This is a genomic window from Aequorivita vitellina (genome assembly GCF_022008365.1).
Classification (GTDB): domain Bacteria; phylum Bacteroidota; class Bacteroidia; order Flavobacteriales; family Flavobacteriaceae; genus Aequorivita; species Aequorivita vitellina.
The window spans coordinates 115,344-173,014 of the sequence record NZ_JAIRBA010000002.1 but is presented as its reverse complement, the minus strand read 5'-3'; the positions used below and the strand labels follow the sequence as shown (position 1 = coordinate 173,014).

At 38.2% G+C, this 57,671-nt stretch carries 44 protein-coding genes and 2 tRNA genes (2 of these 46 cut by a window edge); 26 read left to right on the top strand and 20 right to left on the bottom strand.

The genetic code is table 11. From position 1 onward, the window contains the following. The 4 genes from K8089_RS01765 to rimP all read right to left on the bottom strand — a co-directional run. Positions 1-1,510 carry the 5' portion of a DUF5916 domain-containing protein gene (locus K8089_RS01765; protein ID WP_237601546.1) on the bottom strand. It extends 956 nt beyond the left edge of the window, so only the first 1,510 of its 2,466 coding nucleotides appear in the window; it begins with the start codon at positions 1,508-1,510; its stop codon lies beyond the left edge, outside the window. Positions 1,511-1,648: 138 nt separating this feature from the next. Beyond that, entirely contained in the window at positions 1,649-4,498 is a 2,850-nt protein-coding gene (gene infB, locus K8089_RS01760) for a translation initiation factor IF-2 (RefSeq protein ID WP_237601545.1), read from the bottom strand. A gap of 60 nt (positions 4,499-4,558) precedes the next feature. Beyond that, on the bottom strand, positions 4,559-5,791 hold the full coding sequence (gene nusA, locus K8089_RS01755; protein ID WP_237601544.1) for a transcription termination factor NusA: 1,233 nt from the start codon (positions 5,789-5,791) through the stop codon (positions 4,559-4,561). A 10-nt stretch (positions 5,792-5,801) separates the two neighbouring features. Further along, positions 5,802-6,266: a ribosome assembly cofactor RimP gene (rimP, locus tag K8089_RS01750; RefSeq protein ID WP_237601591.1), complete on the bottom strand. Its 465-nt coding sequence runs from the start codon at positions 6,264-6,266 to the stop codon at positions 5,802-5,804. 150 nt (positions 6,267-6,416) lie between these two features. Between rimP and K8089_RS01745 the strand changes: the two genes are divergently transcribed. Both K8089_RS01745 and K8089_RS01740 read left to right on the top strand, forming a co-directional pair. Then, positions 6,417-7,238, top strand: coding sequence for a universal stress protein (locus K8089_RS01745; protein WP_237601543.1), 822 nt, complete (start codon positions 6,417-6,419; stop codon positions 7,236-7,238). Position 7,239: 1 nt separating this feature from the next. Beyond that, positions 7,240-7,836, top strand: a complete 597-nt coding sequence (locus tag K8089_RS01740) for a hypothetical protein (protein ID WP_237601542.1) — start codon at positions 7,240-7,242, stop codon at positions 7,834-7,836. A gap of 155 nt (positions 7,837-7,991) precedes the next feature. Here K8089_RS01740 and K8089_RS01735 read toward each other — a convergent pair. Beyond that, positions 7,992-8,064: transfer RNA gene (locus K8089_RS01735), tRNA-Gln, on the bottom strand. 237 nt (positions 8,065-8,301) lie between these two features. On the opposite strand from K8089_RS01735, the gene K8089_RS01730 reads away from it, so the two are divergent. Both K8089_RS01730 and K8089_RS01725 read left to right on the top strand, forming a co-directional pair. After that, positions 8,302-11,625 (top strand): glycosyltransferase family 117 protein, encoded by a 3,324-nt coding sequence (locus K8089_RS01730; RefSeq protein ID WP_237601541.1) that lies wholly within the window; start codon positions 8,302-8,304, stop codon positions 11,623-11,625. Between the two features lie 27 nt (positions 11,626-11,652). Continuing rightward, positions 11,653-12,303: a polysaccharide deacetylase family protein gene (locus tag K8089_RS01725; RefSeq protein ID WP_237601540.1), complete on the top strand. Its 651-nt coding sequence runs from the start codon at positions 11,653-11,655 to the stop codon at positions 12,301-12,303. A 33-nt stretch (positions 12,304-12,336) separates the two neighbouring features. Here K8089_RS01725 and K8089_RS01720 read toward each other — a convergent pair whose 3' ends face one another. Beyond that, on the bottom strand, positions 12,337-12,633 hold the full coding sequence (locus K8089_RS01720; protein WP_237601539.1) for a thioredoxin family protein: 297 nt from the start codon (positions 12,631-12,633) through the stop codon (positions 12,337-12,339). A 142-nt stretch (positions 12,634-12,775) separates the two neighbouring features. Next, on the bottom strand, positions 12,776-14,002 hold the full coding sequence (locus tag K8089_RS01715) for a metallophosphoesterase (protein ID WP_237601538.1): 1,227 nt from the start codon (positions 14,000-14,002) through the stop codon (positions 12,776-12,778). Positions 14,003-14,104: 102 nt separating this feature from the next. Here K8089_RS01715 and K8089_RS01710 point away from each other — a divergent pair, with 102 nt between their 5' ends. The 3 genes from K8089_RS01710 (at position 14,105) to K8089_RS01700 (ending at position 19,656) form a co-directional block, all read left to right on the top strand. Further along, entirely contained in the window at positions 14,105-17,161 is a 3,057-nt protein-coding gene (locus K8089_RS01710) for a GH92 family glycosyl hydrolase (protein ID WP_237601590.1), read from the top strand. 62 nt (positions 17,162-17,223) lie between these two features. Beyond that, positions 17,224-18,222: a N(4)-(beta-N-acetylglucosaminyl)-L-asparaginase gene (locus K8089_RS01705; protein WP_237601537.1), complete on the top strand. Its 999-nt coding sequence runs from the start codon at positions 17,224-17,226 to the stop codon at positions 18,220-18,222. Positions 18,223-18,327: 105 nt separating this feature from the next. Further along, a complete protein-coding gene (locus tag K8089_RS01700; RefSeq protein ID WP_237601536.1) occupies positions 18,328-19,656 on the top strand; it encodes a sugar MFS transporter in 1,329 nt (442 codons plus the stop codon). Between the two features lie 75 nt (positions 19,657-19,731). Here the strand turns inward: K8089_RS01700 and cphA are convergent, their stop codons facing one another. Beyond that, positions 19,732-22,365 carry a cyanophycin synthetase gene (cphA, locus tag K8089_RS01695; protein ID WP_237601535.1) on the bottom strand — a complete coding sequence of 878 codons (2,634 nt, stop codon included), beginning with the start codon at positions 22,363-22,365 and terminating at the stop codon, positions 19,732-19,734. Between the two features lie 96 nt (positions 22,366-22,461). Between cphA and K8089_RS01690 the strand changes: the two genes are divergently transcribed. Continuing rightward, entirely contained in the window at positions 22,462-23,334 is an 873-nt protein-coding gene (locus tag K8089_RS01690) for a cyanophycinase (protein WP_237601534.1), read from the top strand. Between the two features lie 110 nt (positions 23,335-23,444). Here K8089_RS01690 and K8089_RS01685 read toward each other — a convergent pair whose 3' ends face one another. Then, a complete protein-coding gene (locus K8089_RS01685; RefSeq protein ID WP_237601533.1) occupies positions 23,445-24,398 on the bottom strand; it encodes an isoaspartyl peptidase/L-asparaginase family protein in 954 nt (317 codons plus the stop codon). Between the two features lie 254 nt (positions 24,399-24,652). Here K8089_RS01685 and polA point away from each other — a divergent pair, with 254 nt between their 5' ends. Then, positions 24,653-27,484: a DNA polymerase I gene (polA, locus tag K8089_RS01680; RefSeq protein ID WP_237601532.1), complete on the top strand. Its 2,832-nt coding sequence runs from the start codon at positions 24,653-24,655 to the stop codon at positions 27,482-27,484. 87 nt (positions 27,485-27,571) lie between these two features. Here polA and K8089_RS01675 read toward each other — a convergent pair whose 3' ends face one another. Further along, positions 27,572-28,093 (bottom strand): lipocalin family protein, encoded by a 522-nt coding sequence (locus tag K8089_RS01675; RefSeq protein WP_237601531.1) that lies wholly within the window; start codon positions 28,091-28,093, stop codon positions 27,572-27,574. A 159-nt stretch (positions 28,094-28,252) separates the two neighbouring features. On the opposite strand from K8089_RS01675, the gene K8089_RS01670 reads away from it, so the two are divergent. The 8 genes from K8089_RS01670 (at position 28,253) to tsf (ending at position 39,452) form a co-directional block, all read left to right on the top strand. Beyond that, positions 28,253-29,794 carry a T9SS type A sorting domain-containing protein gene (locus K8089_RS01670; protein WP_237601530.1) on the top strand — a complete coding sequence of 514 codons (1,542 nt, stop codon included), beginning with the start codon at positions 28,253-28,255 and terminating at the stop codon, positions 29,792-29,794. Between the two features lie 82 nt (positions 29,795-29,876). Next, positions 29,877-31,430, top strand: a complete 1,554-nt coding sequence (locus K8089_RS01665) for a T9SS type A sorting domain-containing protein (RefSeq protein WP_237601529.1) — start codon at positions 29,877-29,879, stop codon at positions 31,428-31,430. A gap of 131 nt (positions 31,431-31,561) precedes the next feature. Then, positions 31,562-32,626: a hypothetical protein gene (locus K8089_RS01660; protein WP_237601528.1), complete on the top strand. Its 1,065-nt coding sequence runs from the start codon at positions 31,562-31,564 to the stop codon at positions 32,624-32,626. Between the two features lie 140 nt (positions 32,627-32,766). Then, the gene (locus K8089_RS01655) at positions 32,767-36,219 is read left to right on the top strand and encodes a pyruvate carboxylase (RefSeq protein WP_237601527.1); all 3,453 of its coding nucleotides are present in this window, start codon (positions 32,767-32,769) and stop codon (positions 36,217-36,219) included. Positions 36,220-36,415: 196 nt separating this feature from the next. After that, the gene (rplM, locus tag K8089_RS01650; protein WP_237601525.1) at positions 36,416-36,871 is read left to right on the top strand and encodes a 50S ribosomal protein L13; all 456 of its coding nucleotides are present in this window, start codon (positions 36,416-36,418) and stop codon (positions 36,869-36,871) included. Beyond that, on the top strand, positions 36,871-37,257 hold the full coding sequence (gene rpsI, locus K8089_RS01645) for a 30S ribosomal protein S9 (protein ID WP_237601524.1): 387 nt from the start codon (positions 36,871-36,873) through the stop codon (positions 37,255-37,257). The genes rplM and rpsI overlap by 1 nt, the downstream gene beginning before the upstream one ends. Positions 37,258-37,488: 231 nt before the next feature. Then, entirely contained in the window at positions 37,489-38,388 is a 900-nt protein-coding gene (gene rpsB, locus K8089_RS01640) for a 30S ribosomal protein S2 (protein WP_237601523.1), read from the top strand. A 98-nt stretch (positions 38,389-38,486) separates the two neighbouring features. After that, complete coding sequence (tsf, locus tag K8089_RS01635; RefSeq protein WP_237601522.1) at positions 38,487-39,452, top strand: translation elongation factor Ts; 966 nt, start codon at positions 38,487-38,489, stop codon at positions 39,450-39,452. Positions 39,453-39,545: 93 nt separating this feature from the next. On the opposite strand, the gene K8089_RS01630 is transcribed toward tsf, so the two are convergent. Both K8089_RS01630 and K8089_RS01625 read right to left on the bottom strand, forming a co-directional pair. Next, the gene (locus tag K8089_RS01630; protein ID WP_237601521.1) at positions 39,546-40,271 is read right to left on the bottom strand and encodes a T9SS type A sorting domain-containing protein; all 726 of its coding nucleotides are present in this window, start codon (positions 40,269-40,271) and stop codon (positions 39,546-39,548) included. A gap of 417 nt (positions 40,272-40,688) precedes the next feature. Next, complete coding sequence (locus K8089_RS01625) at positions 40,689-42,083, bottom strand: T9SS type A sorting domain-containing protein (protein WP_237601520.1); 1,395 nt, start codon at positions 42,081-42,083, stop codon at positions 40,689-40,691. A 182-nt stretch (positions 42,084-42,265) separates the two neighbouring features. Here K8089_RS01625 and pyrH point away from each other — a divergent pair, with 182 nt between their 5' ends. From pyrH to K8089_RS01590, 7 genes are all read left to right on the top strand, one after another. Beyond that, on the top strand, positions 42,266-42,973 hold the full coding sequence (gene pyrH, locus K8089_RS01620; RefSeq protein WP_237601519.1) for a UMP kinase: 708 nt from the start codon (positions 42,266-42,268) through the stop codon (positions 42,971-42,973). A gap of 95 nt (positions 42,974-43,068) precedes the next feature. Beyond that, positions 43,069-43,623 carry a ribosome recycling factor gene (frr, locus tag K8089_RS01615; protein WP_237601518.1) on the top strand — a complete coding sequence of 185 codons (555 nt, stop codon included), beginning with the start codon at positions 43,069-43,071 and terminating at the stop codon, positions 43,621-43,623. An 87-nt stretch (positions 43,624-43,710) separates the two neighbouring features. Continuing rightward, positions 43,711-44,976 carry a DUF5686 family protein gene (locus K8089_RS01610; protein ID WP_237601517.1) on the top strand — a complete coding sequence of 422 codons (1,266 nt, stop codon included), beginning with the start codon at positions 43,711-43,713 and terminating at the stop codon, positions 44,974-44,976. A 165-nt stretch (positions 44,977-45,141) separates the two neighbouring features. Next, positions 45,142-47,529 (top strand): efflux RND transporter permease subunit, encoded by a 2,388-nt coding sequence (locus K8089_RS01605; RefSeq protein WP_237601516.1) that lies wholly within the window; start codon positions 45,142-45,144, stop codon positions 47,527-47,529. Positions 47,530-47,587: 58 nt separating this feature from the next. Further along, positions 47,588-49,030 (top strand): asparagine--tRNA ligase, encoded by a 1,443-nt coding sequence (gene asnS / locus K8089_RS01600; protein WP_237601515.1) that lies wholly within the window; start codon positions 47,588-47,590, stop codon positions 49,028-49,030. Positions 49,031-49,119: 89 nt separating this feature from the next. Continuing rightward, complete coding sequence (gene rpoN / locus K8089_RS01595) at positions 49,120-50,583, top strand: RNA polymerase factor sigma-54 (RefSeq protein WP_237601514.1); 1,464 nt, start codon at positions 49,120-49,122, stop codon at positions 50,581-50,583. Next, positions 50,583-51,188, top strand: coding sequence for a hypothetical protein (locus K8089_RS01590; RefSeq protein ID WP_237601513.1), 606 nt, complete (start codon positions 50,583-50,585; stop codon positions 51,186-51,188). The genes rpoN and K8089_RS01590 overlap by 1 nt, the downstream gene beginning before the upstream one ends. Here K8089_RS01590 and K8089_RS01585 read toward each other — a convergent pair. From K8089_RS01585 to K8089_RS01550, 8 genes are all read right to left on the bottom strand, one after another. Then, positions 51,183-51,887 (bottom strand): outer membrane beta-barrel protein, encoded by a 705-nt coding sequence (locus K8089_RS01585; RefSeq protein WP_237601512.1) that lies wholly within the window; start codon positions 51,885-51,887, stop codon positions 51,183-51,185. The two genes, K8089_RS01590 and K8089_RS01585, sit on opposite strands and share 6 nt — an antisense overlap. A gap of 100 nt (positions 51,888-51,987) precedes the next feature. Further along, entirely contained in the window at positions 51,988-52,461 is a 474-nt protein-coding gene (locus tag K8089_RS01580; RefSeq protein ID WP_237601511.1) for an ExbD/TolR family protein, read from the bottom strand. 10 nt (positions 52,462-52,471) lie between these two features. Continuing rightward, positions 52,472-53,098: an ExbD/TolR family protein gene (locus K8089_RS01575; RefSeq protein WP_237601510.1), complete on the bottom strand. Its 627-nt coding sequence runs from the start codon at positions 53,096-53,098 to the stop codon at positions 52,472-52,474. Continuing rightward, a complete protein-coding gene (locus tag K8089_RS01570; protein WP_237601509.1) occupies positions 53,098-53,523 on the bottom strand; it encodes a hypothetical protein in 426 nt (141 codons plus the stop codon). The genes K8089_RS01575 and K8089_RS01570 overlap by 1 nt, the downstream gene beginning before the upstream one ends. Before the next feature lie 12 nt (positions 53,524-53,535). Beyond that, positions 53,536-54,345, bottom strand: a complete 810-nt coding sequence (locus K8089_RS01565) for a MotA/TolQ/ExbB proton channel family protein (RefSeq protein WP_237601508.1) — start codon at positions 54,343-54,345, stop codon at positions 53,536-53,538. 120 nt (positions 54,346-54,465) lie between these two features. Then, positions 54,466-54,553: transfer RNA gene (locus K8089_RS01560), tRNA-Ser, on the bottom strand. A gap of 159 nt (positions 54,554-54,712) precedes the next feature. Further along, complete coding sequence (locus tag K8089_RS01555; RefSeq protein ID WP_237601507.1) at positions 54,713-55,741, bottom strand: asparaginase; 1,029 nt, start codon at positions 55,739-55,741, stop codon at positions 54,713-54,715. A gap of 16 nt (positions 55,742-55,757) precedes the next feature. Continuing rightward, positions 55,758-56,522, bottom strand: coding sequence for a TatD family hydrolase (locus K8089_RS01550; RefSeq protein WP_237601506.1), 765 nt, complete (start codon positions 56,520-56,522; stop codon positions 55,758-55,760). 48 nt (positions 56,523-56,570) lie between these two features. Here K8089_RS01550 and K8089_RS01545 point away from each other — a divergent pair, with 48 nt between their 5' ends. Then, complete coding sequence (locus K8089_RS01545) at positions 56,571-57,005, top strand: retropepsin-like aspartic protease family protein (protein ID WP_237601505.1); 435 nt, start codon at positions 56,571-56,573, stop codon at positions 57,003-57,005. A 70-nt stretch (positions 57,006-57,075) separates the two neighbouring features. Beyond that, positions 57,076-57,671, top strand: the beginning of a protein-coding gene (locus K8089_RS01540) for an ATP-binding protein (RefSeq protein WP_237601504.1). 1,414 nt of this gene lie beyond the right edge of the window; the window shows 596 of its 2,010 coding nt (coding positions 1-596); its start codon is at positions 57,076-57,078; its stop codon lies off the right edge, out of view.

Here is a 57,671-nt window from a genome sequence, read left to right as displayed (position 1 = left end):
AATACCCCATATCGTTAATATCATAAGCGGCTGTTCTAAAATTTACCTCACCCGAAATACGATTTCTACCACTTATTTTTGAAAATCCGGCGCCGCCTTCCATTCCAAATTTGGTCGCATTTTCTTTTACCCAACTTCCTTCAACGTTGGCAAAATAATTATAGGTATTGTTTTTATTGGTTAAATCTAAATACAATCCAGAAGCGTTAGCGTCGCGAAAATCGCCTTCGCGAATTACATTTGTATTTACAAACGACACCGAAGAATTATCGCCAAAACGCTGATCTAAAACCAAAATATTATAGTTTGCCAAAGGTTCCACTACTTCTTGCCTAGCTTCACCTGTGTTATTGTTTTTAATGTTGGCATACGTTTTTTCGGTAACGGCATTAAAAATACCCAAGCCCAAGTTGCCATCGGTTCTTCCGGAAATTTTAAATGCATTGATTAAATCTACCGATGCTGGATAATTTACAACTGCTTCGTTTTCTGAAATATTTGGATAAACCGAAGGATTGCCCCCCACTCTTCGCGAATAAAAAAGATTTCCTTTGGTAAAAAGTTCCGTTCCTTCCGTAAAGAAACCTCGATTTTCTTCGTATTGCGTTTCAAAAGCTGAAAGGTTTAAAACTTCATTATCAAATTTTGACTGTCCGAAATCGGGGATCAAAATCATATCTAATGTAAAGGCATCGTTTATTCCGTATTTCAGGTCCATTCCACCGTTGAAAGTAGTTTGGGTATCACCATCAAAATTATTAACATATGCCGAAACATAGGGCTGAAAAGAAAGCCGCAGCGGTGCTTGAATGTTTTTAATGCCGTGTATTTCGCCATCGTAAATGGAAAAGGAGCCTTTGGTATTATCTATATGGCTCCAGCTGTAACGGGTTCTACTTCTTCTAAATTCCCGCTCCATATTTAAACCCCATTCCTGTATGTTTTTATTCGGAAAACGCACTTCGGAATATGGAATAAAAATTTCAGCCACCCAACCTTCATTTGTAATTTGAACGGCACTGTACCAGATTCCATTCCAAGAATTGTCTTCGTTGTCGTTGGTCATTTTGGCGTCGTATTGCACGCCCGCTGCGGTAACTATAAATTGCAAACTTTGCTGTCTGTCGTTATAACCGTTTAAAAGGATAAAGAAAAAATCGTCGTTGCCAATATTATCCCGTTCAGTGAGTTCTTTTAAAATTTTATTGGGTTCCGGATCTTTCATTGTGGCGCCAAAGTAGATGCCTAAATCGTTATAGACAATTTTAACGTCGGTTTTTAAGCTATCGGGGATGGGTCTGCCATTGTTTGGCAGACGTTCAACAAAGTTGGTTGCGACTGGTGCATTTTGCCAAGCTGCATCATCTAAAATTCCATCTATTTTAGGAGCTTCACTTATACGCGGAATAGTTATTTTTTTTCTCGGAATACTATCTGCTGTCTGCGAAATCATGGCAAAACTAAACAGAAGACAAGCTGCAAAGAAAATCCTTTTTAATGAAAAACTCATTGGGTTTGGTTTTCTTAATAGACTTTAAAAAATATTCATTGTTACAAAAAATGAAAAAATAAATGGGATTGCTGCCAATAAAAACGACCCGAAAAAATTCATTTTCGGGTCGTTTCAGTTGTTAATTAGGAAGGAAAACTATTTCAATTTCTTCTTCACTGCAACTTCTTGGAAGGCTTCAATAATATCGTTTTCGTAAATATCATTGTAGTTTTTAATCTGGATACCACAATCGTAGCCTTTAGATACTTCTTTTACGTCATCTTTAAATCGTTTTAAAGAAGCAAGTTCACCTGTGTAAACAACAACCCCTTCTCGAATAAGACGGATACCTGAATTTCTAAAGATTTTTCCTGTTAGCACCATACATCCTGCAATTGTACCGACTTTCGATATTTTGAAAGTTTCACGAATTTCTGCTGTACCGGTAATTTCTTCTTTCATTTCTGGAGAAAGCATACCTTCCATTGCGTCTTTAAGATCGTTTATAGCATCGTAAATAATGGAGTACGTACGGATATCAATTTCTTCTTTGTCTGCAATTTGGCGGGCGTTACCCATTGGGCGAACGTTGAAACCAATAATAATTGCATCTGAAGCCGAAGCCAAGAGCACATCACTTTCGGTGATTGGGCCCACTGCTTTATGAATTATATTTACTTGAATTTCTTCAGTAGATAATTTCTGGAATGAATCTGTCAATGCTTCAACAGAACCATCCACATCACCTTTAAGAATAATGTTTAATTCTTTGAAATCACCAAGGGCAATTCGTCTACCTATTTCATCTAATGTAATATGTCGCTGTGTTCTAACAGACTGCTCGCGTTGAAGTTGCGTACGTTTAGTAGCAATGGCTTTGGCCTCGCGTTCGTCTTCAAATACATTAAATTTATCGCCGGCTTGTGGCGCACCGTCTAGACCCAGCACAGACACAGGAGTTGATGGACCGGCTTCTTTCACATTTTTACCGCGTTCATCCTGCATTGCTTTCACTTTTCCGCTGTGTTGTCCAGCAAGCACATAATCTCCAACCTTAAGTGTTCCGCCTTGTACCAATACGGTAGATACATAGCCTCTACCCTTGTCCAAAAAGGCTTCTACAACAGTACCATTTGCTTGGCGGTGTGGGTTAGCTTTTAATTCCAGTAATTCGGCTTCGAGTAATACTTTTTCAAGCAACTCTTTTACACCTTGACCTGTTTTTGCCGAGATGTCCTGCGACTGAATTTTTCCACCCCAATCTTCAACTAATAAGTTCATTTGAGCAAGCCCTTCTTTTATTTTCTCGGGGTTTGAGGTAGGTTTATCAATTTTATTGATAGCAAACACTATTGGTACACCTGCAGCTTGTGCATGGCTGATTGCCTCTTTTGTTTGTGGCATAATAGCATCATCTGCTGCCACAACAATTATGGCAACATCTGTAACTTGGGCTCCACGAGCACGCATAGCAGTAAAGGCTTCGTGACCAGGGGTATCTAAAAAGGCTATTTTTTGACCACCCTCTAACTCAACACCATAGGCACCAATATGTTGGGTAATTCCACCAGATTCGCCTGCAATAACATTTTCTTTACGAACGTAATCTAATAATGATGTTTTACCGTGATCTACGTGACCCATTACTGTAACAATAGGTGCGCGATCTTGAAGGTCTTCAGGAGCATCTATATCCCGATCTATGGATTCTTCAAGGTCGGCGGTAACGAACTCTAACTCGTAGCCAAATTCATCTGCAACAATACTCAGGGTTTCAGCATCGAGACGTTGGTTCATTGTTACCATCATTCCCAAACTCATACAAGCGGAGATAATTTTGGTGACAGGCACGTCCATCATCGTTGCCATTTCGCTAGCGGTAACAAATTCGGTAACTTTAATAAGTTTGTTATCTGCTTCTTGCTGTGCAAGTTCATCTGTTTTTTGACGATGGGTATCTCGTTTTTCGCGACGGTATTTTGCTCCTTTTCCTTTGGAAGATTTCCCTTGAAGTTTTTCCAAGGTTTCACGTACTTGTTTTTGTACTTCTTCTTCGCTTGGCTCTTCTTTAGGTGTACTACTGCGTCCCTTTCTATTGCCAGACCCGCGGTTATCTCTGTAGTTGTTGCCTCCAGATTTTGGAGTTTCTTTACTTATGCGGCGTCTTTTGCCTTTTACGTTTTTCTTATCGTCTGTTTTGGTCTCCTTTTTCTTCTCTGGTTTTTTAAACTGGGTAAGATCTATTTTCTGACCCGTAAAGTTAGGACCATCAAGTTTACGATATTGCGTAGTAACGGTATCAGATTCCTTTGTGGTTTCTGTTTTTTCTTCTGTTTTAGGCTCCTCGGCCTTTGAAGCGGGAGCTTCTTTTGACTTTTCTTCTTTTGTAGTTTGTGCGGTATCTGCCGCTTTAGGCTTTGTTTCTCTGGGTTGATCTGCCTTAACTTCTTCCGTTTTAGCCTGCTCTTCTTTTGGCTTTTCTTCTACAACGGTTTTCGCTTCCTTCGTCTTTTCTTCCTTTGTTGGGGGAGTTACTTCTTCTGTCTTTTCAACTTTTCCTTGCGCTTGTTTTTCCGTTTCTAGAGCATCGGGCTTCTGTTCAGCTTTGGGCTCTTCTTTTTCGCTTGCCGGACTAGCTGGTTTGGCTTTTCCAGTAGCAAGATCAATTTTTCCTACTTGCTTGGGGCCGTCTAGTTTTGCTCCAGCTCTAATAACGCGGGAAGCCTCTTCCTTCTTCTGCTTTTCTTCAAGTTCGCGTTCGCGTTCCAGTCGAAGTTCTTCTTTCTCTTTGCGTTTTTCTTCCCCTACTTCTTTAGAAGCTACTTTTTTACTTTTGTCGGTTTCAAATTCTTCAAAAAGGACTTCGTATTCATCACCTGTTATTTTGGTATTGGGACTTGCGTCTACATCGAACCCCTTGGAGCTTAAAAAATCCACGGCACGATCCAACGAGATGTTGAATTCACGTAATACCTGACTCAGTCTTTTTGTTTTTACTTCAGCCATAAATGCTTTTCCTAATTTTGTCTTTTTAAAAAATTTGTATAAAAGTAGTCAAAGTTTCAACTACTCTTCAAATTCTTCTTTTAATATATTTATAACATCGCGGATTGTTTCTTCTTCAAGATCGGTACGTTTTACCAAATCGTTGATGTCGTGTTCCAATACGCTTTTCGCTGTATCCAGCCCAATTTTGCTGAATTCTTCAATAATCCAACCTTCAATTTCGTCAGAGAATTCAGATAATTCTACATCCTCTTCTGCCCCTTCGCGAAGCACATCTATTTCGTAACCAGTTAGTTGACCAGCTAAGCGAATGTTGTGGCCTCCACGACCAATAGCTTTACTCACTTCTTCTGGGCGAAGAATAACCTCTGCACGTTTTTTCTCATCGTCAATTTTAACCGAAGTTACTTTTGCGGGACTCAGTGCTCTTGTAATATACAAGGTAAGGTTGCTGGTGTAATTAATTACGTCTATGTTTTCATTGCCCAATTCGCGCACAATACCGTGAATTCTAGAACCTTTCATACCTACGCAGGCCCCGACAGGATCAATACGGTCGTCGTATGAATCTACGGCAACTTTTGCTTTTTCGCCCGGAATACGCACTACTTTTTTAACTGTAATTAAACCGTCAAAAACTTCTGGGATTTCCTGTTCGAATAATTTTTCGAGGAAAATATTTGCGGCACGGCTCATGATGATCGTAGGTTTGTTACCTTTTAAATCAACACTTTCAATTATACCACGTACGTTGTCTCCTTTTCTGAAAAAATCTGAAGGAATTTGTTTTTCCTTTGGAAGAATAATTTCGTTGCCATCATCATCTAACAAGATAACGGCGCGGTGACGAATGTGATGTACCTCGGCGGTATAAATTTCGCCTTCAAGGTCTTTAAACTGCTTGTATATTATGGTATTATCGTGCTCGTGAATTTTTGAAATAAGGTTTTGGCGCAATGCCAAAATAGAACGGCGGCCAAGATCTATTAATTTTACTTCTTCAGAAACATCTTCGCCAATTTCAAAATCGGGTTCAATTTTACGCGCTTCGTTAAGCGAAATTTCCTCATTGGGATCTTCCACTTCACCATTGGCTACCACAATACGGTTTCTCCATATTTCAAGGTCGCCTTTGTCTGGGTTTACAATAATATCAAAGTTATCATCGCTACCGTATTTTTTCTTTAGCGCATTTCTGAAAACGTCTTCAAGTATCGCCATAAGCGTTACTCTGTCTATTTGTTTGTCGTCTTTAAATTCCGAAAAAGAATCGATTAGTGCTAAGTTTTCCATATCAATTCAATTAAAATGTTATCATCACTTTTGCTTCCATAATATCTGTATAAGGCAATGTTGCCTCTTTTTGAACGGTAATTTTACCTTTCCCCACTGGCTTTGGCTCGCGTGCTGTCCATTTTAAAGTACAGCTTTCATGAGTTGCAGCGGTTAATTCGCCTTCAAATTTTTCGTTGTTCTTAGTTTTTATCTTTAACGTTCTTCCTATATTTTTTTTGTACTGTCGTGGCAAAGTTAATGGCTCTGAAACTCCAGCGGACATTACTTCTAATGAAAAATCGTATTCTTCTCTGTCTAAGTTATGCTCAATTTGGCGGCTAACCGCAATACAATCATCAACTGTTACGCCCTTGTCGCCGTCCAGAATGACCCGTATTTGGTTGTCTTCAGAAATATTTAGATCGATCAGAAACAGCGATTTGTTTTCTTCTAGTGCACTTTTAAGCAGTTGTGCTACTTTTTCCCGCATTATTTTTTAAGCTATAAAAAGAGGGGACTTTAGTCCCCTCAGATATTTTCGTATCAAATTCGGTGCAAATATAATATATTTTTTAATATTATAAAAACCAAGGGCAAACGATTTATTTTGTAATTTAAGGGTTCAAAAATTAACCAACCATATATGAAACGTATCCTCGTACCAACCGATTTCTCTGAACAAGCCGAAAACGCGCTAAAAGTGGCAGTAACACTTGCCAAAAAACACAAGAGCCAAATATTTGTGCTCCACTCCATGGAAATGCCGCTTCATCTTGCAACCTCCAGCGATTCGGGCAGTCTTCCAGAATCGCTTTTCTTTATTAAACTGGCAGAAAAACGCTTTGGTGAACTTAGAGCGAAGCCGTATTTAGAGGGCATAACACTAAACGAAACCATTGGTCACGATGAAATTTATGAAGATATTGAAGCAGTATGCGACAAAAACAAAATAGACCTTATAGTAATGGGCTCCACGGGAGCAAGTGGTTTTAAAGAAATGTTTGTGGGCAGCAACACCGAAAAAGTAGTGCGAACTTCTAATATTCCCGTATTGGTTATTAAAAACAACCATCCCAAATTTGAGGTAAACGATTTTATTTTTGCATCAGATTTTTCTGAAGACGGTCGTGGAGCTTTAGACAAGGCACAAAAATTCGCAAAAAAAGTGGGTGCAAAAATGCACTTGCTATTTGTAAATACCCCAGCCAATTTTAACACCTCAACCGAAGCACAAAAAATAATGGAGAACTTTGTGCGTGGCATGGGGGTTAAAAATTATACGCTTAATATTTTCAACGACACCTCGGTAGAAAAAGGTATTTTAAATTTCGCCAATCATATTAATGCACAATTAATAGGAATGGGCACGCACGGCCGAAAGGGAATTTCGCATTTTTTCAATGGAAGTATTAGTGAAGATATGGTTAACCATGCAAATATGCCTGTCATTACTTTTAAAATTTAAAATGAAATTTTTATTCTTCACTTTACTGGTTTTTATTTTTGGGTGTAATCAACTTCACCACAAAAAAGAAATAAAAACAGTTTTGGAAATTGAGGAACCATCACCTACTATAATAGCAAAACCTAAAATTCCTGAAGGTGCTTTAAAAGCAGATTTTTTGGGGAATAGCGATTCTCTCTACGCCTATATAAAAAATATTGACACCACAAATGAAGTTACATATATTGGTTTTGAAGAAAAAAAACTTCCAGAAATTGCAATTCCCGAAAGCATAGGTGCCGAATTGAAAATTTTAAAACTTAAAAACTTTCAGAATGATGTTTTATTAGTGAATGCCAAATTAAAGGATACAAATTTTAACGAATACTATCTATTTGTATATAACAATTCAAACTGGAAGCAACCGGTAAATCGTTTTGCAATTCATAAAAGCAATATGGCAGATTCGTTAATCCCGATAACTAATAACCCAAAAGACAGCACACAACTAGTACGTTATTATTCAGTTTTTAATATGGATAGAAAAAGCGAAAAGAAGTTTACCTGGAAATTAATGCAGGAAAGTATTCCGATAACAGATAAAGAATTGGAGCATTAATTCTTCTATAAATACGTGAGTTCTCAATTATAAGAGTTGTCTATTTAAATAATGCTTCAGCCTAAAAATTATAATTTTCCTGAAACCATTTCATTATTAAACGGTACAAAAAAACCCTAATCAAATGCTTTTCAGCTGATTAGGGTTTTATAAAGTTGGCCCACTAGGGCTCGAACCTAGACTCTTCTGGACCAAAACCAGACGTGTTGCCAGTTACACCATGGGCCAATTCAATATATTTAGATTTGCATCTACCAAGGCTAAAAAAGTATTTTCTAGCTTAGGAGGTGCAAATTTAATACAAACTTTGTCTTGTACAAACATTTCGCTAAAAAATTAAAGGCATTATTTTACAATTACATTTTTTTTCTGAAAATATACAAACATATTGCACGTTACCTCATTTACATACTTGGGGCTATTTATATTATTAGTAAATTCGTCGCATAAAAATTTTAAGTGCTTATGGGTTCTTTCAACTTTACAAAATGGAACAAAATTACAGGTTGGCTCGTCTTTGCTATTGCCTTAACAACCTATTGGTTAACCGTTGAACCAACTGCTAGTTTTTGGGATGCCGGCGAATATATAACCACGGCCAGTAATTTGGAAGTAGGCCACCCGCCGGGAGCTCCACTCTATCAATTGTTGGGGGCTTTCTTCTCCATATTTGCAACAGACGCTTCGCATATTGCACTCACCATTAACTTAATGTCTGTTTTTTCTAGCGCATTTACCATACTTTTTATGTTTTGGTCGCTTACTATTTTACTAACTAATGTAATTTCCAAACACCAGGAAATAGACAAAACATCGGCAATAGCCATTATTGGAAGCGCTGCCGTGGGTGCCTTAGCCTTTACCTTTACCGATAGTTTTTGGTTTAACGCCGTTGAAGCAGAGGTTTATGCCAGTGCGGCTTTTTTAATGGCTGTCTTGTTTTATACCGCCCTGCGCTGGGAACGCGAAATGCTAGAGCCACGTGGTAATCGCTGGGTAATTTTAATTGCTTTTATTATCGGGCTTTCCTTCGGGGTTCACTTTATGGCGCTGCTCACTATTCCGGCAATTGGATTTTTATACTTCTTTAAGCACTACAAAACCGTCACGGTTAAAAACTTCATTATTGCAAATATTGTTACTGTTGCAATCTTACTTTTCATCTTCAAGCTATTATTGCCAATGACGATGAAGTTTTTTAGCGCTTCGGAATTGTTTTTCGTAAATAGCATGGGGCTTCCCTTTAACTCCGGAACCATCTTCGCCGCACTCCTATTTATCGTACTTTTTATTTACGGGTTAAAATTCACCAGAAAAAAAGGCTTTGTACAGTTAAACACACTTTTATTGTGTGTTCTCTTTATATTTATTGGGTTCTCAAGTTGGTTAATGTTGCCCATTCGCGCCAATGCCGGAACGGTAATTAATGAAAACAACCCAAATAACGCCCGCGAACTTTTGGCGTATTACAACCGCGAGCAATACCCAGAAACACATTTATTTTACGGGCCGCTTTTTACCGAAACCTATGCGGGGTTAGATGAAGACAACCCGTATAAAGACGAAAAACCAAAATACGAAAAAGACGAAGCAACCAACAAATACATTATTGTAAACAATTACAAAAATGCAGGCCAAAACACCGAAGATTCGCAGAAAGCTTTCCTTCCCAGAATGTGGAGTACCGAGCACAACGCCAATTACATGGAATTTACAGGTGGTTTAGACTTTTCGGTTAAAAGTGAATATTTAAGCGAACCGCGATTGGTAGACGAGGTAAATAATTTTAAACAAGCCTACAATCAAGGCTTAGTTGATAAAAGCGATTACGATAAATTTCTAAAAAACTTCGGGCAATTTCTCGATATTCAAAAACCATCCTTTTTCCAAAATATGAAATTTATGTTCGAGTTTCAATTTGGGTATATGTATTGGCGTTATTTTATGTGGAATTTCACCGGAAGACAGGACGATGTGCAAGGCCGTTATACAGATCTGCACGGCAACTGGATTAGCGGAATTAAATTTATTGACGAAATGCGGCTGGGCAATCAAGATATGCTTACCACAGATATGAAAGAGAATAAAGCGCGTAATACGTACTTTTTCCTACCGCTTATTTTAGGTGTAATAGGCTTAGTTTTTCACTTTAAAAACGATCAAAAAAGTTTTTGGGTGCTCCTTGTCTTTTTCCTATTTACAGGTTTAGCCTTAAAGGTTTATTTAAATGAAAGACCCTTTGAGCCACGTGAGCGCGACTATGCATTAGTGGGTAGTTTTTATGTGTTTGCCATGTGGATAGGGTACGGCGTTTATGCACTTTTTGATTTGGTAAAAGAGTATTTAAAACCGAAAGTGGCACTTCCGGTTGTTTTAATTATTTCGGCTTTGGCAGCGCCCGTTTTGCTCGCAACCCAAAACTGGGACGACCACGATAGAAGCAACCGTTATACCGCACAATCAATGGGTAAAATGTATTTAGACTCTTGCGATGAAAACGCAATACTGTTTACCATTGGAGACAACGATACGTTTGCCCTTTGGTACGCCCAAAATGTGGAAGGCTATAGACAAGATGTGCGTATTATAAATACAAGCTTGTTTCAAACAGATTGGTATATTGACGATATGAAGAAAAAAGCCTTTACCAGCGACCCCATTCCTTCGCAATTAACACACGCCAAATATCGTTGGGGAACGCGCGACTTTTTAATCTTTCAAAAAACTAATAAAGATACAATCGACATTAAAACGTGGATGAATTTTGTGGCCAACGATAGCCCCGCAACCCAAATGGAGCTCCCAAGTGGGCAAGTGATTAATACTTTTCCTTCAAAAATAATCCGCATTCCAGTTGATAAAGAAGCGGTATTGCGCAACGGCATCGTCGACCCCAAAGATGCAGATCTAATTGTACCGTATATAGACATTAATTTAAAAGGCGACATAATCTATAAAAATAGAATGATGATGCTCGATATTATTGCGAATAATAACTGGGAGCGACCCATCTATTTTAGTGGGGGAAGTTTTGGCGATGACGATTATTTGTGGATGAAAGATTACCTGCAATTAGACGGTGTTGTTTATAAGTTAGTACCAATAAGAACACCGCTTAACAAACGAAGTCCTTTTGATATGGGTAGAGTTGATGCAGACAAAATGTACAATATCGTTATGTCCTGGGATTGGGGTAACAGTGGCAGCCCAGATATTTACCACGATACCGAAACTCGCAGAAACGGCATTACCTATAGAAGCAACCTCGCCCGTCTTGCCGAAGCACTTATAAACGAAGGCAAAATGGACAAGGCCGAAAAAATACTGGATTTAGCGATGGAAAAAATGCCTATAGATTATTTTGAATACTATTCGTTATTGGAACCATTTGTTATTGGTTATTATGAATTGGACAAACTCGAAAAAGCCCGAAAAGTTTACGAAGATGTAACCAAAAAATATCAAGAAAACCTACTGTATTACAACAGTTTAAAATTTAATAAACAACGCGCAATCGCCGAAGATATTATTAGCGACATGGAACGTTATCGCAGCTTGGTTCAAGTAGTAGTTGTGTATGACGAAGAAACATACGGCCGCGCCGAAGCTAAAGAATTTAATGAGTATTTAAAACTGTTCCGACACTTCTACAGTCCAGATGAGGCAATGGATTTAGATAAGGATATTGAAAAAGACTCCACTATAGAAATTCCTTTAGATTCAAGTCTTTTAAAAGAAATGCAGCTCGAACCTACCAATGAAATTTTAGAGGAAACCCCCTTAAATTAATCCCAATTGCAGTTCAATTTTGCAAAAATGCCCAAGTTCATTCAGCGGTTTTATCCCGAACGTATTTGGGCATTTTCACGAAATAAAAACACCGTCTATCTTACTTTTGACGATGGCCCTATACCTAAGGTTACGCCTTGGGTATTAGCTACGCTGAAAAAACACAACGCCAAAGCGACTTTTTTTTGCATAGGCGATAACGTTCAGAAACACCCTGAAATTTTTAAAACAATTCTTTCTCAAGGGCATTCGGTAGGCAACCACACCTTTAATCATGTAAATGGATGGAAAACCAAAACCGCAAAGTATGTAGATAATGTTTTAAAATATGAGCATGTTGTTTTAAAACTTCTGAAAAATTTCGGCATTGAAAATGCACCGTCAGACACTTCCAATTCAAAATTATTATTTCGGCCGCCTTACGGGAAAATGACTTCAAAACAGGCGAGAATTCTTCAGAAAAAAGGTTTCAAAATTGTAATGTGGAGCATAATTAGTTACGATTACGACGCAAACACTTCCGAAGAAAAATGCCTTCAAAATGTTTTAAATAATATAAAACCTGGAAGTGTAATCGTTTTTCACGATAGTTTAAAGGCAGAAAAAAACCTTCGTTTTGTATTGCCGAAGGTTTTAGAATTTATTTCAGAAAAAGGCTGGGAATGTTCAACCGTTTAAAAATGCGGTTACAACTTTTGGTGGTTGGGCAGCTTAAACGTATTCATTTACAAGCCCAATCAATGTTTTGGCATCTTGCTCGCCGCTCTGCCGCCATTTCATCTCACCATTTTTATATATCATAAGGGTGGGAAGTCCTTTTACTCGAAGCGCATCTGCGAGTTCCTTGTTTTTTTCAACGTCAATTTTTATAACCCGAGCTTTATCGCCAAGCGCCGCAGCAACATCTCTTAAAACGGGGTGCATTTCTTTACTGGCGCCATCGTAATCTGCATAAAAATCTAGCAGAACCGGAATTTGCGTTTCAATTAATTCTCCAAATTTTGACATTAGCCTTGTATATTAGTTGAATACCTGTATTACAAATATAATAAAATTAGCGCCTAAAGTAACTAAGTGTTTTAAAGTGCTTCAAGTTTTAGATTTTGTACCTTTTAAAATCTCTAAAAGCATAGATGTTTATGTTGTGTTTTTAAGTTTGGGGCTTTTTTCTTTTAAGCTTAATAACAGTTATTTCGGGCCAAATACCTATTCTTCCCGGGTATCCTAAAAACCCAAAACCTCGGTTTACATTTATATACCTTCCGAACTCCTCGTATATTCCAGCCCAATTTTTATAGCGGTATTTTATAGGGCTCCATTTTATAATTCCAGGGATTTCAATTCCAAATTGCATGCCGTGCGTATGCCCGCTCAAAGTTAATTGAAAATTACGCGGACTATCTTTTACCTGCGCCTGCCAATGTGATGGATCGTGGCTTAATAAAATTTTAAAATCTGAGTTAGAAATTCCTTCGCAAGCTTTGTTGATATCTCCAGCTTGTTTAAAACCATTGAGCCCCCAGTTTTCAACGCCAACCACAGCAATTTTTTGTCCGTTTTTTTCGATGAATCTATTTTCATTCAGCAATAAATTCCAACCCATTTCATTTTGAATATTCTTCAATTTCCGAAGATTTTCAGCTTGTGCTGCAGCACTGTCCCACTTAACATAATCGCCGTAATCGTGATTTCCCAAAATTGAAAAAACGCCATTCGGAGCTTTTAAACTGGAAAAAAGTTGTTTCCAATCGTCCATTTCTTCGGCAAGATTGTTTACCAAATCGCCCGTAAAAAGAATGACATCGCTTTGCTGTTCGTTGATAAGATTTACGGCGTATTCTACCTTCTCTCTATTGTCAAAACTACCGCTGTGTACGTCGCTTAATTGCGTTAATGTAAACCCGTCAAATTCTTCGGGTAAGTCGTCAAACTCCAGCGAATATTTTAAAACCTTGTAATTGTACTTACCTTGAATCATTCCGTAAAGCAAACTAGCAAACGGAATGGCAGCAATCCCCAAAGCAATGGTACTCACAAATTTTCTTCGCGAAGCCATAAATTGCGCTTCATCACTGCCAGCAACTTTCATAAAAATACCGACAAAAAATCTTGCAATATCCTCGCCGAACATGAAAACGACAATCAATAGTTTGGGAACAAAAACAGTGAGAAATATTCCGAAAACATACATAGATTTAATGTCCAGCACCTTGCCAGCTCCTAAAGTGGAAACTTGATATATTAAAGCGGCCAAAACTGCCAGCGACAGAAATACATAAATACTGTAAATCCACGGGTTTTTGGTAAGTGTACGTATTGCTTGAAAAGCGTAAATATCTACAAGAATGTAAATAGCAATAAAAATGAACCAACGCATAAAGTGAAAAGTATTTTTAAAGATAGCATGTTTCAAAAAATTGAAATGGTTGTTCACTTTATTTTAACGATTTTAGTATCTTTCTCAGCATATTTATCAATAATGCGCAATAGGCTAATACTTCTCCTTTTACTCGCTTTCTTTTTAGGATTTTCGCAGGACAACACTTCCACTGAAAACTTGACTTCATTTGTCAATCCATTTATAGGTACTGGCGGCCACGGTCACACTTATCCCGGAGCCACAATGCCTTTTGGGATGATGCAACTAAGCCCAGACACGCGTTTGGACGGTTGGGACGGTTGCAGCGGCTACCATTATAGTGATGAATATATTTACGGTTTTTCGAATACGCACCTCAGCGGAACTGGCGTCAGCGATTATGGCGATGTGCTTTTAATGCCAACAAATACAGTGAATTTCAACAATGGCGCCAATGCTTCGGCAAGCTCAGCACAAGTTCAAAAAGGGTACCGCTCCCATTTTTCACACGAAAACGAAACCGCTTACCCAGGCTATTACAAAGTATTTTTAAACGATACAAATATTGAAGTAGAACTCACCGTTTCGGAACGCAGCGGAATACACCGTTACACATTTCCGAAGGATTCAAAGCAGATTGTAATCCTCGATTTGGAACACCGCGACAAAGTTCTTTCTTCTGAAATAAAAACGCTTTCAAAAACTGAAATTTCCGGTCACAGACATTCCAATGCTTGGGCAAAAGACCAACGACTTTTTTATAATATTGAATTTTCCCGTCCGTATAAAATAGTTGCCTATTATTCTCCCACCGAAGCTCCAGGATACAATCCTACCAAAGCTGCCTTTGAATTTGACGCTTCCGAAGGGAACGATCTGGAAATTAAAGTTGCAATTTCAGCCGTTGACGAAGCCGGAGCAAAGAAAAACTTAGAAGCTGAAATCGGTGATAAATCATTTCAACAAGTAAAAGAAGAAGCCGAAACTGCTTGGGAAAAGCAGTTGCGAAATATCGATGTTTCGACTACGCTCAACAACCAATCTTCAGCAAACCGGGGACTGAGCGGAGCCGAAGTCCGCAACAATCAAAAAATAATTTTTTACACCGCCCTTTATCACACAATGCTGGCACCAAATCTTTATCACGATGTTGACGGACGCTATCGTGGGATGGATTTGGAAATTCATCAAGCCAACGATTTTAAAAATTACACCGTTTTTTCACTTTGGGACACGTATCGCGCCGCGCATCCGCTTTACACTATTATTGAAAAAGAACGGACAAACGATTTTATAAATTCACTTTTAGCGAAATACGACGAAGGCGGAATTCTTCCCATTTGGCCATTGGCAGCCAATTACACGGGTTGTATGATTGGCTACCACGCCGTGCCCGTAATTGCCGATGCCTATTTAAAAGGAATCCGCGGCTTCGATGCCGAAAAGGCTTTTGCCGCGATGAAACACAGTGCGGTGCAAGACAAATTGGGGCTGAAAAGTTACAAAGAATTCGGTTTTATTCCTGTGGAAGAAGAAAGCGAATCGGTTTCAAAAACCTTGGAATATGCTTACGACGATTGGACCATTGCCCAAATGGCCAAAGCGATGGGAAAGATTAAAGATTATAAAGTATTTTCCGAAAGGGCACAATACTACAAAAACGTTTTTGATCCCGAGACAAAATTTATGCGAGGTCGTTTCCGCAACACTTGGTTTGCGCCTTTTGACCCGTACGAAGTAAATTTTAATTATACCGAAGCCAACTCGTGGCAATACAGTTTTTACGTGCCGCAAGATATTTCGGGATTGATAAATTTAATGGGTGGAAAAGCTGCATTTGAAAACCAACTCGATAAACTTTTTACAGCAAAACAAGAAACTTCGGGTCGCCAACAGGCCGATATTACTGGACTCATAGGCCAATATGCCCATGGAAACGAACCCAGCCACCATATGGCTTATCTCTACAATTTTGTGAATAAACCTGCAAAAACACAGGAAAAAGTTCATCAAATTTTAAATGAATTGTACCAAAACGCTCCCGATGGAATTTCAGGAAATGAGGACTGCGGACAGATGAGCGCGTGGTATGTTTTCAGCGCGTTGGGTTTTTATCCCGTAACCCCCGCGAGCAACCAATATATTATCGGGACGCCTCTTTTTGAAAATGTGTCCATTAATTTAGAAGACGGAAAAACATTTAAAATTGAAGCTGAAAACATTTCAGATAAAAATAAATATATCGCTTCGGCAACTTTAAATGGGCAGCCTTTAAAGCGAAGTTTTATTCAGCATTCTGAAATTATAAACGGCGGAAAACTGGTTTTTAAGATGACTAACAAAGCTTCGAAATGGGCAACAAAAAACACAGAAATTCCTACAACCGAAATCACCGAAAACATAATTATACCCGCTCCATTTATTGCAAAAGGCAATGTGGCTTTTAAAAATAAAACTGAAATTTCGCTTGCGGTCGCTGAGCGGAGCCAAGGCACCAATTCCGATAAAATGGAAATTTATTATTCCCTAAACAATTCCGATTTTAAAAAATACTCGCAGCCTTTTACAATTTCGGAAGCGGCAGAATTACGAACTTACGCTTCGGCTCCGCTCAGCGACCGAAATACTTCGGCTCCGCTCAGCGACCGAAATATGAAGAATTCAGAAAAGCAGAAAAGCAGCGTGCTTAAAACTCATTTCTATAAAATAGACCCAAACCTCAGCATAACTTTGGAAACCGAATACGCCAACCAGTACAACGGCGGCGGAAAGAACGCGTTGATTGACGGTATTCACGGCACAAACGATTTTAGAACCGGAACGTGGCAAGGCTATCACGATTTAGATTTGAAAGCAACCGTGAATTTGGGTTCCCAAAAAGAAGTGAAAACCGTTTCGGTGAGTTTTTTACAAGACCAACGCAGCTGGATTTTTTATCCCACCGAAGTAATCTGCTCAATTGCGGAAAATGGAACGGATTTTACCGACTTGCCAATCCAAAAAATAGAAGCCGAAAAACCTTCGGAAGAAACAGAAATAAAAACAATAGCATTTCAAGTAGATAAAAACATCCAATTTATAAAAATTACAGCTAAAAACTTCGGCGATCTACCAGAAGGACATTTGGGCTTTGGTGGAAAAGCTTGGCTTTTTGTAGATGAAATTGAAGTGAAATAGACCACTACTAAACCTAACAGGTTTTTAAAAGCTTTAGGTTTGAAACGCAAAATTATAGTATTATGAAACGCAGAAAATTTATTCAAAATGCATCGCTTTCCACCTTGGGAATTGCAGTGGGAACCTCTGTTTTCGCTTCAGGAATGAAGACTTCAATTTCCGAAGAAAAGAATCTTAAGAATGAAACATCCGGTTTCCCAATGGTAATTGCCACTTGGAATGTTAACGATAGCACCGCCGAAGCGTGGCGTGTTTTAAAGGAAGGCGGAACGTCTATTGACGCGATTGAAAAAGGCTGTATGATTGAAGAAGCCAACGCCGAAGGCCAATCCGTGGGCCTTGGCGGTTTACCGGACCGCGACGGAAACGTAACCCTGGATGCCTGTATTATGAACAAAGAGGGCGATTATGGCGCGGTTGTTTATCTTCAGAATATTATGCACCCAATATCTGTTGCACGAAAAGTAATGGAAGATACACCGCACGTAATTTTGGCAGGAAAAGGTGCGGAGCAGTTCGCCTATTCCGAAGGTTTCAAAAAAGTAGATTTACTAACTGAAAAATCTAAAAAAGCGTGGGAAGCGTGGAAAAAAACCTCGCAATACAAACCAATTATCAATATTGAAAACCACGATACCATCGGGATGCTCGCCATAGACGAAAACGGTGATATTTCGGGAGGTTGCACTACCAGTGGTTTGGCCTATAAAATGGCTGGGCGTGTGGGCGATTCGCCAATAATTGGTTCGGGACTTTTTATAGACAACGAAATAGGCGGCGCAACGGCAACTGGTTTAGGCGAGGAAGTGCTAAAAACCGTCGGTAGTTTTTTGATTGTTGAATTAATGCGTCAAGGCAAAACGCCACAACAAGCCTGCGAAGAAGCCATAGGAAGAATCATTAAAAAAACCCCGAATTTCAAAGATTTTCAAGTGGGTTATATTGCCGTAAACAAAAAGGGGGAAACCGGCTATTATGCAATTCACGACGGGTTTTGGGTAACAAAATATCAAAACGACAAAAACGAAAACTTTGCCTCAGATTTTTATGATAAAAAGTAATGTCCTCTGCGTTCTTTGGCCTTCGCGAGAAATTGGCATGCAAAGACGCGAAGAGGCCAAGTACAAAAACAACAGTATCAATAGCATCAAAAGAATCATTTGATTATGACCGAAAAAAAATCCTTCCGTTCCGCTTTTATTACAGTAACCATCCTATTTTTCCTTTGGGGTTTCATCACCGTTTTGGTGGACAGTCTCGTACCGCGATTAAAAGACGTATTTGAACTCAGTTATTTTCAAGCTGGGTTAGTTCAGTTTGCATTCTTTTTGGCGTATTTGGTAATTTCTGTTCCCGCCGGCGCTTTGCTTTCGCGAATTGGGTATCAAAAAGGAATTTTCGTAGGCTTGGTAACGATGGCAATTGGTTGTTTGCTTTTTTATCCCGCAGCTGCCGACAGGCAATTCTGGATATTTATGGTTGCATATTTTACGCTCGCCGGCGGAATTACAATCCTGCAAGTAGCCGCCAATCCGTATGTTTCGGTTTTAGGAAGCGAAGATGGTGCATCCAGCCGTTTAAATCTTTCCCAAGCTTTCAACTCTTTGGGAACGGCGATTGCTCCTTTAATTGGCGCTTCGTTTTTATTGAGCGATACTATAAAATCTTCGGAAGAAATAATGGGTTTAACAGAAGTTGAAAAAGGCACCTACTACATTTCCGAAGCGTCTGCCGTACAGATTCCTTTTCTGTACATCGCAGCATTTATTGGGCTATTGGCACTTCTTTTCGTATTTATAAAACTGCCAACTATTTTGGAAAAAAGCACCGTGGGTGGCTACGGAAAACTTCTGAAAAACAAAATTGTAATGCTCGGGGCTTTGGGTATTTTTCTATACGTTGGCGCCGAAGTTGCCATTGGAAGCTATTTGGTAAATTATTTTATGAGTATGAATATTTCTGAAATAATCCAGCAAAACGAAACTATGAAATACCTAGCCGAAAGCCTGTTAAACACCAATTTAAATTCCATAGATTCTAAAGCTATTGTGGGCGCTTTTGTTGTGTTTTATTGGAGTGGAGCTATGGTGGGCAGGTTCATTGGAGCTTATTTAACCAAAATAATTGTACCGACGAAAGTGCTTTCCATCTTCGCATTTCTTGCCGTATTAATGTTGTTGGTATCAATGAATACTGTTGGTTTAGTGGCAATGTGGTCTATACTTGCCGTGGGACTTTTTAACTCAATTATGTTCCCCACTATCTTTGCTTTAACCATTGATGGCCTAGGCGATTTAAAGCCGCAAGCTTCAGGATTGCTTTGTATGGCTATTGTGGGAGGCGCCGTTATTCCGCCGGCCTATGGCTTTTTGACGGACAATGTAGGTTTTAAAATAGCACTACTGTTAGTGATTGCTTGCTACAGTTACATTCTGATTTTCGGTATTATAAAAGGAAAGCGCAAAACTACTCAAAACTCTTCCAAACTATTTTAATCATTGCTGTAACCCGTTACACCTCCTTTCATACTTGGTTTTAAAACCCTTGTTGAAAATGCGGATGTCTTTCTTTTACTGTGCAAACATGAGTTCACCTTTACTTTCCTGATCTTTAAATTTCATCACAAGATCTAAAGCATCTGGAATTACATCGCTACATAAAACAATCAACGAACCCTTTTGGGCATTTTTTACCGCATAAATTATTGCTTCCTTTTCTGAAGGGATGATGGTTGTTTTTTTGTTTGGATCTTTCATTTTAATACCTTCATCGAGCATTTTAATAATTGAATCTTCGGTTTTTCCTCGTAAATTTTTGTCTTGACGAATAATTATTTCATCAAACATTTCCGCAGCAACACTTCCCAATTCGTTAGTGTCTTCTTCTCTTCTATCGCCAACGCCAGCTATAATACCAACTTTAACAGTCGCTTCAAGATTATCGGTGAAATTTTTAAGGGCGCGCATCCCCGCTGGGTTATGGGCATAATCGAGTAAAATGGTGAAGTTTTCGAACTTAAATAAATTCAATCTTCCGGGCGTTTGTGATGCCGAAGGAATAAAGGTTTCCAGAGCCACTTTCATATCTTCAATGCTTATTCCGCGTACATGAGCTGCAACAATAGCTGGAAGAATATTCTGAATCATAAAAGTTGCTTTCCCGCCATAGGTTAACGGAATATTTTCAGCCTTCATGATGCGCATTTTCCAAGTACCACGACATAGTGTTACGTAACCGTTTTCATAAACAGCTGTAATTCCTCCCAATTTTTGAAGTGCTTTTATACGTGGATTTTCTTCGTCCATTGAGAAAAGAGCGAGATTACAATTGATGCTTCTTCGCATTTCATAAACCAAATCGTCATCGGCATTTAAAATTGCGTAACCATCTGGTAAAACAGTTTCTGGAATAACGCCTTTAACTTTTGCAAGTTGTTCTATAGTGTGTATTCCCTTTAAACCCAGATGATCTGCGGCAACATTAGTAACAATTCCTACGTCGCATTTTTTAAAACCTAGTCCTGCGCGTAGCAAACCGCCGCGGGCACACTCTAAAACTGCAAAGTTTACCGTTGGGTCCTTAAGTACAAATTCGGCACTTGCAGGGCCGGTGCAATCGCCTTTCATCAACAATCTGTTTTGAATATAAACGCCATCGCTAGTAGTATAGCCCACCCGAAAACCTTTCATTTTAGCCATATGGGCAATTAAACGGGTTGTGGTTGTTTTTCCGTTAGTACCGGTGGTTGCTATAATTGGAATCCGTCCAGTAGTACCTTGTGGAAAAAGTTTATCGACAACGGGTGCTGCAACATTTCTTGGCAAACCGGTAGTTGGTGCTAAATGCATTCTAAATCCCGGTCCTGCATTAACCTCTATTACCGCACCGCCGGTTTCTTCGAGTGGTTTGCTAATATCTGTAGTCATAATATCAATTCCGCAGATATCGAGATCTATTATTTTTGAAATGCGTTCGGCCATCGAAACATTTGCTGGATGTAAAATATCTGTAACGTCTTCGGCAGTTCCGCCGGTACTCAAGTTTGCAGTATCTTTTAATATTACCATTTCGCCAGCTGCTGGAACGGAATCTTCGGTATATCCCTTTGCAGCGAGGACGGTTCGTGTTAAATCGTTAATGGTAATTTTTGTAAGTACGTTTTCGTGTCCGTAACCGCGGCGTGAGTCTTTATTCACAATAGTTACCAGTTCTTTAATGGTTGATTTTCCATCACCTACAACGTTTGCCGGAGTTCGTTTTGCAGCTGCCACTAAAACATTATTGATTACCAAAACACGGTAATCGTCTCCGGTTATATATTTTTCAATAATTACTTTATTAGAAACTTCTTTTGCAGCGTGAAAAGCTACCAAAGCATCGTCGTAATTTTTTATATTTACCGTAATTCCGCGACCGTGATTACCGCCTACAGGTTTTACCACCAAAGGAAAACCTACATACCGACAAGCATCTTCTAAACTGCGTTCCCGCCCAATAATATCACCTCTCGGCACCAAAACTTCAGCCTGTTCTAAAAGGTATTTTGTATCTTCTTTATCGCAGGCAAGTTCTACACCAATACTGCTAGTTTCAGAGGTTACCGTAGCCTGAATTCTTTTTTGATTAGCACCATAGCCTAATTGACATAACGAATATTTATTTAAGCGAATCCACGGAATTCCTCTGCTTTCGGCTTCTTCAACAATTGAACCCGTACTTGGGCCCAGTCGTTCGTCTTCCCGTATTTCTCGCATTTTTTGAATATCTGGTTCCAAATCGTATGCGTCACCTTTAATTAAGGCTTCGCAAATAGCTACTGAAACCTTTGCCGCATATCTACCAACGTTTTCTTCAATATAACTGAACACCACGTTGTAAACACCTTTTTCACCATAGTCGCGCGTTCTACCGAAGCCTGTGTCCATATCTGCCAAGGTCTGAATTTCTAAAGCAATATGTTCAATAATATGGCCCATCCACGTGCCGTCTTCTACTCTTTGAAAAAAACCGCCCGGTGCGCCCACACTGCAACGATGACTATACATGGTTGGAAACATGGCTTTAAGTCGGTCACTAAACCCTTCAATTTTGTTTGAAGGCAGCTCTTCCATTTCCTCTAAATCGAGGACCATTACAATTAATTTATGACGACGAATGGACCAGTAATTTGGTCCTCGCATGGCGTTGATTTCTCTAATTCGCATAGGTTGACGGATTTGTTAGTTTCGTATGAATTTGATAAATATATGATTAATTTTCCTAACAATTACTGTATTTTTGTTCGCAAAATAAATAAATCCATGAGTGTTAAAGGAACCCTAATCCCCATAGGAGGAAATGAAGACAAAGGAAACGGTGAAAATGAAAGGTACACTTTAGAGTATATTCAAAATGGTATTCTCTCTCGCGTTGTACGTGAGAGCGGCGGGATTGAAGCTATAATAATTGTTATTCCTACGGCCTCAAGTATTCCTGTTGAAGTAAGCGAAAATTACCTCGAAGCTTTTAGTAAATTAGACTGTAAAAATGTTTTCGTGATGGACATTAGAAGTCGCGAAGATGCCGAAAAACCAGAGTTTGTAGAACTTATGCAAAAAGCAAATTGCGTTATGTTTACTGGTGGCGACCAGTCTAAAAATGTAAAGTATATTGGCGGAACTGTTTTAGATAAAATTATTAAAGATAAATATGAAAACGAAGCATTTGTAATTGCCGGTACTAGTGCTGGAGCAATGTGCATGAGTGAAGAAATGATTACGGGTGGCGGCGTGCAAGAAGCTTTTACCAAAGGCGCTGTAAATATGGGAAGAGGAATGAGTTATATTCCTAACTTTATTATCGATTCGCATTTTATTAAGCGCGGACGTTTTGGACGATTAGCAGAAGCGATGGCTAAATTTCCCATGAAAGTAGGAATAGGCTTGGCCGAAGACACGGGTTTAATAATTAAAAACGGCAATAATTGCGAAGTAATTGGTTCTGGTATGGTAATTCTCTTCGATCCACGAAGATTAATTCACAATAACCGCGATGTAGTGCCTGAAGGCGCTCCAATGTCTATTACCAATTTAAAAGTTCACATCTTGGCCAATGGCGATAAATTAGACATTAAAGAAAAGCAGGTTTTTATTTCTCCTATTCATCTTGAAATGACAGACGTGGAAACGCTTTAAATGTTTGGGGTTTGTTGTTTGGGGTTTGTTGTTTGGGGTTTGTTGTTTGGGGTTTGGGGTTTGTTGTTTGGGGTTTGTTGAAATTATAATATTTTAAAGAATCTTAAAAATCACTCTTTATAAATTGCTATTAGTTTTTTGCCTTCGGCCTGCTCGTTAAACCGTGACGTTTTAAAGGCGCGGTACATGCCTTCAGTATTAAACGGCATTGCTATATTACCTTTGGCATCTACGGCAATTAGACCGCCATCTCCGCCAATTTCAACAATTCTTTTATTGATAACTTCTTTAGCGGCTTCTTCAACAGACATTCCTTTGTATTCCATTAAACAGGAAACATCGTAGGCTACAACACCGCGAATAAAAAATTCGCCACTACCGGTACAACTTACGGCGCACGTTTTATTGTTTGCATAATTTCCGGCGCCAACCATTGGACTGTCGCCCACGCGACCCCAGCGCTTGTTGGTCATTCCACCAGTTGATGTTGCCGCTGCAATATTGCCCTCTTTATCGCAAGCAACAGCTCCAACAGTACCAAACTTGCCTTCCTTTTTCATACTGTGATCTAGCTGAAATTTATGGCTATCCTTTATGTTTTGCCACTGTTGATAGCGGTGTTCGTCATAAAAATATTCTGGCGATTCTAATTTATATCCCAAACTATCCGCGAAACGCATTGCGCCTTCGCCCGCAAGAAAAACGTGGTCTGTTTTTTCCATAACATCCCGTGCTAAAGAAACTGGGTTTTTAATTCCGGTAATCAATGAAATCGCACCAGCATCCAAAGTTTTGCCATCCATAATTGCGGCATCCATTTCGTGGGTGCCGTCGTTGGTAAAAACACTGCCTTTTCCTGCATTAAAAAGCGGTGAATCTTCCAAATAGTTTACAGCTGTTTCAACGGCATCCATTGCACATCCATCGTTTTCCAAAACAGCATAACCTTTTTCCAATGCTTCATTTAAAGCGGCTTTGTACTGTTCTTCTTTTTCGGGCGTCATCAAACCTTTAACGAGTGTGCCAGCGCCGCCGTGAATTACTATTGAATATGTATTGCTCATTACTGCTGCATCTTAAATTTGTTGAAGCAAAAGTAAGCTTTGATTTTATATTTTGAAGTTAAATCGAACGTGGGTTTTAAGATTTTATAGTTTGTAATTTTCACTTTTCTTTTTCAAATATAACCCACTAATTGTAAAGTGTTATTTTTACTTTTGAAAAGAATCAAAATTCTATAGCAATCCTTTAGAAAATCACATTTGCGCTACCTCTATTTAGACGCTTTGTTTTTCTGAAATTCAATAAAATATTAAAAATGGCAACCCAAAAAAGACTATTCCTTCTCGACGCTTATGCCCTAATTTTTCGAGGCTATTACGCGCTTATAAAAAATCCAACTATCAATAGCAAGGGGCAAGACACCTCTGCTATTTTAGGATTTTTAAATTCACTTTTTGATGTTATTCGTCGTGAAAGACCAGATCATCTTGCGGTGTGTTTTGACAAAGACGGTAGTGCTGAACGCACCGAATTATTTGCCGATTACAAAGCCAATCGCGATGCTACCCCCGATGTAATAAAACAATCTGTGCCCATAATTCAAGAAATTATCAAAGCCATGCACATTCCCTGCATCGAACTCTCCGGCTTGGAGGCAGATGATATTATTGGAACACTCGCACAACAGGCGGAAAAAGAAGGCTATCAAGTTTTTATGGTTACCCCCGATAAAGATTTCGCCCAACTGGTTACCGAAAATATTTTTATGTACCGCCCCGCACGAATGGGGAACGCTATTGAAATTTGGGGCATCCCCGAAGTAAAGAAACGTTTTGGCGTAGAACGTCCCGAACAGGTTATCGATTACTTAGGAATGATGGGCGATGCCAGCGATAATATTCCAGGTTTACCAGGAGTGGGCGATAAAACTGCCAAAAAGTTTATTGCCGAATTTGACTCAATGGAAAACCTGCTGGCAAATACAGATAAGCTTAAAGGGAAGATGAAAGAAAAAGTTGAAGCAAATGCCGAACTCGGACTTCTTTCAAAACAACTTGCCACCATTAAAACAGATTGCGATGTAACTTTTAATGAAGAAGATTACGAACTTACTATGCCCGACGGCGAAAAGGTGCAGCAAATATTTGAAGAGCTTGAATTTAGACGATTAAAAGATCAATTTTTAAAACTGTTTTCAGAAGAAGGTGCTACAGAAAAAGTTACTCAGATTTCAAATTCTGAAAGTGCTAAAAGTGCATCGACTGCAGGAAGCGGTCAATTTTCACTATTTGGCGGCGGTGAGTCTACCGAAGAAATTAAAGACTACAACTCGCGTGCAACCATAGAAAATACCGAACATTTTTACCAAACGGTACAGCCAGGGATGGGCACAAAACTGTTTCTGCAAAATTTAATGAAGCAGAAAAGTGTATGTTTCGATACCGAAACCACAGGTTTGAATCCGCTTGATGCCGAATTGGTAGGTATCGCTTTTTCATGGGAAAAAGGCAAAGGTTTTTATGTTCCGTTCCCAGAAAATCGCGAAAAAGCACAACAACTTATTGAAGAACTGCGCCCATTTTTTGAAGATGAATCTATAGAAAAAATAGGTCAAAATTTAAAATACGACATAAAAGTATTGGCGAAATATAACATTTCAGTAAAAGGAAAATTGTTTGATACCATGCTCGCGCATTATTTGATAAACCCAGATATGCGGCATAATATGGACGTATTGAGTGAAACCTATTTAAATTATACGCCCGTTTCCATCACCGAATTAATTGGTAAAAAGGGAAAAAATCAATTAAACATGCGCAATGTTGAAATTGAAAAACAAACCGAGTATGCTGTTGAAGATGCCGATATAACTTTTCAGCTAAAAAAACATTTCGAAAAAGAATTGGGCGAAGCCAACACCCAAAAGCTTTTTGACGAAATTGAAGTCCCGTTACTTCGGGTGCTGGCAGCAATGGAATTGGAAGGAATAAATTTGGATAATCAATTTTTAAAAAACCTTTCCGAACAATTAGACAAAGATATTCTTCAGCTTGAAAAAAACATTTTCGAGGAAGCTGGTGAAAGCTTTAACATTGCTTCCCCAAAACAGTTGGGTGAAATTCTCTTCGGAAAAATGAAGCTTATCGACAAGCCGAAAAAAACCAAAACAGGCCAATATTCTACTGCCGAAGATGTGCTGTCATATTTGGCGAAAGACCATAAAATTATCCGCGATGTTTTGGAATATCGTGGGTTGGCAAAATTAAAAAGCACCTATGTTGATGCGCTTCCCGGACAGGTTGAAAAAGCTACCTCGCGGGTGCATACAGATTATATGCAGACTGTTGCGGCAACCGGTCGGTTAAGTAGTAACAACCCGAACCTCCAAAATATTCCAATCCGTACAGAGCGCGGCCGTGAAGTGCGAAAGGCATTTGTTCCACGAAACGAAGACTACGTTTTAATGGCTGCCGATTATAGCCAAATTGAACTTAGAATTATTGCCGCCTTAAGCGAAGAAGACAATATGATTGAAGCTTTTAAAAACGGTGAAGATATTCACGCTTCCACTGCTGCCAAAGTTTTTAATATTCCTTTAAATGAAGTTACCCGCGAACAGCGAAGCAATGCAAAAACCGTGAACTTCGGGATTATATACGGAGTATCTGCATTTGGCCTAAGCAACCAAACCGATCTTTCCCGCAGCGAAGCAAAAGACTTAATTGAAACTTATTATAAAACCTATCCCAAACTTCGAAATTACATTAGCGAACAAATAAATTTTGCACGCGAAAACGGTTATGTGCAAACTGTTTTGGGAAGAAGACGCTATTTAAAAGATATAAACGGCAGCAACCAAGTGGTGCGTGGTGCGGCAGAACGCAACGCCGTAAACGCACCAATACAGGGAAGTGCGGCTGATATCATTAAAATTGCAATGATAAATATCTATAAAAAACTAGAGGAAGAAAATTACAAAAGTAAAATGCTACTTCAAGTACATGATGAATTGGTTTTTGACGCTTACAAACCTGAGCTTGAAAAACTAAAAACCATGGTAAAACACGAAATGGAAAACGCTTATAAGCTCAGCGTTCCTTTAGATGTAGATTTGGGTACAGGTGCCAATTGGTTAGAAGCGCATTAAAAAGTTGGCAGTATTCAGTAGTAGTTTTCAGAAAATAAAAAAGCCGAAAGTGAATTTTCGGCTTTTTCTTCATATTGAAAATGGTAATTACTGCTTAGTAAATACAAAAGTAATATCTTCAGTAACTGTTACGGTTGTTCCGTTATTATCAACCTCTACAAAGAAACCGTCTTCAAATACATACGTAAGTGTATTTCCAGAAAGGGTTGCCGTTTGGTTAAAACCATCCATTGTTAAAATAATTTCGTTTCCATTTTGTGTATAAGCAAATGGAGTAGACTCAGTTTCTGAAACACAAGTTACTGTGTACTCATACTCGTCTGTAGTACCAGTAACCAAAGTAAGTTCGATATCTGCATAGCTATTGCTAGTTGCGGTACCTGTACCATTTGCGTCAAAAACAATCGTTTCGTTTTGGTAGCAATTGGTTTCGTCCATTACACTCGTCGAAGCCGTACCATCGTTATTAAGGTCATGCGCAGTTTCGGTGTTAAAAGCTGACATTTTCCAAGTTCCTTCAATTGAAGTAGTGTTGCTACCGCCATCATCATCGCTAGAACAAGCAGTTAGAGTAATTGCTACTAATAGTAATCCAAATAAATTTTTCATAGTTTTTGTTTTTTTGTGGGCGCAAAACTAAGGTAATTTAAAGGAATGGAGTTCTATTAAACGTTAAATAAACATAGTTTTTTTAAGAATTCTTTAACCTTTTTGTTTCTTCGATTGTAAGAATTCTGTATTTTGCCCCCACAAATAAAAGCTCCATTTATGAAACAAATAATTACCCTTTTAGCATTACTATTTTCTGCGATTTCTATTCAAGCCCAAGACCCAAACATTCTTTGGCAACGGACTATTGGGGGAAGTGAATGGGATCAACCATCTTTCATTTCCAAAACCAATGATGGAGGATTTGTGGTGGGAGGCTTTTCAGAATCTAACATTTCGGGAGAGAAAACCGAGAATTCAAGAGGAGGTTACGATTATTGGGTTTTAAAATTTGATAGTACAGGTAATATTCAATGGCAAAGAACTTTAGGTGGCAACGAGGATGATTACTTAAAAAAAATCATCCAAACATTTGATAATGGTTACTTAGTATTAGGTTATTCCAGTTCCAATATATCGGGTGATAAAACTGAAGACTCGCAGGGAGGAACAGATTATTGGATACTAAAGCTGGATGCAGTAGGCAACATAATGTGGCAAAACACAATAGGGAGTAATGAAAATGATACGGTTTCAGATATTGAGCAGACACCTGATGGAGGTTTTTTAATTGGTGGCAAAGCTTCAATAGGTGTGTCGGGAGACAAAACAGTAGTGGGCGATATATGGATTTTAAAAGTGGATCTAAATGGAAATATTATATGGCAAAGGGGGTATGATTTTTTTTTTAATTCATTTTTGAGTAACACTATTTTAACAAATGATGGAGGTTTTATATTAGCTGGAACAGGAACGGGTGGGATTTCTAGTGATTATATTGTTTCTAAATTAAATACGAACGGGAACTCTATGTGGGAAAAAACTTATGGCGGGGACGGCGAAGATTTTTTAACAAATTTTATATTAACAAATGATGGTGGTTATATTGCCATTGGTCATTCAAATTCTGATGCTTCTGGAGATAAAACGGAAGATTCTCAAGGCTATCAGGATTACTGGGTTTTAAAGTTAGATTCAACTGGCAGAATTATGTGGCAAAATACTATAGGAGGAGCCTCGGGAGATATCCCACTTACGGTTATAGAATCTTCTGATGGGGGATATTTTATTAGCGGAAGTTCTCTTTCAAATATTTCCGGTGATAAAACAGACAATACATTTGAAGACAGCCAGAGCTTTTGGATAATGAAGCTTAACTCTGTAGGCATCATAGAATGGCAAAATGATATTGATGGTTCTTTGGGGGAAAGGCTTCCCAAAGCAATTCAAAATAACGATGGTAGTTTTATAATTTGTGGCCAATCTTCCTCAAATATATCTGGAGATAAAACCGAAGACAGTCGTGGCGAAGCAGATTTCTGGATAATAAAACACGCCCATACATTAGGCCTAGAAGAAAACCCTTTCGCCACCACAATAACCCTCTACCCCAACCCCACAAAAAACACATTACAATTAAACACCCAAGACAAAACAATAGACCAAATAAACATTTACACAATGACAGGTAGCAAAGTTTTGCAATTGGATGCAGAAACCATTTCCCCAACAGTAGATGTTTCCAGCTTGGCTGCGGGTATTTATTATATTCAACTGTATTCAGGGAAAAATGTGGCCTTGAAAAAGTTTGTGAAGGAATAACTTTTCATTCTGAATTTTAAAATATTGCGGAAGAATTCGTATCTTAATGGCTGCGAGACAGTTAAATTAAATTCAATTTGTTATGAAAAAGACAACTACACTTTTAGCCATATTTCTTTCACTATATACCATGTACGCCCAAGATCCAAATATTCTTTGGCAACGCACTATTGGTGGCAGCAATTGGGATGAACCAACCTTTACAATTGCTACTATAGATGATGGTTTTTTAATGGGTGGAAATTCAAAAAGTAATATTTCAGGAGAAAAAACCGAAGACTCACGGGGCGGTAAAGACTTTTGGGTTCTAAAATTTAATAACGCTGGTAACATTGAATGGCAAAAAACAATTGGCGGAAATCAAGAAGAATTTTTAGCAGACGGCAAACAGACCGCAGATGGTGGTTACATTTTGGCGGGTTATTCAAATTCCGATATCTCTGGCGAAAAAACCGAAAACTCACAAGGAGGCTATGATTATTGGGTGGTTAAAATAGACGCTAACGGTACTATTGAATGGCAAAACACCATTGGCGGAAATGGGGAAGACAAAGCATTGACCATTGAAATAACAGCTGATAGTGGTTACTTAATTGGAGGCACTTCAACCTCAGGCATATCTGGAGATAGAACAATCGCAAATATAGGAACAAATGCTTCCAATATAGATACTTGGGTTATAAAACTAAATGAAAATGGAGCCATTGAATGGCAAAGAGCTTATGACATTCAAATGTTATCTCTAAAATTAACCAATGACGGTGGCTATGTAATTGGTTCGCCAGGTTCGTATCCCTATGACGGCTTATCATATTTTATAATGAAGATCAACTCAAACGGAAATACTATTTGGGAAAAAACGTACGGAGGGGATGGAGGTGATCTTTTCAAAAATGTAATTATAACTTCTGATGGTGGCTATATGGCATTAGGATCTTCCATGTCTGATGCTTCGGGAGATAAAACAGAAGACGGTAGAGGCAGTTGGGATTATTGGGTTTTAAAATTGAATGCCGATGGTATAGTTGAATGGGATAAAACTCTTGGCGGAAGTGCCGATGATTTCGTTTATAATATAATTCAAACTCAGGATAATGGTTATATTGTAACAGGCGATTCATTTTCAAATATTTCGGGAGATAAATCAGAAGACACTGAAGGCCAAGATGATTTTTGGATTATAAAATTAAACGCAGTTGGCATTATTGAAGGACAAAACACCATCGGTGGCAGGTATAATGATCGATACCCTTCAGTTCTATTAACTCCAAACGGAACTTTTACAATTGCAGGGGCATCAACTTCAAATATTTCTGGCGATAAAACCGAGAATTCACGTGGCGGGAATGATTACTGGATTATCCACCACGAAGAAATTTTGGGAATTACAGAAAATGCGTTCAACAACACGATTTCACTTTACCCCAATCCCACAAAAAACACTTTGCATATTAACACCCAAAACCAATCCATAGACCAAATAAATATTTATTCCATTTTGGGTAACCGCGTTCGACAATTGGAAGTTGACACAGGTTCTCCAACTGTAGATATTTCCAGCTTAGCTGCGGGTATTTATTATATTCAACTGTATTCTGGAAAAAATGTGGCTTTGAAAAAGTTTGTGAAGGAATAACTTTCAATTCCGAATTCTGATTTTTTTAATCTTATATCTTAAGTCTTTTAGCGCAGCGGACTTACATCTTTTCAGCGAAGCGGTCTTACGTCTTTTTATAAATCCATATCTTTAAAACAAAAATTGAAGCGATGGAGCGAAACAAACTCATTTCAAAAAAGAAACCCGCATATCCAGTTACAGATGCACTTTTAAAATATTTAACCCGCCACGGCCGCACCATAAAAATTCCTATTTATTACGACGATCTATTGCGCTTTCAAGGCTCAGTATCTGTTTTCGACAAAAACGGAAAAGACACGCTATGGGTTAGCGTTTACTATTCTGAATTTGAAACCGAAGAAATTAATCAGAGTCTTAAAAAAGTGTATTCCATTTTGCATTCAGATGGAAGTGATACCATATTTCCATACTTAAATATAGACAGTATCGATTTTTGCACCTTCGGAAACTCGAAACCCTTTAGAATAAAAGTGCGAAATATTCTAAACGACAATTACCTTTATCTTTACATAAAAAAGGCAGACGCCTCCCGTATTTACGGTTTGGAACTGGAAGATCTGCTATCGCCAAACCACATTAACTTCCTTGTTAGAAAAAACACCTTAATTGAAGAACACATTTCGGGAATTCCGGGAGACGATTTTATTGAAAACCATTTAGATAACTGCTCGCATCGCGACAAAATGGAAATTGCAAAGGAGTTTGTAAAATTCAACGAACGCTGTTTTGTGCGCCTTTTGGGCGATATGCGCTCCTACAATTACGTAATGGTTTTAACCCACGATTTTGACCGGATTCAATACCGAATTCGCGCCATAGATTTTGATCAGCAAAGTTATGAGGGAAACTCAAAAGTTTACAAGCCGCAATTTTTAAAAGAAAACAGCAAATTAGTAACAATGACCATGGAATTATTGCAACAAGCCTCCATAGATCAATACATTAACGAGGAAAGATCGCTACTAGCAAAGCGTGCTACGAGTATGAAAAAACGCTTAAAGGGACTTATGGTATGTATGAAAAAAGACAGCATCGCCCCACCCGAAAAAGTGAAACAATTAAAAATGGACCTCTTTGATTTAACTGGCGATATCAAATTTAAAAAAGCACAAAATATGGGCGAGGTGTTACAAAGCGCCTTAGATTTTGTTGTAAGAAACTACAAAAGTGAAAACCCTTATATTTTAAAATAACGTCTTTTATATCCTCAAAATAGACCGTTAAACATAAATAGTAAGTAAAAACTGTTGCTAAATAAAACAGAAATTTTTCTAAGCACACTTTGCAATTATTATCTTTAACGCAAATTTCAAAACATTAAAAATTGTCTGCCATGAAAATTAAAAAAGTATTAGTTGCGAATCGAGGTGAAATTGCAATACGTGTGTTACGAGCGTGTGCCGAAATAAACTTACAAACGGTTGCCATTTACACTTATGAAGATCGTTATTCGCAACACCGGTACAAGGCAGATGAGTCTTACCAAATAGGCGAAAATGACGAGCCTTTAAAACCGTATTTAGATGGTAATGCCATTATTGCTTTGGCAAAATCTAAGAATGTAGATGCCATCCATCCCGGTTACGGTTTTCTTTCTGAAAATTCTGAATTTGCCCGAAATTGCGCTGAAAACGGATTAGTTTTTATTGGCCCCGATCCAAAGGTTATGGATGCTTTGGGCGATAAAATTACCGCAAAAAAAATTGCTGAAAAATGCAAGGTACCTATTATAAAAAGTAATACAAAAGAGCTTACTTCACTTAAAGTTGCGCTTTCTGAAGCAGCTACCATTGGTTATCCTATAATGCTAAAAGCAGCTTCTGGCGGGGGCGGCCGCGGCATGCGAATTGTTAGAAACGATGCCGATTTAAAAAATAATTTTGAATCTGCACGTAGCGAATCGCTTAACGCTTTTGGCGATGACACTATGTTTCTCGAAAAATATGTGGAAGACCCCAAGCATTTAGAAGTACAAATAGTAGCAGATAATCACGGTAATATTCGCCACTTGTTTGAGCGCGATTGCTCTGTGCAGCGCAGACATCAGAAAGTAATTGAAGTGGCACCTTCATTTAATGTTTCGAAAAAAGTAAAAGATTCACTTTACAAATACGCCATTCAAATAGCCGAAGAGGTAAGTTACAATAACGTTGGTACCGTAGAGTTTTTGGTAGATAAAGAAGACAATGTATTTTTTATAGAGGTAAATCCGCGTATCCAAGTGGAGCATACTGTTACTGAAATGGTAACCGGAATTGATCTTATAAAAACACAAATTTTTGTTGCTGGCGGCTATAAACTTTCAGACAAACAAATTAAAATTTACGATCAGGAAACGCTTGCCACTTACGGTTTCGCGATGCAATGCCGTTTAACTACAGAAGACCCTGAGAATAACTTTACACCAGATTACGGCACAATCACTACCTACCGAAGCGCTGGTGGAATGGGCATCAGATTAGATGCCGGAAGTATATACCAATCGTACAGCGTGAGTCCGTTTTTCGATTCTATGCTTGTAAAAGTTTCGGCTCACGGGCGTACTTTAGACGGCGCCGTGCGTAAAATGTCGCGCGCTTTAAGAGAATTCAGAATTCGCGGAGTAAAAACCAATATTCATTTTCTTCAGAATGTAATTCATAGCGACACATTTAAGGAAGGAAAAGCTACGGTTAATTTTATAGCTAACACACCTTCACTTTTCGACATTAAACTTCCACAAGACAGAACTTCAAAAATTGTAAATTATTTAGGCGAAGTAATTGTAAACGGCAACCCCGATGTGAAAACCTTCGATAAAAACCGAATTTTTAGAACGCCAAAAATTCCAAAATTTGAAACTGAAAGCGATTTTCCGAAAGGCACAAAAGATATGCTTACGGAATTAGGTCCCGAAAAATTCTGCCTTTGGTTGAAAGAGGATAAAAAAATTCATTATACAGACACCACCATTCGCGATGCGCACCAATCGTTGTTAGCCACGCGTATGCGTAGTTATGATATGCTGCAAGTTGCGGAAAGTTTTGCCAAAAATCATCCAAATACTTTTAGTATTGAAATGTGGGGCGGCGCTACTTTTGATGTCTGCCTTCGATTTTTAAATGAAAGCCCGTGGACACGGTTACGCGAGCTTCGCAAGTTGATGCCGAATATACTTTTTCAAATGTTACTTCGCGGCTCAAATGGTGTTGGCTATAAAGCATACCCCGATAATTTAATTGAAAAATTTATCGAAACCTCTTGGGAAAACGGTGTCGATATTTTTAGAATATTCGATTCGTTAAACTGGGTGAAAGCTATGGAACCGAGCATCAATTTTGTTCGAAATAAAACAGGCGGAATTGCCCAAGCCGCCATAAGCTACACTGGTGATATTCTCGACCCAAAAGAAACAAAATACACTTTAAAATATTACACGCAACTTGCCAAAGATCTTGAAAACGCTGGCGCGCATATGATTGCCATTAAAGATATGGCCGGCCTTTTAAAACCGTATGCGGCGGCAGAGCTTGTAGCAGCTTTAAAAGACACGATTAAAATTCCGTTGCATTTGCATACACACGACACTTCTTCCATTCAATCTGCAACCTATTTAAAAGCAATTGAAGCAGGTGTAGATGTGGTGGATGTTGCGTTGGGCGGGCTTTCGGGACTTACCTCCCAGCCTAATTTCAATTCAATGGTTGAAATGATGCGCAATCAGCCACGCGAAAATAAATTTGATATTAATAAACTAAATGAATTTTCAAATTACTGGGAAGATGTTCGTGAAAAATATTATCCGTTTGAGTCTGGTTTAAAAGCAGGAACCGCCGAAGTTTACCAACATGAAATACCAGGAGGGCAGTATTCAAATTTACGTCCGCAGTCTGAAGCTCTCGGTTTGGGTGATCGTTTTGGCGAAGTAAAAAAAATGTACGCACAGGTAAACGAAATGTTCGGTAATTTGATAAAAGTAACACCAAGTTCAAAAGTGGTTGGCGATATGGCTATTTTTATGGTGACTAATAACCTTACGCCAACAGATGTTTTAGCGCGAGGTGAAGAAATCTCTTTCCCCGAATCTGTGATAAATTTCTTTAAAGGCGATTTGGGACAGCCTTTAGGTGGATTTCCAAAAGAGCTTCAAAAAGTTATTCTGAAAAACAACAAAGCATATACCGATAGACCCAATGCACATTTAGAGCCAATTGACTTTGATTCGGAATTTAAAGTTTTCAGAAAAAAATTTCAGCAAGGATTTACAAGACCTATAGAATTTGAAGATTTCCTCTCATATAGTTTATACCCACGGGTTTTTGAAGATGCACACGAAAAATACAAGCTTTACGGCAATGTTGCTATTCTTTCTACAGAAAATTTCTTTTATGGAATGAAGCTTCAGGAAGAGGCGATTATTGAATTGGAACCCGGAAAATCAATCCTTGTAAAACTGCTTTCGGTAGGTATTCCGAATGACGACGGCGTACGGATTGTTTTCTTTTCAGTAAATGGCGAAAACCGTTTTGTGGAAATAAAAGATAAGTCTATAAAGGTAGAAAAAGAAGTTCACGTAAAAATTGATCCACAAGACTCCAATCAATACGGCGCTCCGTTACAGGGAAGTTTATATAAAATTTTGGTGAAAAAAGGACAGGAAATAAAAAAGAACGATCACCTTTTTATTATTGAAGCCATGAAAATGGAAAGCACAATTACGGCAAATAAGGCTGGAAAAATTAAATCGATATCGCTTAAACCGGGAACAATGGTAATGAAAGATGATTTAATTGTGACTTTGGAATAAGTGGAAAACAAAATCGAAAGCAAAGCATTTTGTCAATCTTTTAAATGTATCAAGTATTACGTCTTTTTTTACAACAAATATATTCCCACCCCTTGCTTTTCAAATAAATAACATTACATTTGCACCCCTCTTAGACAAAATCTGTTTTGTTTTAAGGTGAGAAAACAATGATTTATTAACAATTGACAAAAACTAAATGGATACATTAAGTTACAAAACAGTATCTGCTAACAAAAATACCGTTGTAAAAGAATGGTTATTGGTAGATGCGGACGGGCAAGCATTGGGTCGTCTTGCAAGCGAAGTTGCTAAATTACTTCGCGGTAAGCACAAACCAAGTTTCACCCCACACGTAGATTGCGGTGACAACGTAATTATTATTAATGCGAGTAACATAAACCTTACTGGTAACAAATGGGCAGACAAAACTTACATTCGCCACACAGGATATCCTGGCGGACAACGTAGTCTTACCGCTACAGAAATGTACAAAAAAGACCCTGCAAGGCTTGTTGAAAAAGCTGTAAAAGGAATGCTTCCTAAAAACAAATTGGGCGCGGAAATCTTCAGAAACCTTAAAGTTTATGCAGATGCTAACCACGGTCAAGAAGCACAAAAACCTAGAGCAATTAACCTTAACGACAACAAGTAATGGAGACAATTCATAAAATAGGCAGAAGAAAAACCGCTGTTGCACGAGTTTACCTTAAAGAAGGAAAGGGAAACATTACTATCAACAAGCGTGAGTTAGAAAACTACTTTCCAACTGGAACACTTCAATATAAAGTAAAACAACCTTTGGTACTTACTGAAAACGAAACTACTTTCGATATTAACGTAAACGTATTTGGCGGTGGAATTACTGGACAAGCAGAAGCTATTCGTCTTGCTATTTCTCGTGCAATGTGTACGTTAAACGACGAAAATCGTGGTATTTTAAAACCAGAAGGTTTACTTACAAGAGACCCAAGAATGGTAGAGCGTAAAAAATTCGGACAGAAGAAAGCTCGTAAGAAATTCCAATTCTCGAAACGATAATATTTCAACTACGCGCAGTAACCTTAGTTTTGTGCGTTTGTTGAAAATTACAATACTCAACTTAAATTGGGTATCTCAAATGGGATGCCCAATGAAAGTTGACAAGTTCATAATCATTATTAATTAATAAAAAGCTGTTATCCGCCTTGGCGGAGTTAGTTTAGCATCTAAACCAAATCTGCCGTGGCGGAGAGGTTGCTATCCTTTCACAGAACGTAAACTAAAACAAAAATGGCAAAAAAAGTAGAAGTAAAAGACTTACTTGAAGCTGGTGTACACTTTGGACACCTTACCCGCAAATGGAACCCAAATATGGCCCCGTATATCTATATGGAGCGCAACGGTATCCACATTATCAACCTATACAAAACTGCTGCAAAAATAGATGAGGCTAGTGAAGCCCTTAAAAAAATTGCAGCCAGTGGTCGCAAAATTCTTTTTGTAGCTACCAAAAAACAAGCAAAAGACATTGTTGCTGAAAAAGCAAAAGCTGCTAACATGCCGTACATCACAGAAAGATGGCCAGGCGGGATGTTAACTAACTTTGTAACTATTCGTAAAGCCGTTAAAAAAATGGCTTCCATCGATAGAATGAAGCAAGATGGTACCTTTAACACACTTTCTAAAAAAGAACGTTTGGCAGTAGATCGTCTTCGTGCTAAGCTAGAAAAAAACTTAGGGTCTATTTCAGACATGAGCCGCCTTCCTGCAGCACTTTTTATTGTTGACACAACGCGCGAGCACATTGCAGTTGCCGAAGCATTAAAGTTGAAAATTCCAATTTTCGCAATGGTAGATACCAACAGTGACCCACGCGTTATTGACTACGTAATTCCATCAAACGACGACGCTTCAAAATCTATTGAAAGCATTATGAACATCGTTTCTGAGGCTATTATTGACGGGCTTGCAGAAAGAAAATCTGGAAAAGACGACGACGGTGACGATGAGGCTGGAATGGCTAAAAAAGCAAAACCTGCTCGTTCTTCAGATTCTAAAAAAGGTAAAGAAGTGAAAAAAGCAAAAGCTGAAGTACCTTCAACTGACGAAGAAGACGTAAAAGACATGAAAGAGGCAAAACAGCCTGTGCGTCAAAAATCGAAGAAAGAAGTTTTAAACGAAGAAGAATAGTAACCGTATTTTAAAATTTAAAAGTCGTTTGGTTCTTTTCTTTGTTGAAAAAATAGCTCGAACGACTTTTTTAATATAAAACCTAAAAAAATATACAAATGGCAAAAATAACAGCCGCAGAAGTAAACAAACTAAGACAGGCCACCGGCGCTGGAATGATGGACTGTAAAAAGGCATTAGTTGAAGCAGACGGAAATATGGACGAAGCAATATCTATCCTTAGAAAAAAAGGTCAGAAAGTTGCCGAAAAAAGAGCAGACCGCGAATCTAGTGAAGGTGTTGCTACTGTAAAGGTGAATAGCGACAACACAAAAGGTGTGGCTATTTCTTTAAACTGTGAAACAGACTTTGTTGCCAAGAACGATTCTTTCGTTGAAATGGCAAATAATATGGCAGAAGTAGCTTTAAACACATCTTCAAAAGAAGAGTTTTTAGCTTCAGATTTTGGCGGAATAACAATTGCCGAAAAATTAACCGAACAAACGGGTGTAATAGGTGAGAAAATAGAAATAGGTGGTTTCGAAATTTTAGAAGCTCCATTTGTAGGTTCGTATGTTCACGTTAACAAAATTGCTGCCTTAACAGGTCTTTCAAAAGCAGTTGACAATGCTGAGGAATTGGCAAAAGATGTTTCAATGCAAGTTGCTTCTATGGGAGCTACTACTTTGTCTTACAAAGATTTTGATCCAGAATTTGTAGCTTCAGAAACCGAGGCAAGAATCGCTGTTATTGAAAAAGACAATATTGAATTGGGACGTTTGGGGAAAACCCTAAAAAATGTACCAAAATACATTTCGAGAGCACAATTAACTTCCGAAGTTTTAGCTCAAGCGGAAGAAGACGCAAAAGCCGAATTAAAAGCTGAAGGAAAACCAGAGCAAATCTGGGATAGAATTCTTCCTGGAAAGTTAGAGCGTTTTATTAGCGACAATACTACTTTAGATCACGAAAAAGCGTTGCTTGATCAAAACTTTATTAAAGACGAGAAAAAGAGCGTTGCAGATTACGTAAAAACGTATGGCGATGTTGAAGTTGTAGGCTTTAAGCGTGTTTCTTTGGCTTAAGCTTTCTAAACATTCATTTTACCAAAGAGAGGCTGATTGATTTCAGCCTCTTTTTTTTGTGAAATGTCTGCTCGATTGCAGTCGAGAACTCATCTATTCCTTCACAAACTTTTTAATTATTGTAATGCCGTTTTCATCTTCAATGTTTAAAAAATAGATGCCACTCATTAGTTGGGAGATATCTACTGCCTTTGGGTCTTGAAGCGTTATGCTTTGTGTGCTCAACAGTTTGCCTGCTATGTTGAAGATTTTGATTTTTAGGTTTTGGGTGGTGTTTTGTGCTGTAATAAAGAGTTCGTTTTGGGCGGGGTTTGGGTGGATAGCGAACTGTGAATTGTGAAAATCTTCACTGGATAAAATATGGTCGCCGTAAATAGCCTTGTCTCCAGAAGGCGATGTTAACAGCAAAACTTTATAACCGTTTGTATCTGTGGTAATCGAATAGTTATAAATACTACCAAAGGGAGCGTAAAAAAAATTAAAATAAAGCTCCTCATAGTCTTGGTTCACTTGAAGGGTACAAGTAATGAAGGTGTTTTCTTGATAGGTAAACGAAAAAACAGGATTAAATTCATCATAAATTAGCAGTCCGTATATCTCATTACAAACGAAGGTAATAAACGCATCGGCACTATCGCCGTTTGAAATGGCATAAAAACGAGCTTGCACGTTTTGTACCTCGGAATTACGAGGAGGAGGATGATGCTCGCCGTTTATAATAAGGTCATGCAGATACCAGTCCACCCCTACCAATTGCGGATCTTGTGCGAAACTGAGTGCACCAATTTGGAACATTACTATGTAAAAAATTGCCTTCATTCTTTCGATTATTAAGGATTATTGCTTTACAAGGTTCTTTGAGTCCACGATTTCGCCGTCACACACAAGGTCGATTCAATAAATACCAGATGGATAACCGGAAACATTTAGGGTTGTACTTGTTTCGTTAACGTCCAGGGTCCGAGGTGCCTCGGGTTTACCATCAAATATTTATATTCTGGTCGATTAAAGTTAGTCGAATTCCAAAAATTATCCTAAAATTATTAAATATAAAACAGGAACAACCCTGTTTTTACACGGGGTTGTTCCTATTCAATTGCGCTATTTTCCTACAAATAAACCTTTGAAAGTAGGGCTTACCAACGGTTTTAATGTGTTTTAAAATAAAAAGGTCTCGACTCTAGTTTACCCTGGGCGAAGTCGAAGGACTCGACCCGGACATTTCTTTTCAGAAATTTATTCCTTCACGATTTTCCGTACCGTTTTTTTCCCTTCAGTAGTAATTACTGCTACGTACATTCCGGTTTTTAAAGAAGTTATATTCAGTTCGGTATTTGTAGATAAAGGTGCGTTTCCCACTACTTTTCTCCCCAATAGATCAAATATTTCAATTTTTTCAATCGGCAAATTTGCTTCCACCAAAACCTTATCCGATGCGGGATTGGGATAGACGGAAACCTCGGTCAATTTCAAATCTTCAACACCCAAATTTGTGTTTATACCAAAAATTGTTTCGTACGTATTTCCGTAATAGGTAGCAGTCACTGTATAAACGCCATCTGGCCAGGTGCCGTCTGTTGGGAAGTTCCATTCGGCATAAGCACCTGTATAATTAGGCCATGGCGAAGTAAACACCCAGTCGTATAATGCAGTACCATCGGGTTTTGTAATTACTATATGGGTATCGTCATTGGTGCGGATATCTCGATAAAATAAACGCAAAATCACCGGATCGCCAGGTTCAAAATTGAGTTCCTCATAAGTGTTTTCAACCACCCCACAATCATCGTCAAAATTTGTTGAATTATGGGTAGAAAGGTGGTTAATTTCGGGCACGAAATAATCTGGCTGATCCAAAAACCAACTATTCGCATTCATACTGTTGCACGGTCCCTCGTACGGATCTATTAAATTATTGCCGGCATCATAGATTTCAAAATGCAAATGTGGAATAGTACTGCTGCCAGAGCTGCCCGCAGCACCCAAATATTCACCCTCCGAAACAGTTTCGCCAATATTTTTTGACGTAATAGCACCGTCCTTAAAATGCCAATACCACGCTTGTGAACCATCAGCATGTTCTATTATAATCCCGTTCCAGTTTGGGTTGCCCGTATTAACGCAGTTCATATCAAAATTCCCATCACGTTTATCAATAATAGTTCCAGGGGCGGCGGCCACTATTTCCATAATTTCTTCCTGCATTCGTTTCCACGGATAAGGCCAAAGCACATAGTCTGTACCTTCGTGGTTGCCGTTATTCCAATCATAAGTGCGTTCGCCACATTCATAATCCAACAGATTTCCGTTTGGAGTTAAATCGTGATCTACTTGATTGTTTATTATATAATACCCGTAATCATCAAACCCAGCTTTGGGGCGAAGAGGCATTATAAACAACGGGGATCCCCCTCTGTGCTGAAAAGCATTTGGATTTTCTTGCAGTATTTTTTGCTTATTCAAAGCAATTTGCTGTCTTATCTCTTGGCGTTGCAAATCTGATATGCATTCAGTTTTTTCAATGTTAGCCGGCTGAAACGTGTGTGAAGCAGGTGCTAAAATTTCGGTAGAATTTTGAGAAATCAGTACTGTGGAAACGCCGAATAATAGATAAAATAATGTTGTTTTCATAAGTTGTAATTTTAAGGATTAGTTATATGTATTCAAAGTTACATCGCAGGAGTCGCGAAAATGTCATCACAAATGGTTTAAAATTTCCATTTTTTCGAAACAACGTATGGCAAAAACTACTTTTTTCAATTCCTTCCACCGCATCAATAATTTTCTTTATTTTTGCGCTGTAAAAATTCACTATGCACTACAAAAGAATACTATTAAAACTTTCTGGCGAAGCCTTAATGGGCAATCAACAATATGGAATTGACCCTATAAGACTTAAAGAATATGCACAAGAAATAAAGCAGATTACCGAAAAAGGTGTAGAAGTAGCCATTGTTATCGGCGGCGGAAATATTTTTAGAGGCCTAGCTGGTGCTAGCAGCGGAATGGACCGCGTTCAAGGCGATCATATGGGTATGCTTGCAACAGTAATAAACGGACTTGCATTGCAGAGTGCTTTAGAAAATGAAGAGGTAGCCACCAGATTGCAAAGTGCCATAAACATTAATGAAGTTGCTGAACCATTTATTCGCAGAAAGGCAATTCGCCATTTGGAAAAAGGACGCGTAGTAATTTTTGGAGGCGGGACCGGAAACCCTTATTTTACAACAGATTCAGCAGCGGTTTTACGAGCAATTGAAATTAATGCAGATGTAATATTGAAAGGTACGCGCGTAGATGGAATCTACACCAGCGACCCAGAAAAGGACAAACTCGCCACAAAATTCGATTTTATTAGCTTTGAGGATGTATTGCAAAAAGGCTTAAAAGTTATGGACACTACCGCTTTCACCTTAAGTCAGGAAAACGAATTGCCAATCATCGTTTTTGATATGAATACGAAAGGAAATTTGCTAAAAGTTGTTTCTGGCGAAAAGATTGGCACAAAAGTGAATTTGTAAAAATATTGTAATTATTGTTTACGAATATTCTATCTTTAAATCGAAATAATTAATTTATCACCCAAGCACAGGCAATGGGTTGAAAGTTGAATACTATGGAAGACGAAATTGACTTTATAATGGACAGTACTCGCGAAGCAATGAGCGATGCACTAAAACATTTAGAAAAAGAATTGGCTAACATCCGTGCCGGAAAAGCTTCACCTTCAATGGTGGGTAGCGTAATGGTAGATTATTACGGCAGCCCAACCCCATTGAGCCAAGTGGCAAACGTGAACACCCCAGACGGGATGACTATTAGCATCCAGCCTTGGGAAAAAAGCATGATTCCGGCAATTGAACGTGGCATTCATCTTGCAAACATTGGCTTTAACCCAATGAATAACGGCGAGAGCGTAATTATAAGCGTTCCACCCTTAACCGAGGAACGAAGAAGAGATTTGGCAAAACAGGCAAAAGCTGCTTCCGAGGAAGCAAAAATTGGTGTTCGAAACGATAGAAAAAATGCCAACAATGATTTAAAAGGATTGGAAATTTCTGAAGATTTAAAAAAAGGTCTTGAAGACGATATTCAAGAAATGACCGACACACACATCAAGAAAATTGATGAAATGTTTGCAGCAAAAGAAAAGGAAATAATGACCGTGTAAGGCACGCTTCGTTAAACTAATTACAATAAAGCGGCTTAATAGCCGCTTTATTTTTACATTTAATCTGCTTAAACCTAAACTTCCCCAATGCGTAAAATTCTTTATTTTGTTTTTTTTTGTATTGCTTGGCAAGCTACTTCTCAAGTGCCAGCAATACAAACAGATAAGGATACAATTGCAAGTGTTGAAGACAAAAAAGAACATCCGCTTTCCTCAGGTTACTATCCCATCGGTTTTTTCGACATAGATTTAAAAACACTTATAAAACTGAATAATTACGAAGGTTTCCGACTTGGAATTGGCGGATTAACAAACGACAAACTTTTTGAAAACTATAAATTTGGTGGGTATTACGCCTATGGATTTAAAGACAAATCTTCAAAATACAGTTTGGGTGCCAGTGCCCGTATTAATAAAGAAAGAAAAGCGTGGGTTAGTATTTATTACGCAGATGATGTAAAAGAAATTGGCGCTTTCGATTATTTAACCGATGCGCGCGTCTATTCTATTTTTGAACCGCGACTTGTTAATATCACTCAATTTTACAAATACAGAAAATGGTTCGCGAATATTGCCAGCGAGCTTTCTCCAAAATTTTTGGGCGAATTTAGGGTAGCGCACAGTAACGTAACCAATATTGAAAACTATTATTTTATAAACAACAACATTCCACTATCAAATTATCGACTGGCAGAAGCGACGGTATCTGTTAGAATAAGTCCGAAGACCAATTTTTTCACAAATGAAGATGGCACTAAAGAATATTTTGATGGCTTTCCAAAAATTAGTGCACAAATTACAAAGGGATTTAAAGGAGTGTTTGACAGCGATTTCAACTATACCAAATTTGGGTTGAAGTTAGATTATTATGTAAAACGCACCAACTTATCATCCACCAATATTCTTTTGGAAGGTTCTTTGGCTACGGGCGATGTACCGCTTACGCATCTATTTCACTCCTACCCCAACCAGCCAACCAAAGACGAAGTGTTGCAGCGCTTTTCAGTTGCGGGTGTGCAAAGTTTTGAGACCATGTATTTTGGCGAATTCTTTTCAGATAAATTAACAACCCTACAGATAAAACACAGCCTGCGCAGATTCAATCTCGGCGAAAAGTGGAAACCCGAATTGGTGTTAATTACCCGCCACGCATTGGGCGATATGAATAACATAGAAAACCATTTTGGAATCCCTTTTAATACATTAGACAAGCTTTACAACGAAACGGGTTTTGAAGTAAATAAAATACTTTTCGGGTTCGGACTTAGCGGGGCATACCGTTACGGATATTACAACCTTCCAAAATTCTCAGATAATATTTCGTTTAAGTTTACTTTCTATTTGCAGATATAGTTTGTAATTGAAACTTGCCAAAATATATAAATCCAGCCTGTATTCATCCATTAATCTTCCTCTAAAGATTAGTTTCTAAATCCTACATCCTTTCAAAATACCCCCAAAAATTAATCCCCCACTTATTGCAAATAGTTACCTTTGCTAATTCTTTAAAAAATAGCTTTGAACAAACTTTTTAGCATTGGGTTTTGGAGCTGGGTAGCCCGTTTTATTTTACGGAATCGCACCTGGATTTTAATAGTAATAGCAGCAATAACTGTGTTGCTTGCACTGCAGTGGAAAAACATGCGCTTCACTTATACCGAAGCCAATTTGCTGCCAGATGACCACCCTATAAACCTTGAATACGATCAATTTCTTTCGCACTTTGGCGAAGAGGGCAACTTGATTGTTATGGGTGTGAAAGATTCGACCATCTTTACGCCCGAAAAATTTAAAGCTTGGAACCAACTTTCCAAAGACATTGGCAAATTCAACGAAGTAGAGTTAACACTTTCTATTGGCAACCTTCAAAAACTCGAAAAGAAATTAGATACCACAGGTTTTGAATTAGTACCATTTATAAAAGACTCCATTTTTACTGATGCAAATCTTGCGGAATACAAAGACGAACTTTTCAACAAAATGCCTTTTTACGACGGACTTATTTACAGTCCCGATAAGCAAAGTATTCGCTCTGCTATCTATCTTAAAAAAGACATTGTAAACACACCCGCGCGAAAAGATTTTGTTATAAAAGATCTTATTCCGCTAATTAAAAAATTTGAAAAAGAAACCGGTGTAGAAGTGCATACATCTGGAATGCCCTACATTCGCACACTAAACTCACAAAATATTATTGATGAAATTGGGTTGTTTATTGGCGCGGCACTTTTTGTTACTTCGCTTATCTTTTTCTTCTTTTTCCGTTCTTGGCGCGCCACGTTTATTTCTATGTGTACCGTGATTATTGGGGTAATGTGGGCCTTCGGATTTCTGGGTTTAATGCATTATGAAATTACCGTGCTTACGGCATTAATTCCGCCACTAATAATTGTTATTGGTATTCCCAACTGTATTTTTCTCATTAATAAATATCAGCAGGAAATAAAACTGCACGGCAACCAAGCAAAATCGTTACAACGCGTAATTGCAAAAGTTGGTAATGCAACTTTAATGACCAACCTAACAACCGCTTCGGGTTTCGCTACTTTTATTTTGGTGAAAAGCGAGCTGTTAAGCGAGTTTGGTATTGTGGCCTCCATCAATATTGTCGCCATCTTTTTGTTGAGTTTGCTTATCATTCCAATTACCTACAGTTATATGGCGGTGCCAAAATACAAGCACCTAAAGCATTTAAATAAAACTTGGATAAACTCTTTCGTCAACTGGATTGAACGCATGGTAAAAGAGCGCCGCATCACTATTTATATTGCGGCAGTTCTATTATTATGCTCAAGTATAATTGGCATTTACAATATAAAAATTTCAGGAAGCTTGATTGAAGATATGCCTAAAAACACCGGCTTTTTTGACGATATTCGCTTTTTTGAAAAAGAATACGAAGGTATTATGCCCTTAGAAATAATGGTAGATACAAAGAAGAAAAAAGGCGTCATGAGCCTTTCTACTTTAAAACGTATTGACGAACTGCAGGACCACATTAAAGAAATTCCAGAATTTGCGAAACCACTTTCTGTAGTTGAATTGGTGAAATATTCTAAGCAAGCATATTACAACGGCAACCCCGAATATTACCAATTGCCAAACAGTCAAGAAAGAACGTTTATACTATCCTATGCAAAAAGCAGCAATACAAACACCAATTTATTAAATAGCTATGTGGATAGCACGGGGCAGTTTGCACGTATTACCACTTTTATGAAAGACACCGAACCCGATAGGTTTAAACGCATTGAAGAAGATCTCAATACCGAAATAGCAAAGGTTTTTCCCGTAGAACGCTATAATGTTTCGGTTACAGGGAAAGCCTTGGTTTTTCAAAAAGGAACGCATTATTTGGTAAACAATTTAATTCTTTCGCTTTCGCTTGCCATTTTCTTAATTGCGCTCTTTATGGCGTGGATGTTCCGAAGTTTTAAAATGATTTTAATTTCATTAATTCCAAACCTCCTACCTTTAATAATAACAGCAGGTGTCATGGGGTTTGTGGGAGTTCCTATAAAACCTTCCACTATTCTGGTTTTTAGCATTGCCTTTGGAATTTCGGTGGACGACACCATACATTTCCTCGCAAAATACAGGCAGGAGCTAATTGCAAATAACTGGAAAATAAAGAAGTCGGTTTTTGCAGCTTTGCGGGAAACTGCGGTAAGTATGTTTTATACTTCCATCGTGCTGTTTTTCGGGTTTTCGGTATTTACTATTTCGAGTTTTGGAGGCACCGTAGCTTTAGGCGCATTAGTGTCTATAACGTTGCTTTTTGCAATGCTATCAAATTTAGTGTTGCTGCCTACCCTCCTACTTTCGTTAGAAAGAAGCATTGCCAATAAGCAAACAATGAAAAAACCTGCAATAGAGATTTTAACCAATGATAAAGAAGATGAGTAATTCTGGATTGAGTATTCAGGATTAAAAAAATTATATTTGCTCCCCTTAAATTAATATTATGCAAAACAAAACAATAGTACAATTATTGAAAAGTGAACCCACTCATCACAAAGTTATGGTGCGCGGTTGGGTACGTTCATTTAGAAGTAACCGTTTCATTGCATTAAATGATGGATCAACAATCAATACGCTTCAATGTGTGGTTGACTTCGAAAATTTTGAAGACGAAGTTCTCAAAAAAGTAACAGTAGGTGCCGCTATTGAAGTAGTTGGTTTGCTCGTAGAGAGCCAAGGGCAAGGCCAAAATGTAGAAATTCAAGTTTCAAACTTAACCGTTTTGGGCGAAGCCAATCCTGAAGACGTGAAACGTACCATTCTTTCACCGAAGCGTCATTCGCTTGAAACCCTGCGCGAACAGGCACATTTAAGAATTAGAACCAATACATTTGGCGCCGTAATGCGCACGCGATCTAAACTAGCTTTTGCCGTTCACGAATATTTTCAGAAAAACGGATTTAATTATATGCACTCGCCAATAATCACAGGGAGCGATGCCGAAGGAGCTGGCGAAATGTTTCGCGTTACAAATTTAGACGCGAAAAACCCGCCATTGGACAAAAACGGAAATGTAGATTATAAAGAAGATTTCTTCGAAAAAGAAACCAATCTTACTGTTAGCGGGCAGTTAGAAGCCGAAACTTACGCAATGGCTCTCGGTAAAGTTTATACTTTCGGCCCAACTTTTAGGGCAGAAAATTCAAACACCAGTCGCCACTTGGCGGAATTTTGGATGATTGAACCAGAAGTTGCTTTTTACGATTTAGCTGCAAACATGGATTTGGCAGAAGACTTTATAAAATACGTTATTACCTATGCTTTGGAAAACTGTGCAGACGATTTAGAATTTCTCGAAAACCGTTTGCTAGAAGAAGAAAAAACAAAGCCACAAGCCGATCGCAGCGATATGAAACTTCGCGAAAAGCTACGTTTTATTTTGGAAAATAACTTTAAAAGAGTTAGTTATACTGAAGCTATCGACATTTTAAAAAGCTCTAAACCAAATCAAAAGAAAAAGTTTAAATACCTAATTAAAGAATGGGGCGCCGATTTACAAAGTGAACACGAGCGGTTTTTAGTTGAAAAACATTTTAAATGCCCTGTTATTCTTTTTGATTATCCAGCAGATATAAAATCATTTTATATGCGCTTAAACGACGACGGCAAAACCGTACGCGCTATGGATGTGCTTTTTCCAGGAATTGGTGAAATTGTAGGCGGTTCACAACGAGAAGAACGTTACGATATTCTTTTAGAAAAAATGAAAACCATGAATATTGACGAAAAGGAATTATATTGGTACCTAGACCTTCGCAAATTTGGCACCGCCGTTCACAGTGGTTTTGGACTTGGTTTTGAACGTCTGGTTCAGTTTACCACGGGCATGGGCAACATTCGCGACGTAATTCCGTATCCAAGAACTCCAGGCAACGCCGAGTTCTAATTTAAAAAGCATAAGATTGTATTAAAACTAGCTACTTCACTATTTTAGTAGCTGGTTTTTTTTAACTTTATGAAGTAGTAAAATATATCATGTTAAAACAACAATTAAGCTTTAAACTCTCCCAGAAATTATCGCCTCAACAAATACAGTTGATGAAGATGATTCAACTACCTACGCAAGCTTTTGAGCAACGAATTGCCCAAGAATTGGAGATAAACCCTGCTTTAGAAAGCGGAAAAGATGACAGTGATAGTTTTGAGGACGAATTTAGCAATGACGAATTTAACGATGATTACGACGAAGGTAACGAAGTAATTGAAACCGATATAAACGTTGACGATTATTTAAGTGATGATGAAGTGCCAAGCTACAAACTTTCTGCCAGCAACTACAGTGCAGACGACGAGGAACGCCAAATGCCTTACGCGGCCGGCACCTCCTTTACGCAGTACTTAATGCAGCAACTAAACACCTATCGCTTAACCGACGAAGAAAAAGATATTGCTCATTTTTTAGTGGGCAGTGTAGATGAAAGCGGTTATATACGTCGCGACCTTCAAGATATAGTTGACGATCTGGCGTTTACGCAAAATGTTTACACCACCGAAGATAAAGTTGAAAAAGTGCTGAAAGTAGTTCAGGAATTAGATCCGGCGGGAGTGGCCGCCCGCGATCTTCAGGAATGTTTATTGTTGCAGCTAGAACGAAAAGAACCCAAACTTTCAGTTGCCTTGGCAATTGATATAATTGACGATTCGTTTGACCATTTCAGCAAAAAGCATTACAAAAAACTTATTCAAAAACTTGATATTACCGAAGACCAGCTTCGCGATGCAATTCACGAAATTGAAGCATTAAACCCGAAACCCGGCGGAAATTATTCGGGAAATAATAGAATTGTAGAACACGTAGTTCCCGATTTCGCAATTCGGATTGTTGATGGCGAATTGGAACTTACGCTAAACGGAAGAAACGCGCCCGAGTTACACGTTAGCCACGATTACACCAATATGTTGAAAGGCTACAAAGAGTCGAAAGAAAAGTCGAAAGCACAGAAAGATGCCGTCATGTTTATTAAACAGAAGCTGGATGCCGCCAAATGGTTTATAGATGCCATTAAACAAAGGCAGCAAACGTTATTTATAACCATGAACTCCATAATGCACCACCAAAAGGAATATTTTTTAAGCGGCGATGAGCGAAAGCTAAAGCCAATGATTCTAAAAGACATTGCAGACAAAATTAATATGGATGTTTCCACGGTTTCGCGCGTGGCGAATAGCAAATATGTAGATACACCTTACGGAACAAAATTGATTAAAGAGTTTTTTAGCGAGTCGATGAAAAACGATCAAGGTGAAGATGTTTCTACTAAGGAAATTAAGAAAATTTTGGAAATTACGATTTCCGAAGAAAACAAAAAGAAGCCGTATACAGACGACAAGTTAGCGAAAATTTTGCTCGAAAAAGGCTACCCAATTGCGCGTCGAACCATTGCTAAATATCGCGAGCAATTGGATCTTCCCGTTGCAAGACTAAGAAAGGAGATTTAATGAGAATTTTTTTAAAAGCCGCTTCGTATATTTTTCATCCGCTTTTAATGCCACTTTTGGGCACTATGCTCTATTTTATAGTAACTCCAAGGTATTTAGACCCCGAAATAATGCGCGCCAATCTTTTTGGCATTACCATTATTACTCTAATAATACCGGTAGTTGTTTTTTTCCTATTAAAAAACTTAGGAGTAGTAGAATCCATTTATTTAAAGCACGTTAAGGAACGAAAGTTTCCATTAATGATACAGTGTATTTTGTTGTTGTTAATCATTAAAATGATTTTTGACCCGTACGAAGATCCTGAATTGTACTATTTTTTTGTGGGGTTACTTTTCTCGGCCTTTAGTGCGCTGGTAATGGTTCTTTTTAAACAAAAAATAAGTTTGCACCAAATGGGTGTAGCGGGAATTTTAATGTTTCTTGTTGGCTTGAGTGCTCACTTTAAAATAAACCTACTGGTTACAATCAGTTTCTTTTTGTTTGTTAATGGTTGGGTAGCATCATCGCGCTTAAATGGTAATGCGCACACCTATGCCGAACTAGGAATCGGCCTATTTTTGGGAGCAATACCCCAATTAATTCTTTTCAGTTTTTGGTTATAGAATATAAAACAACAAACCTACTTTTAATGTTTTAAAATCTACGTTATTGCCATTTACGGTAACGGCATCCTTAAAGAAAGGATTTATGCTATACGAGGCAAAAAAGTTAAACGTATTGTACCCCATACTTATAGTAGCAGAAAGTCTTATAGGATCAAATTCGGAAATTTTAGTTTGATTAACGGTGTTTCCTGGCTGCTTAAATGTAGATTTATACCAATATGCATATCCAACCCTAAACCCCGTGTAAACTCTCCAAAACTTATATGTTGAAGCTGTAGAGGTTCGCCATCTAAATTCTATAGGGGCTTCTATTACGGCCATATTAAATCGGTTTCGTGTAAATTGCACGGTTCCGTCTAAAATTCTAAAAATGGTTTCATCGTTTTCGGTCTCACCTATAAAAAGATTTTGGCCAAATTGATCTAAGGCAAGACCGGCTCCAATGGCAATAGCCAAATTACGTCTTTTGTTAATTGGCATATCGCGTAAGAATCCTAATTGGAGCCCTCCGGATAGTCCACGAATATTTCCACCAGTCGGAAGTCCCAAAGGAAGGTTATACGTTACACCAATATAAAATTGATCTTCGCGATATTCTGTATCAACATTAGCTGAAGCTATGGTATCTTGAGCCAAAGTTGGTATTGAAACCAGAATTAGCAACAATGTAAAGAATATTTTAAGGGCTTTCGGCATAACAATCAAAGATAATTGTATTTTCAAGAATACAGCAAACAAAAAACGCCTTGAACCATAAACTACGGTTCAAGGCGTTTTAAAATTTATTAACACCTATTTAGTTATTTAACTCATTACCCGGAGTGGTAATGTAAATAAGCTTTAACATATTCAATTCACGTAATTGTTGTTTAATATCTGTAACCATACCCGTGTTGGTATCCTCATCAACCTTTAATGCAACCATAACCTTATCCTGAAGTTCAGGTAGTAATTTCTGGCGCATTTCAGTTAAAGCAAATTTAATATTGGTTATATCTGTGTATTTATCACCAATTTGAATTTTAGCCTCAGTACCAAATTTATCCTGGTATCTTGCACTTGGTTTACCAGCGTAAATATAAACGGAACGATCCTTTTTCAATTTTTCAACTTGATCTGCCTTTGGCAATTTATTCTGAACGAGTAAATTGTCATCACGCAATACAGTTACTACCATAAAAAAGAATAATAACATAAAGACGATATCTGGCAGGGAAGCGGTGCTCACTGGCGGTAGTTCGTTACTTTTTTTCTTTCTAAACTTCGACATAGTTGTATTATTATTGTCCAGATTTTTTAGGTTCAGCTTCCGATAATTTCATAGGAAATAACTTCTGAATTGTCTCCAGTTTCTCCTGAAGAGCTTCTTTAGCAGCCTCGCCTTTTATCTTTCCTTCATCAAGTTCTTTGGTCATTTCGGTAAATTTCCATCCGTAAAGCCTTTCAGATTCTCTATCTCTTAAAAAGTTGTATGCTGCTACCAATTCATTTTGAACAGCGATATACATTTTATACGAGGTAAGTCTATCGTTCTGAACTGATATTACTGCCTTCTCTGGATTATCTGAAGACTCCGGGCTTCGGGGTCCTTTGCAATAATTGCAATATTCTGGGCTACCAGAAGGTGCTCCTCCATTATCTAGAAAAGTGATTGCTGCTTGGCGCAGATCTTTGAGCTCCATTAGTTTTTCTTCAACTAATAGTTGGTCATCTCTGTTTACATTTACAATAAACAAGTTCTTTTCTTTAATTTTTGGCGGGTCAACAATTTCTTCAATGGGCGGCAACTGTCGTGCAATTCCTTTATCCTTTTCAATGGTAGTTGTTACCAAGAAAAAGATAAGTAATAGGAAAGCGATGTCAGCCATCGACCCTGCGTTTACTTCAGGTGTTGCTCTTCTTGCCATTATTTTGTTACTTTTTTAATTCCGCCGAAAACCATAGAGCCTACTGCGATTATAGCTAATATGTAAAAAGCGTACAATCCTGTACCTACCCATTTAGAGCCGCTTTCGGAAAGCATTCCGCCATCTTGTGTTGCTAACGGATTACCATCTGATAAAACATAGGATACAACTACAATAAGTAGAAAAGCCCCGACAGATATAAGCGTGTTTTTAATATTGCCTGCAAAGATTCCTTTCACCACAAAGAAGAGAACAAACGCTACTGTAATAGCAAATATAATATAAGCCACATACAGGAAACCATCAACTCCTTCGCCAGTTTCAACGACAGCAGTATCACCTTTTGCAATGATCATTGCAAGAAAAATAATTCCCGCAACGCTTAAAAGCAATGCTACAATTTTTAATATTTTATGTAATGCCATCTTGTGGTTTGTTTAGATTTTATTTTTTGTTTTGTAATCGAATAACATATCGATTAAAGTAATAGAAGCATCTTCCATACTGTTAACGATACTATCAATTTTAGCGATAATATAGTTGTAGAATACTTGAAGGATAATGGCCACAATTAAACCAAATACAGTTGTTAAAAGTGCTACTTTAATACCTCCCGCAACCAATGATGGGTTCATATCACCCGCCGCCTGGATTTTATCGAATGCATCAATCATACCAATTACAGTACCCATGAAACCAAGCATAGGTGCAATTGCGATAAATAATGAAATCCAAGAAACGTTCTTTTCAAGTTGTCCCATTTGCACACCACCGTAGGCTACAACCGCTTTTTCAGCAATATCGATGCCTTCGTGAGCTCGATCTAAACCTTGGTAATAGATTGAAGCAACTGGGCCTTTTGTGTTTCTACATACTTCTTTAGCAGCTTCAATGCCACCGCTGTTTAAAGCATCTTCTACTTGTTGGGCTAGTTTTTGCGTATTGGTAGTTGAGAGATTAAGGTAGATAATTCTTTCAATAGCAATTGCCAAGCCTAGAATTAAACACAATAGTACAATCCCCATAAATGCAGGACCACCTTCCACAAAACGCTCTTTTAACATTTGATGGAATCCTTTTTCGGGTTCTGCTGCTGGTGCTGTTTCATCTTGAATGAATGAAACTGTGGCTGCTGTTACCAAAGCTTGAGAACTAATTGGCATTGTCTTCGCTGTTGAAGCGTTAGCGTTTAATGTGCCTACAAATACCATTGAGGCAACCGCCATAATAGAAAATAATTTTTTCATTGCTATCGACTTAAAGTTTGTTTTTAGTTAAGGGTTTAAAGATATAAAATAATTTAGTTAATCTGCAAGAATATTAATTGACACTCAAAATGAGTTTTATAATAGTCTATTTGTTAATCGCAGAGAGGAAGGGATTCGAACCCTCGATACGCTTGTGGCGTATACACACTTTCCAGGCGTGCGCCTTCGACCACTCGGCCACCTCTCTAAATTTCGTTACTACTGTACGCCTCACACAGCAGTAAACGTATATTTCAAATAATTTCGAGAAAATGCCACGCTTCAGAATTAAAATAAGGCATTTGTTTGAAACGAGTGCCAAATATCAAAAAAAAAATAACGCTACAAAATAATTTTAAAAGATAATTTAGTGCATTTCGCCGCGCAAAGAGGTTTCAAATATGGTTTTGAAGCTTTTAGCCGAAATATTTTGACCCAACAAATACATCAATTTTGCCAAGGCAGCTTCCGTAGTGCAATCTTTTCCGCTAATAACACCTATTTTTTTAAGATCGGTACTGGTTTCATACAACCCCATATTTACACTTCCGCCAGAACATTGTGTAACATTTACTACAGGTATTCCCTTTTTAATCACTTTTTTAAGAGAGTTTATAAACCAACTGGCATTGGTAACATTGCCGCTTCCATATGTCTCAATTATCAATCCGTTTAAGTCTGGGTAATCAAAAATATAGTTAATGGTAGCCTGATCAATACCCGGAAACATTTTCACCAAAAGCACATTGCTTTCCAATATTTTGTGAACTTTTAGTTTTTTTCTGCGGTTTGGCCTGTAAAGTGCTTCATTATTAACTACCAAATGCACCCCGCTTTGCACCAGCTCTGGATAGTTGAGCGATGCAAAAGCTTCAAAATGTTCGGCATTAATCTTGGTTGTTCTGTTGGCGCGGTATAATTTGTATTCAAAATAGAGGCAAACTTCAGCAATTTTTGAAACTCCCTTTTCTTGCAACGAAGCTATCTGAATAGAGGTAATTAAATTTTCCTTTGCATCTGTACGCAAATCACCAATTGGTAATTGCGAGCCAGTAAAAACAACTGGTTTGCCCAAATTCTCTAGCATAAAACTCAAGGCCGAAGCGGTGTAACTCATAGTATCGCTACCGTGAAGCACCACAAAACCATCCATTTTTTCATAATTAGCTTCAATTATGGTGGCAATATCCACCCAGAATTTTGGACTCATATTAGAACTGTCTATTGGTTCTGGAAAGGAAGTAGTTGTAATATCGCAATCTAACAGTTTCAGCTCGGGAATATGGTTCAGCAATTCATCAAAATTGAAATTGCGCAGCGCACCGGTTTCAAAATCCTTTATCATCCCGATGGTTCCGCCAGTATATATAAGGAGTATTTTTGGTGTTTTTGTCATATTTTTTTATACCTATTTATATTCCAAAAATCGCTTTGGAATTATCAGTTGTAATCTTCGCTATTTCCGGTTCCGGAACATCGTAAATTTCTGAAAGTTTTTTGCAGACCAACGCTAAATAACTGCTTTCATTCCTTTTTCCGCGAAAAGGTACTGGGGCAAGGTAGGGCGAATCGGTTTCCAAAACGATATGCTTCAGTGGAATTTCATTTAAAAATTTATCAATCTTTCCATTTTTGAAAGTAACCACGCCGCCAATCCCCAATTTCATATTAAACGAAATGGCTCTTTCAGCCTGCTCAATAGTACCAGTGAAACAGTGAAAAATTCCGAAAAGGTCATCGCTTTTTTCGGTTTCCAAAACTTCAAAAATTTCATCAAAAGCGTCGCGACAGTGAATAACAATAGGCAATTTGTGTTTTTTCGCCAATTGAATTTGCCTCTTAAAAGCTTGTTTCTGTATTTCTAAAGTAGAAGTATCCCAATAAAGATCGATGCCAATTTCGCCCACGGCATAAAAACTTCTATTTTTAAACTGCTCTTCAACGTGCGCCAATTCTTCTTCAAAATTCTCCTTTACCGAAGTTGGATGCAAGCCCATCATTAAATAAACATGTTCGGGGTATTGCTTTTCCAAATCGTACATAGCTTCGGTGTAACCAGAATCTATGGCAGGAATAAAAAAACGTTTTATACCTGCATCAAAAGCGCGCTGCATCATTTTGTTTCGGTCTTCGGCAAAAGCATCGCTGTACAAATGGGTGTGTGTGTCTGTCAACATAGTTGCAAAGCTACTTATTTTGTTTGCTATCTTTGCACAAAAAAATTGATGCAATTACGCAAATTTATTGAAGCCGAAGGATTTTATCGCATTCCTTTAAAAAGGCTCAACACCGGTCACTACCTTTTTTCGGCGAAAATTAACGGTGTTTTAGGTTCGTTTATTTTAGATACTGGAGCTTCTACAAGCTGTGTGGGCATTACCGATAGCGCCCACTTTTTGTTGATAAGCGAAGACAGCATTATTAAAGCCGCTGGGGCCGGAGCCACAAATATGGAAACTATGTTTTCCCGAGGAAATGAATTCAACATAAACAAATGGAGTATAAAAAACATGGACTTTGTACTTTTTGATCTCTCTCACGTTAACGAAGCGCTTTTGCAGGCTAATGAAAGTGCCATCAACGGAATAATTGGCGCCGATTTTTTAAAAGAGCACCGAGCGGTAATAGATTATGGCCGAAATTGTTTATACATAAAATAGAAGAATATGCCTAGAGACATTTGTTTCCAATAAATTGAGTATTTTTATCTTCCTCTGAAATAACTCAATCGTGCTGAAAAAAATAATAGCAATCCTCCTCGTAGTTTCCCTGTACTCAACCATTGGGTTTGCACAAGATATTTCGCATTATGAAGCAATTGTAAATACCACTAAAAACAATACCCAAAAATTAACGGCGCTGGATAGCATTCTAAAGCGCACTTTTTCTACAAAACCAAATGCTTTTATAAGCTATAGCCTGCAATACATAGATTTAGCCTTAGCAATGGACAGCATTGAGTATGCCGCCAAAAAAGCAATGAATCTTCAATATCCATTGACTAATTATGCAAATGATCCACTGCAGGCAATTACAATTATAAATAGCGTTTTAGCGCGCAAATACAGAATAAAAGACAGCCTTTTATTGGGTGGATTATATATAAAACGCGGGAGTGCCAACACAAAAATTGATCTCAATAAAGCAGTTGCGGATTATAATAAAGCTCTCGAAAATTTTTCTTCTAAAAATTTTTTAAATATAGCAGACACTTACCTCTTTAGAGGGCAAGCATACTCGCATATGGGGAAATTTGTACTTGCCAGCGAAGATTTTACGCGGGCTCACACAATGTACGAAGAGAAAAAAGCATACAATTACATGGT

Coding starts and splice junctions, on each gene's coding strand:
- K8089_RS01655 (WP_237601527.1), top strand. CDS start 32,767: ATGAAAATTAAAAAAGTATTAGTTGCGAATCGAGGTGAAATTGCAATA.
- K8089_RS01730 (WP_237601541.1), top strand. CDS start 8,302: ATGGGTTCTTTCAACTTTACAAAATGGAACAAAATTACAGGTTGGCTC.
- K8089_RS01555 (WP_237601507.1), bottom strand. CDS start 55,741: ATGACAAAAACACCAAAAATACTCCTTATATATACTGGCGGAACCATC.
- asnS (WP_237601515.1), top strand. CDS start 47,588: ATGCAAAACAAAACAATAGTACAATTATTGAAAAGTGAACCCACTCAT.
- K8089_RS01675 (WP_237601531.1), bottom strand. CDS start 28,093: ATGAAAAATTTATTTGGATTACTATTAGTAGCAATTACTCTAACTGCT.
- K8089_RS01715 (WP_237601538.1), bottom strand. CDS start 14,002: ATGCGTTGGTTCATTTTTATTGCTATTTACATTCTTGTAGATATTTAC.
- K8089_RS01545 (WP_237601505.1), top strand. CDS start 56,571: ATGCAATTACGCAAATTTATTGAAGCCGAAGGATTTTATCGCATTCCT.
- infB (WP_237601545.1), bottom strand. CDS start 4,498: ATGGCTGAAGTAAAAACAAAAAGACTGAGTCAGGTATTACGTGAATTC.
- K8089_RS01570 (WP_237601509.1), bottom strand. CDS start 53,523: ATGGCATTACATAAAATATTAAAAATTGTAGCATTGCTTTTAAGCGTT.
- polA (WP_237601532.1), top strand. CDS start 24,653: ATGGCAACCCAAAAAAGACTATTCCTTCTCGACGCTTATGCCCTAATT.
- K8089_RS01585 (WP_237601512.1), bottom strand. CDS start 51,887: ATGCCGAAAGCCCTTAAAATATTCTTTACATTGTTGCTAATTCTGGTT.
- K8089_RS01580 (WP_237601511.1), bottom strand. CDS start 52,461: ATGTCGAAGTTTAGAAAGAAAAAAAGTAACGAACTACCGCCAGTGAGC.
- K8089_RS01590 (WP_237601513.1), top strand. CDS start 50,583: ATGAGAATTTTTTTAAAAGCCGCTTCGTATATTTTTCATCCGCTTTTA.
- K8089_RS01660 (WP_237601528.1), top strand. CDS start 31,562: ATGGAGCGAAACAAACTCATTTCAAAAAAGAAACCCGCATATCCAGTT.
- K8089_RS01565 (WP_237601508.1), bottom strand. CDS start 54,345: ATGAAAAAATTATTTTCTATTATGGCGGTTGCCTCAATGGTATTTGTA.
- K8089_RS01705 (WP_237601537.1), top strand. CDS start 17,224: ATGAAACGCAGAAAATTTATTCAAAATGCATCGCTTTCCACCTTGGGA.
- K8089_RS01740 (WP_237601542.1), top strand. CDS start 7,240: ATGAAATTTTTATTCTTCACTTTACTGGTTTTTATTTTTGGGTGTAAT.
- K8089_RS01550 (WP_237601506.1), bottom strand. CDS start 56,522: ATGTTGACAGACACACACACCCATTTGTACAGCGATGCTTTTGCCGAA.
- K8089_RS01575 (WP_237601510.1), bottom strand. CDS start 53,098: ATGGCAAGAAGAGCAACACCTGAAGTAAACGCAGGGTCGATGGCTGAC.
- rpoN (WP_237601514.1), top strand. CDS start 49,120: ATGTTAAAACAACAATTAAGCTTTAAACTCTCCCAGAAATTATCGCCT.
- pyrH (WP_237601519.1), top strand. CDS start 42,266: ATGCACTACAAAAGAATACTATTAAAACTTTCTGGCGAAGCCTTAATG.
- K8089_RS01625 (WP_237601520.1), bottom strand. CDS start 42,083: ATGAAAACAACATTATTTTATCTATTATTCGGCGTTTCCACAGTACTG.
- K8089_RS01700 (WP_237601536.1), top strand. CDS start 18,328: ATGACCGAAAAAAAATCCTTCCGTTCCGCTTTTATTACAGTAACCATC.
- cphA (WP_237601535.1), bottom strand. CDS start 22,365: ATGCGAATTAGAGAAATCAACGCCATGCGAGGACCAAATTACTGGTCC.
- rpsB (WP_237601523.1), top strand. CDS start 37,489: ATGGCAAAAAAAGTAGAAGTAAAAGACTTACTTGAAGCTGGTGTACAC.
- K8089_RS01720 (WP_237601539.1), bottom strand. CDS start 12,633: ATGTCAAAATTTGGAGAATTAATTGAAACGCAAATTCCGGTTCTGCTA.
- rplM (WP_237601525.1), top strand. CDS start 36,416: ATGGATACATTAAGTTACAAAACAGTATCTGCTAACAAAAATACCGTT.
- K8089_RS01725 (WP_237601540.1), top strand. CDS start 11,653: ATGCCCAAGTTCATTCAGCGGTTTTATCCCGAACGTATTTGGGCATTT.
- K8089_RS01610 (WP_237601517.1), top strand. CDS start 43,711: ATGCGTAAAATTCTTTATTTTGTTTTTTTTTGTATTGCTTGGCAAGCT.
- K8089_RS01670 (WP_237601530.1), top strand. CDS start 28,253: ATGAAACAAATAATTACCCTTTTAGCATTACTATTTTCTGCGATTTCT.
- K8089_RS01710 (WP_237601590.1), top strand. CDS start 14,105: ATGCGCAATAGGCTAATACTTCTCCTTTTACTCGCTTTCTTTTTAGGA.
- K8089_RS01745 (WP_237601543.1), top strand. CDS start 6,417: ATGAAACGTATCCTCGTACCAACCGATTTCTCTGAACAAGCCGAAAAC.
- K8089_RS01630 (WP_237601521.1), bottom strand. CDS start 40,271: ATGAAGGCAATTTTTTACATAGTAATGTTCCAAATTGGTGCACTCAGT.
- K8089_RS01665 (WP_237601529.1), top strand. CDS start 29,877: ATGAAAAAGACAACTACACTTTTAGCCATATTTCTTTCACTATATACC.
- rpsI (WP_237601524.1), top strand. CDS start 36,871: ATGGAGACAATTCATAAAATAGGCAGAAGAAAAACCGCTGTTGCACGA.
- K8089_RS01690 (WP_237601534.1), top strand. CDS start 22,462: ATGAGTGTTAAAGGAACCCTAATCCCCATAGGAGGAAATGAAGACAAA.
- tsf (WP_237601522.1), top strand. CDS start 38,487: ATGGCAAAAATAACAGCCGCAGAAGTAAACAAACTAAGACAGGCCACC.
- frr (WP_237601518.1), top strand. CDS start 43,069: ATGGAAGACGAAATTGACTTTATAATGGACAGTACTCGCGAAGCAATG.
- K8089_RS01685 (WP_237601533.1), bottom strand. CDS start 24,398: ATGAGCAATACATATTCAATAGTAATTCACGGCGGCGCTGGCACACTC.
- nusA (WP_237601544.1), bottom strand. CDS start 5,791: ATGGAAAACTTAGCACTAATCGATTCTTTTTCGGAATTTAAAGACGAC.